Here is a 57,671-nt window from a genome sequence, read left to right on the forward strand (position 1 = left end):
GAGACAATTTGAACCTCAAACCCAATCAATACACCTTGTCACTCAATGGAGAAATTATCGAAGAAGGCTTAATTGAGCCCGACCGATTAATGGCTATTGCAGTGGGCGAAACCTACGGAGAAATTGACGGCATCTTGGGTAGTGACCCTGCCTACCACTTACCTGCGGTATGGATAACACATCAAGACAAGGCCAAAGCTCTAAATATGGGTTATCAGGTAGTAGACGATGCGACCGTGATTGCCACTCATATCAGTAAAATAATGAAAACCCATCTTGCCGAGCTGTTTAATCACGATGATGTCGATGCAATGAACCTGCGATTGAGCCAACAAGCGCCTAAACTTTGCGAAGCATTAAGTGCAGCATTAAGCCTGTCACAGCAATTAAAGGTGTACAGGCAACTACTTGCCGATCAGGTCCCCCTTAAAGATATTCGCACCATTGCTAATACCATGCTGGAATCGGCGGAAAACACCAAAGACCCGATCTTACTGGCCGCTGATGTCCGCTGCGCGCTGCGCCGTACACTAGTGAATTTGATCGCGGGTCAACGGAAAGACTTAAATGTGTACGCGCTGTCCGATGAATTGGAACAGATGTTAATGACCTCCCTGCAACAGGCGCAAGCCAGCGGCAGCGTGATGCTCGATAGTTTCCCGATTGAGCCGAATATCCTCAATCAATTCCAACAAAATATGCCGTTAATCAAACAGCAACTTAAACAACAAGGGCTGGCGCCCATCTTATTGGTGATGCCGCAATTAAGGCCCTTGCTCGCTCGCTATGCTCGCACCTTCTCACAAGGCCTAGCCGTGCTGTCATACAACGAAATCCCAGACAACAAACAAATAAACGTGGTAGGAAACCTTGGATAATCTCACTTCAAATCAAGCGCTGTATTACTATCTCAGCCAATTGATCGGTCAGCACGTCGTCACGGAAGACGACCAGTTGATATTTTCTGCGTTCGAAGCCAACGACATTCATCATGCCTGTCAGGCGATTCGAGACACCAATAGTGGAGATATTGAATATCAACATCTTACTCTGCGCTTTGGCAGTCATAGCGAGCAAAGTGTTTATCAATTCGATTTGTCGACGTCGATGCGATTTTGCTTGGATCTCTACAGCTTATATTTGGCAGTGCGACAAACCAAATTCCAGATTGAAACATTCCACCCTGACCTCATCAGCAATGTGGTCGTTCCCATCAGCCACGATGCGCTGCTGTGGCAACAAGGGCAGTTCTTCCTAAAACAAATCATACGTTTTCATGCTGGTGCGTTTTATCACATCATCCCCTCGTTGCAATTAAGTGAGGCGAGTACGCTGCATCCCGATACTCAACCACTCAGCGACACGCTCAAAGAATACGCCTACGCATTATGGTTTGATATTTCACCATCACAAATGCAACTCGACCGTTTACTGCCACTCGCCCCGGATGCCTTTAAAGTCGCAGTTACCATTGAGAGTAAACAAGATCGCAGCGCCTTATTACCATTAGTGCGTTTTTGTCGGCTACATAAAATAAAATGGGTGGCAGGCCGAATCTGCAGTCAAGAAGAGTTAACGCAATTCAAACGACTTGGGGCGAGCTATTATTTTGGCTATTTCAGTGACTTACCCACCGCCATGTCATTTAAATCGTTTGGCGATGCGCATAATGAAGTGATGTGAGGTTCGAGGAGATCATGTGGGACGAATAATTATCGTCAACGAAAGCGAAGAATGTCGACCCACTTTCAACTCTCCTCCTCCCCTCTAGGCGCTAGGCACCAGAAACCGCTCTATACCCATAAACCGAATTTACCCCCCTTCCCTTGAACCAACCTCACACATTCACGCCCAATTTCAACAATCTGGCTATTTTTTTCACTTTTGAGTTAATCCTAGAAATTAACTGACCGCCTCTTGTTAGTGAGCGGGGCGAATGTCCCAAATTGATAGTGATTCAAGGAGAACGACAATGGCTTTATCAATGCACACGAACTACGCGTCGCTAGTGACACAAAATACACTAAACAATACCAGTGGCTTACTGAATACTGCAATGGAGCGTTTAAGCACGGGCTATCGCATCAACTCAGCAGCGGATGACGCGGCAGGTCTACAAATCTCAACTCGTTTAGAATCACAAACTCGTGGTATGAATGTCGCGATGCGTAATGCACAAGATGGCATTTCGATGATGCAAACGGCTGAAGGGTCAATGGATGAAATGACTAACATCGTTTACCGCATGAATGACCTTGCAACGCAAGCATCGAATGACACCTCTTCTGCTGCAGATAAAACAGCACTGAATAAAGAGTTTCAACAGCTAAACGAAGAACTTGTCAATATCATGGATTCAACCAACTTTGGTGGTCAGAAGCTTTTCAATACCACTGGATTTGCAGCCTAGCGCAGTGAACTTACAAATCGGTACTAACTCTGGCGAGCAACTTTCTGTTGATGTGTCTGCCGACATTACCGCTCTAAACACGGCCGTTGGCGCAGCGGGTGGTTTCGCTCTTGGTGATATTACCACTGCTGCGGGCGCGCAAACGGCTTTGGATACACTGACAGGTGCCAATGGTGACGCTGGCGTGCTGGCTGATATTGGTACCACACGTTCTAGCTTTGGTGCCAACATCAATCGCCTAGAGCATTCTATTGCTAACTTAGGCAACATGGTTGAGAACACCTCTGCTGCGAAAGGCCGTATCACTGACGCTGACTTCGCGGTTGAATCTTCAAACATGACGAAGAACCAGATGCTGATGCAAGCGGGCACCACTGTTCTTTCGCAAACAAACCAAATGCCTAGCATGGCAATGTCACTGCTTCGCTAATTTTACCCCATCCTTGATAACGGATGTGATGACACCCCGTCTAGCCCAGCCGTTATTGTGGATACGAAGAGTTTTCCTTTATTCGCTCTTCATCCGTCCTTAACCTCCTTCGGGAGGTTTTTTTGTACCACGACTGCGCTGTAATTCGGAACCCATATCCCACAAATCCAAACGAATCCGTCACTGCAATTAACACACCCATGATATCAGCCGCCTTATTGTTCTAGTGAAAAACCATTGTTCACGGAAAGCGGAAATCTACCACGGGAAATCCGGCTTCCGCCATTCGTTACAAAAAAACATAAATAATTGATTTAAAACAAAATAAATCATGGCATATATCTTGATTTGTTTACTGTTCACCTCTGTGCTGTTCACTATAACCATCATACAGCCAGCATGATTAGGAGCATTCTAATGAGTTCATTAGACCCCATTACTATGGCAACCCAGCTCGCGACTTATGACGTGCAGCCATTTCAGAACCGCTACCAAATGCAAGCGGACAGCTATCTCGCGCAAATGACGGCATTAGGTAAAGTAGAGTCGGCGCTTCGAGAATTTAGAACCGCCGTCAATGCAATGAATAGTACTGACTCAAACGTCATTAAAAACAGTGCCTCCATTTCGCAAGAAGGGTTCTTTAGCGCCAAAGCGGATGCCAGTGCGATGGCTGGAAGTTATCAAGTTTTTGTGGAGCAAGTCGCAACCGCACATCAGCTATCAACGGGCATGCCAGCCAATCTGGATTCAACCACCGAAGTACCTACAACGGGTACGCTCGACTTTACTATTAACGGTGAAAGCTTATCGGTTGATCTCTCTACGCTAGACACAGACGGAGATGGCAAAGCAACGATGACGGATCTTGTTTCCGCGATCAACAACGACCCAGACAACCCGGGCATCAACGCAACACTGGTTCGCTCCAACGGCCAGACACACTTTATGTTATCGAGCACGGAAACTGGCTGTCGCCAATACCATCAATGTTTCCGCCTCCGGCACTGGATCAACATGGTTTGAGGATGCGTTCACTAACACCAGCAACATCAGCACGCCACAAGATGCGGTCATTTGGCTTGGTGCCGAAGGAACAGGCCTCAAACTAGAAAACAGCAGCAATACCTTTACTGGCGTGATTGATGGCGTTGATCTCACGGTCAGCAAAGCTCAAGTATCTGGTGAGGCTCCCCTCACCCTCAATATTGGCGCAGATTCTGAAGCGACCAAAGAGCAAGTTAATCAATTTATCGACGCCTACAACACCCTAATGTCCACCATTGACGAGCACACTGGCATTGGCGGCGAAGATAAATCGCGTGGCGTATTAGCCAGTGACCCAACCCTGCGTTCAATTGAGAGTCAGTTAACCAGCTTAGTTCGAGGCGAGTTCGAGGGCATGCGCTTAAGCCAAGTAGGTATCACGCTCGATCGCAGTGGCACCATGACATTAGATGCCAGCAAATTTGAAGAAGCACAAACCAATAATAGCGCCGCCCTCGAGGCCATGTTCAACGGTGAAGGTAACCTTCTCGATTCTATCGATGCGATGGCAAACCCGTTCTTACAATCGACCTCTGGCTTGTTTAAAAGCCGTAAAGATAGCTTACAGCAAAATATCTCACGCATTGACGATAAGCAGAGCACGTTAGATCGCAAATACGACATGGCTTACAACCGTTATCTAAAACAATTTACCCAAATGAATACCTTAATGACCCAAATGAATCAAACCATGGGCATGTTTGGTTAACCCAAGGAGACAATAAAAATGCTAATGGACTCAGGCTACGACTCTTATCAACAGGTTGACTTAAACGCCCAAGCGGCCGCGGCTAGCCCTCATCAACTCGTCATCATGCTCATTGATGGGTTGCTTGATGAGGTAGAACGTGTGCGCGGTCATATCACTGCAGGTCGCCTCGCCGAAAAAGGCGATGGCATCAGCAAGAGCATGAATATTTTAGTCGGTCTCGACAGTGCATTGGACTTAGAAGCTGGCGGCGAAATTGCTGAAAACCTGCATCAACTGTATGACTTTTGCCAAGTGGAACTGTATCAGGCAAGCGTCAACAACGATATCGACAAGCTGACGAATGTAGAGCGCGTCATGAGCACAATCAAAGAGGGGTGGCTGAATTTTGGCAAACACGCATAAGGTGTCCCCTGAGCGATTTCGACACCTAAGTCAACTCATTGAAATTGCGACAAAAACACAAGACTGGCCCACCCTTCAGCGCTACGACGTGCAGCTTAGGGAGCTTTTGGTCACCCATGATCCTTTTACTAAAGGAGGCCACCAAGACCCACGTTTAGCCGCTGAGATAGAGCGGGCAAAACAAGCGCACTTACGAGCATTTATTGCGCTTTCTGAAGCGACCAATGCGTTAAAAACGCAGCTTGGTGAAGCCGATGAGCAAAAAGAACGGGCGCAAGCTTATCAACTCGCGATGAGTCTGGAGTAACCCATGGTAACGATACCTGCAGCAACTAATAGTACTACTCAAACGACGCCACATCGCGGAACTGAGGGTGAGCGCTCTATCGCCCCATCCAGCCAAGAAAATACGCGACAAAATCCGCCCGCGTCATTCAAAAAATTGGTCGGCGACAAAAAAACCGAACCGTCATCATCAAATGAAGCGGATGCGCTGCCTAGCGACGCGATAGCAATGAATGCCACCGCAGATACGCTAGCCCCAGCATTAACTACGGCATTGCCGCTCACGCCTCACCATCCCAGTGACGGAGCATTTCACGCACCAACGAACGCGCGACATAATATGACGCTGGCGACACAAGGCCGTACCATTCAAAACGGCGCTCTGCAGGCTCAAGCTCATCTTCCTGAACAGGGGAGTAGTCCACTTATTGACGCCAGAGTAAGCACGCCGAGTCAGTCTACAGGGCGATCTTTTGAAGCATCGCTTGGACGACAGGCTCATACAACGGCGCTAGCCCACTCGCGACTCAATACGTCACCATTGGGCAATGACATTCCTTCATTACTAATGACGGCAACCGCCGCTAGTAGCCCATCAGCCTCGCATTCTCCAGCGCCGCCAGCGGTCAGCAGCCATACAGAAACCAGTACGGCGCAGTGGGCCAATGTCCGTATTGACACTCAAGCAGGAAAATGGGGAGAGCAGATGCTTCAGGTACTGCATGACCGTGTGACCTTGCAATCGCAGCAAAACTTACAAGAAGCACGCATTCGGCTTGACCCACCTGATTTAGGCAAGCTCGACCTAACAGTTAGAGTCGAGGGCGATAGGCTCAGTGTGCAAATTAACGCCAATGCAGCGGCAACGCGCGAGGCGTTAATGCAAGTTTCGGAGCGACTACGCAGTGAATTGCAACAACAAAATATTCTACAAGTCGAGGTGCAAGTCGGTTCTGGTGACAACTCCAACCCTTCTTCCAACACGCCAAACCGCGATGAAGAGGTGGGCATCTTCGCCGCACGAGAACGACATGAGGAGCCGACGAGTTTCTCATCTCACTCATCTTCTGGCCACTGGTTCAACATTCACGCCTAGTGCATTCATAAGGAAATAGGTCATGACCAAACAACAAATTTTTGCTCTTTTTATTGCCACCATTATCTGCAGTGCATTGGTCTCTGGCGGGACGGTTTTTGGTACCGCGTGGTACCTACAGCAAGAAAAGAACAACACCTTGACCAGTAATTCATGGCTATCGGCGTTATTTAGCAGCCAGCCAGAGCGTCAACTACAGCCAAGCTTTCAAGCGCTTGATAAGTTAGTTCTCAGTGTGAGAGGAAAGAAGCAAACTCACTTTGTCATGCTAGAGCTTGCCATTGAAACCCGTCGTCCAGAGCGTATGGAAAATATTAATGACTACATGCCCGTAGTTCGCAACGCCATGCTCAACCTCTTTAGCCAAAAAACCTATGAGGAGCTGCACGGTGAAAATGCGCTAGCAATGCTGCAAGATGAAGTCAAAGTGACCGTGCTTGGCGCGTTCGAGAAAACGGATCTCGTACGCGATATTGACGATGTACTCCTGACTAAATATGTCGTGCAGTAGGTGGCGTTATGTTGGATATGAATTACAAGGACAGTTACGGTATAGAAGAAGAGATTCAATCTCCCTCTGTGCCCATTGATGAACAGCGATTACTGAGTCAACATCAAATACTCGTCAAGCGCGTCGTCAACCAACTGCGTCATCACGCCACCACCCATTGCAGCATAGAAGACATGCAACAAATTGGGCTTATTGGGTTGCTGGAAGCGGGGCGACGTTATGGCGATATCGATGACAGTCAGTTTCCTGCGTTTGCGGTATGCCGAATTCGTGGTTCGATTTTGGATGAATTACGTCGGCTCGACTGGCGCTCGCGTAAAACCCGTCAGCAAGCCCACGAACTTAACGACATCACGCGTGACCTCACCAAATCTTTAGGTCGCCTACCCACAGACAAAGAAATCATCCGCGCTTTGGGTACCGACCAAGCGGATTACTTATCTCGCCTTAATGCTTCCATGGCAGGCGAAATGCAAAGCCTAGATCAACTGCTCGATAGTGGTCTTGAGGGCAACATTCACTCTGCTTATGACGCCACTCAACATGAGCACCATCGACGCAGCCTTGAGGTCGCATTGGGTCAACTGGCGAAGCGTGAACAGCTACTCATGACCCTGTTTTATCAACACGACATGAATCTTCATGAAATTGCGTTAGTACTCGATTTAACGCCACCACGCATCTGTCAGCTTCACAAGCAAGCTCTCAAGCAACTCAATCAATTGTTATCTTCTTAGGAGTCACCTATGCAAAAATTTATGGGCGCGGTCATCATTTTGATGTGTGTCTTCGGCGGCTACGTTTGGAAGCGGCGGTAGCCTAATGGCGATCTGGCAACCAGCTGAATTCCTCATCATTATTGGTGCAACGGTTGGCTCGCTGATCATTGGTAACCCACCACAAGTACTCAAAGAAATGCGTCTCCAGCTGCGCTCTATCTTGTCGCCCCATAAAGAAGAGCAAGCCTTTTTCATGGAGCTGATGGCACTACTACAAATCCTGTTAGAAACCGTGCGCAGCGGCGGCTTTAAAGCGCTGGATAAGCACATTGAAAATCCAGAAGAAAGCCCAATATTTAACCGCTACCCACTGGTTAGCCGTGACTATCGCCTCGTTTCTTTCATAACCGACAATTTACGTTTAATGGCAATGGGACAAATGTCGCCTCATGAATTAGAGGGGCTACTAGAACAAGAGATCGAAGCCATACAAGCAGACCTTCTTCTGCCGTCACGTTCCATGCAAAGAACGGCAGAGGCCCTACCAGGTTTCGGCATCTTGGCAGCGGTGGGTGGCATTATTATCACCATGCAGGCCATTGATGGTTCAATCGCGATGATTGGTTATCACGTTGCCGCGGCTCTAGTTGGCACATTTTTAGGAATTTTTGGTTGTTATTGCTGCTTAGACCCAGCGAGTAACGCCATGGCTCAGCGCGTAAAACGAGACATGTCAGCCTTTGACTGCATCCGTGCCACCCTAGTGGCGTATGTTGCGAAAAAGCCAACACTGCTCGCCATCGACGCTGGCCGCAAACACATTCAGCTCGACATCAAACCAACCTTCAACCAAATGGAGAGGTGGCTCGCTGAACAGGAGGGATAATGCAAAAACAAGAGCACGTTGTCTTTAGGCGCTCAAGCCGCCGCCATGAAGAAGAGTTCCATGGCGGCGCATGGAAAGTGGCCTTCGCCGACTTTATGATCGCACTCATGGCTCTGTTTCTCGTATTATGGGTGATGCAAGTCGTTGATAAAGAAGAGCGGAAAGCGATTGTCGCTCACCTACAGATGGCCAGTGTCTTTGATAAAAGCACAGGTAACCTCTTTGATACCTCACAAAGTATCTCACCTATCGACCTGACTTCAGATTCCTCTGTCGCTAGCCGTCATGATTCGGTGCACACGGTGAGCTCTTTTTTTCAAGGGGATCGCGATGGGCCAGAATCCGATTCACTGATTGACGGCACATTCGATACTCAAGAGCGTCTCGCCGCCCTTGCTAAGGTCATCAATGACGCTATGCGTCAGATTAATGCCGAGGGAAATGTCGACATTACGGTCACGCCACAAGGCCTAAGAATCGTGCTGCAAGATGACTACAAACAAAATATGTTCCGACGGGGTGGCTCAACATTAACGCCATTTTTTGAAGATTTATTACTGGCTTTAGCACCTATATTTAACCGCGTTGAAAACCCGATGATTATTAGCGGTCATACTGACGCGACCCAATATCAAAAAGCTTTTCGTGATTCGTCAAACTGGGAATTGTCATCCTCACGAGCGAATCGAGCGAGGCAAACCCTGGTCGCAGGAGGCATGCCAGAGCAGCGAGTATTGCAAGTCACCGGCATGTCGGATCGGGCACTGCTAAACCGAGAAGAACCCAAATCGAGCGAAAATAGACGCATCGAACTGTTTGTTCTCACCACACCTGCCGCCCAAGTCATCAGTACGTTATTTGGCGAGCAACCAACCAGTGAACTCAATAAAGCGCGACAAAAAGCTAAATTCAATCAACCTGTATTCAGGCACGACACGATTGGTTATTCGGTGGACACCTCTCCCCCTATAACCCCTCAGCCTCTCTAGTGGTTTTATTGCTAGCAAGTTCTATGCTTTAGATAACTTGCTAGCAATAGACACATGTGTTTGTGATGAATAATGGTGACCGACCAAGAATCGAACGCCAGTTGATGAATTTAAGTTGAGTCTTTATGAATCAAACCCCTCCACATACTGCTGCGTCTCAACCGGACTCGCTAAAGAAGGCGTTCCTGTGGTTGGTGATTATTGATTATATTCTTCTGGCATTGTTCTTAAGCCAGTTGCCAACTCTCACCCTTAAAGCAGGAACCGGGATCAGCCTGTTATTGGTTATCTACAACGTGTTACTCAGCTTTCTTTGTTTTCGCCGTACTCAGCAAAGAGATGGCTATATCATCTACCCCACTCTCTCCGCCACCCTACTGGCGTTTATCTGCTTTTTGTATTTTTTCTTTTTGGTATAAAAACAGCTTACTCATTACAATGGGTAAGCTGTTTTTATATTGATGCTGGCGTTATTAGGATAAAGAGCAGAACCGCTTCGTTAAGGCACTACTTCAACAACGCCACAACTGTGTGGCGACGCACGTTAGCTTGGGCATTAAGCGCTTGGAATGTGCTGGTGAAATCATGGGATTGCTGGCTAAATTGCGCCAAGGAACCACTCACCTGATTGGCTGAAGGAAGGTTAGATTGACTCTGAAGTCGTGACATTTGCGAGTTCAGTTGAGATTGGAAGTGTTTGCTCTCTCTCAGGCTAGATTGAGCTTGTTGAAGGTGCTGGTTCACGGCGGTAATAGACTGCTTAATGCCCTCGCGAGAACCCAAGTCAAAACGCAGTTCAGCGATACCATCTGGCTCTGCTTTTACGGTAAACGTGTTCGCTTGACCTGCGGGGAAGCGATGTCCCTGTCCGGTAACGTTAACTTGTTGCTGCATCGCAAGATAGGCGGACTCTTGTGATTGAAACACGATATTACCATCATGAGCAAGGCTTGCTCGCATGCCCATTGGAATCAAATTTCGATCCAATTGCTTGACGGTGCGATCACCTTGAGCCTGAGATTGTCCATCAAACTGCATGATAACCGTGCCGTGACCAGGAAAATCAAGACGCACTTGCTCACCGCGCTCACTCATTCTGTTGACGTTTAAGCCAGGAATAGAAAAGTGCCTGACATCGGCACTGTTTAATTTCAGCTTAAGCTCATTATCCACGACACGCTTATCATCAAAGCGCGCCTGATCGAGCGCTGATTCAATATTGTGTTTTGACCGAGATAATACATTGGTCAGAGCGGGAGACACCCCTTGGTTAAGCGCCTGAGTTAACGTGCGCTTTATCTGAGTCAGCTCTTTCCCCACACTATGCAGCGCTTTATCAGCGATTTGTACCGATGTTGCCTGTTGCTGGCCTTGCGTGAGCAAAATACCAGAAAGCGAATAGGACGTAGGCGTCATATTCGCTTGAGGCGTTAGGTAACGTTTAGACAGCGATGAGCTGGGTTCCGAGGCTTGAGATGGCGCAATATTAGTGGTTTCCTGCCCGCTTAACTTAATACTATGCGGTCTTACTTCCACGGTACTTACTGCCATATTACGTTCCCTACTTGACTCTAAATGCGTTAAATTCGATCAAACAATGACAGGTCATTAATTTTCACGTAGCTGGCCTGCGTGGCTTGCAATGCCGCCATATAATTACTCAGACGTACCGATGCTTCACCATAATCCAATGCTGAAATATCACTGGTGACCTTATCAACAAAGAGTTGATTTTCACTGTGTGCGCCATCGAGTAAATCAAGGTTATTATGACGTCCACCGATTTCAGTCATCGCCCCTAATACGCTACCTAAGGTATCATCGATCGCCGCAAGGCTGGCATCAACTTCGGTTCGAAAATTTGGACTCGGGTTCTTAAATTCGACAATTAACGCATCGATTTGGTTAAGCACATTACTGCCGCCACCAAGATCGAGAATATCTTTGGCGGTCATGTTAGATGTCATGGTCACGCCCTTGGCAACCGTCACAACCCGTTTATCGCTATTACCATCAATCGTGTAACCCGCACCTGAGTTAGAAATTGCAGGCATATCCGTTTTGGTGCCAGAAAATAAAAAGTGCCCTTCTTCATCTTGAGCATTAAAGGATGACTCTACCGAATCTCGCAAACTTTCCAGCTCAGTGATCATGCCAGCACGGTCTTCGTCGGTTAACGTGCCATTGGCGCCCCACAACACCAACTCGCGCATACTCTGTAAGCTATCGGTGACCGAGTCGAGCTGAATTTCCTGACTCGATAACGTCGTTTTCACATTGGCGATATTGCGATGATATTGATTGATCGCGCTGCCTTCTCGCTCTAAGTTGAGTAGCTTAATCGACGCCATGGGATCATCCGATAGCTTGGTGAGCCTATCCCCCGTTGCCATTTGCTGCATCACTTTGCCTAAACCGGCATTATTTAACTGCAAGCTTTGCAGCATCATTTGGCTAAATTGGGTATCACTGATTCTCATCATGGCTCCTTAAAACAGTTGCAGCACGGAATCAAACAATTGATTCGCCGTGCTGATCACTTTCATGTTGGCATTATGAGCATTGGCAAACGTCATCAGGTTTGCCGCTTCTTCATCGCTACTCACCGCGCTCACATTATCGCGCGCTGCAACAGCTTGTTCATTCATAGCGTTTTTCGCCTGATAATCAGACTCGGCTTGGCGGGCTTTAATCGCCGTTTCACCAATCATGGCGGTAAAAGCATCATTGAGTGATAACGACCCAAACCCCGACACCGCTACTGGCTTATTACTGATGGCAATAAGATCGGTTAAATTATCGCTGTTACCCGGATTACCATCGCCCGACAAAGCCAGTTCATCGGCTTTAATATCACTAATAGAAAGACTGGCCGCAGGGTTGGCCGGATCATAGGTAAACAAAGGCTTACCTGCATTACCATTAAGATCTAACCCCGCTGACAGTGTGGCATTAAACTCATCGGCGAGATGCATCGCCATGTCATTCAAAGCGTCTTGATTAGGTTTGAGTACGTCGACTTGGTATTCATGCAATGCGCCTAACTTACCGCCAATATCACCATTAGTGGCAAAGGTCTGTTGCCCAAACTCTATATGCAGCTGAGCCAAATACGGGTCACTGGCATCGGGAATCGCAGTAATTGAACCAGCATCACCGCCTAATACGAGAGGCTGCCCAGACGCGAGTGATACCTGCACACTGCCATCGGGTTGATTGGTGGTTTTTACTGCCATCACTTCCGACAGCGAACCAATGAGGTTATCGCGAGTATCCATAAGCTGAGCGGGATTTCCACCTGTACCGTTGATCTCAACAATCTGTTTGTTCACTTCAGCGATATTGGCCATGAGACTGTTGGCATGAGAAATCGCCGCATTTCTCTGCTCGTGCGTATCTTTATGTTGATTGTGCAAAGACTCTGTCAGGGTATTAAACCGACGCGCCAATGCTTCAGATTCATTAATAATTTGTTGCCTGAGCGGTGTAGACTCTGGCTTTGATGTCGCATCATTCAGTGAGGCAAACAGAGAGTCCAATCCTTGGTTCAAACTAAAACCATCCGCGCCGAGCATGTTTTCGAGCTGGCTCATGCTACTCATGTAGCTGGCGGAATAATTAGCAGCACTGCTTGTTGACCACGTTTGCGACACTAAATATTGATCGGTAACACGACGAATGCTAGTGACCTCGACCCCCATACCCGGGCTAGTCGCGTTGTACTTGCCCCCAGCAATGGACGCCATCATAGCCTGCTGACGGCTGTAACCAGGGGTATTAATATTGGCCACATTTTGCGCCGTCACATCGAGCGCAACGCGATTGGCATTCATGCCAGATAACGCAATATTGACGAGATTCATAATAGCTCACGCTCCATTGTTCTCATGAGAGGCTGGGAGAATGCCATTGTGGTGGCAGACTCTTGCGGGGATTGCAGACTAAAGGCGACCTTGGCAGGTGATGCATTAACCTCCGAGGGTACTTTATTACTCGCCATTAACTTGGCTTGTGAGCTTGCTTCCAAATCATTCGCAGACGCCATCGCCAATGCACTATTGGTATCAAACTGCACTTCAGCATGAGAGGGGCTGAGCTGCTTAACCAGCATATCGGCAATACCGGAATGCTGCTTTCGAGCGAGTTCAATGGACAACTGGCCATCGTGCATATCTCGAAAGACCCCCTGTTGCTGCGATGAAAACGGGCTGTCTTCATCGGCCAGCACATCACTGCTGCTGCGCATTTGTCTCAGCACCATTTGCAAGAACATCGCCTCAAACTGCCCAGCGACTTCTTTGAGTGCCGTTTGAGAATCTTGGCTATGCTTAATGTTCGCCAGTGCTGCGTTGTCGTGGTACAGCACTTGGTTACTCACCGTCGAATTCGGCGCATCTATCTTCATACTGTTCTCCTAAATCACGACAAGTTCGGCGTTAAGCGCACCCGCTTCATGCAGCGCCTGTAAAATAGACATTAAATCCGTTGGAGTGGCACCAAGGCTATTCACGGCATTGACAATGGTATTGAGCTCAGTGCCAGGCGGCCAAATCACCATTTGCGCTTGGTCTTCACTAATATCAATTTTGGATTGGTCGACCACCACCGTGTCGCCATCGGCGAAGGCATTAGGCTGACTTACCCGCTGTGATTCGGAAATAGTCACCGTCAGATTGCCATGGCTCACCGCCGCTTCGCTGACTTTGACATTCTTGCCAATCACCACCGTGCCAGAACGAGAGTTAAAGACGATACGCGCAGGCTTACGCCCTTCGACCACACTCATTTCTTCTAACATCGACATCATCGTGACTCGCTGCTGAGTATCTTGCGGGGCACGCATATCCACACGGGCTTTATTGACCGCAATGGCGACATCTGGCCCAAAGGTGGCGTTAATTTCACGGGCGATATTTTTCGCGGTGGTAAAACTGGCTTTGCGTAAATGCAGGGTGACTTGATCGCGGCTATTAAAGTCTGATGGGATTTCTCGCTCCAGTATGGCGCCATTAGGAATGCGTCCCGAGGTAGGGGTATTCACAGCAATTTTCGAACCACTTCGACCCTCTGCCGACACACCACCAATCACCAAGTTACCTTGTGCGACCGCGTATACTTCGCCATCGACGCCTCGTAATGGCGTAAGTAAAAGCGTGCCGCCTCGCAGGCTTTTCGCATCACCAATAGAAGACACGACAATATCTAAGGCTTGCCCCGGGCCAGCCATGGGATCGACCATCGCCGTGACACTGACCGACGCCACATTACGCAGTTTGGGGTTATCGGCATCATCAATTTGTACGCCAAATTGACGCAACATGTTCATGATGGACTGAGCGGTAAATTTCACTTGGTTACGGTCACCCTGACCGTCTAACCCCACCACTAAACCATAGCCCACCAACTGGTTGTTGCGGATGCCCTGAACATCCACCAAGTCCATGATTGGAATCGGCGTCTCTGCTTTTGTTGTCGTGACCAAGCCAAGCGTCAACACCAAAAATAGTGTGGTGAGCATTATTTGTTGTCGATTCATTAAAAAGGTATCCATGGGCTGGTAAAGAACTGCGTTAACCACCCAGCTGAGTTACTGTCAGCCAATGCGCCACGTCCTGAGTAAGTGATACGAGCATCACCAATACGATGGGAAAAGACTTGGTTGTAACGATCGACATCATCAATGCGTACGATCCCTGTTACACGAATAAATTCGTCCCCTTGATTAAGGCGAATCCATTTCTCTCCACTGACTCGCAATACGCCATTAGGCAACACTTCATGCACGGTGACCGTGATCGCGCCTTCCAAACTGTTGCCCTGCGAACTGGCGGCAGAGCCATCAAAATTACGGTCGCCATTGAGACCAACCGCGGTTTCATCCAGCGTTTTACCGCCAATCGTCGCCGCTCCAAAATTCACACTCGACGATTTGCCAAATTTGGTATCGGCTTTCTTACTGGATTGCGTTTCTTCCGCGAGCAAGATGGTCAGCATGTCACCAACACGATAGGCTCGGCGGTCTTGAAACAAGGTTAAGTTATAGCGGTGGCGATACAGGCTGCCACCAGCAGCTTCAGGTAAATCGTAATTCAGCTCTGGCGGAGCATACTTTTGCTCGTCGGGCTCTGGCGGCACGAACTCTTGACGGACAGAGCATCCGGTTACGCCGAGCAATAGCATTGCAGTGATCAATATTGAACGCCATGTCATGTCAAAAATCCTTACGCGTGTCGCGACTGCTTAAATGGCTTGAGCGACAAACTTGAGCATGTCATCAGCGGCAGACACCACCTTGGCATTCATCTCATAAGCGCGTTGAGTGGTGATCATATCGACCATCTCTTCGACCACCTGCACGTTAGAGCCTTCTAGCGCGCCTTGTTTAATGCTGCTTAGCGCCATCTTCGCCAGGAATCAACTCTTCGGCCTGACCGCTGGCCTCGGTTTCTTTAAACAAGTTGCCACCGACCGCTTCTAAGCCTGCAGGGTTAATGAATTTTGCCAATGAAATCTGGCCAAGATTTTGCGGTACCGTGCTGCCTGCGGTTGTGGCCGTGACGGTCCCATCCACCCCAACAGACAAACTTAAGGCGTTATCTGGCAGCTGCACTTGTGGCTCCAGTGGCAACCCCTGACTGTTCACCATCAAGCCTTCTGAGTTGACATGGAACTGGCCGTTACGGGTATACATGATTTGCCCATCGGAGTTTTCTATTTGAAAAAACCCTTGCCCCATCACGGCGAGGTCCAACTCTTGTCCGGTATTTTGTGCACTACCTTGAGTGAACACTTTTTGTGTCCCCACTACGCGTACACCGCTACCTAACTGCACCCCGGTTGGCAGTTGGTTAACTTGATCCACTTGGGCGCCCGGTTGACGCTGAATGCTATAAAACAGATCTTCAAAGACCACGCGATCGCGCTTAAAACCCACCGTATTGACGTTGGCGAGGTTATTCGAGATGGCCGTCATCTTGGTGTCTTGCGCGGCCATGCCCGTTTTACTGATCCAGAGTGCTGAATGCATTGTGTTGCTCCTTTATTGTGCGTGTTAACGATTGTGCGCGTTAACGAGCACTCATCAATTTATTGCCCGCTTGTGCCAGTGTTTCTGCGGTTTTCATCATGCGAATCTGCATTTCGAAGTTACGAGTCAGTGACATAACACTGAGTAACTCATCGATTGCTGAAACGTTACTCGCTTCAATGTGCTCAGGCGCCAGATTGACCGTCGCGTCTGCCGCAAATGGGGCACCGGTATTACTGTGCAATAGGCTGTCGCTTTCTTTCTGCAGCTGAGTCGGTTCAGGTTTAACCAATTTCAGCTCCCCCACTTCCACTTCGGCATTGCCACCGGGAGGGATAATCGACACGCGGCCTCGTTCGCTGATTTCGACTTTTTGGTAATCTGGTAAAACCATAGGACCGTTATTGCCTACCACCGCGAAACCGTTAATGCTCATCGCACCCAACTCATCAACTTTAATGTTGCCTGCGCGGGTATAGGCTTCATCGCCTGCTGGGGTTTGTACCGTTAGAAAGCCATCCCCCATCACAGCCACATCCAATGCCCGATCGGTTTTCACCACATCGCCAGCATCAAAACGCGTCGCCGCGGAGTTGGTGACGACCATCGTGCGACCGTCAAAACCAGAGCCTTGCAACGGCACACTTTGTACCCGCTCCATATCGGCGCGAAAGCCGGTGGTATCGGCATTCGATAAGTTATTTGAACGAACGTGCTGGGCTTTTAATACCCGGCTGGCGCCTGTGGTGGCGGTAAACAATAAGCTGTCCATGCTCGATTCCTTATACTGCGTTGAACAGGGCTTGAGTCAGCTTGTCCGAGGTCGAAATAGTCTTGGCATTCGCTTGATAGTTGCGCTGCGCGGTCATCAAGTTCACCAATTCTGAGGTCAAATCCACATTCGAGCCTTCCAGTGCGCCCGGCGTTAAGTCACCCAACACGCCTGTCCCCGGTGTCCCCATCACAGGTGCGCCAGAACCATAACTTTGCGTCCATGCCGTACCATTGGTTTTCGCTAGACCTTGTGGGTTAGCGAAATTGGCGAGCACCACCTGACCTTGCAGCTGAGATTGACCATTGGTGTAAGTCGCAAAAACCATACCGTTGTCTTCTACGCGCACACCCGCTAATTCACCGGAGGTATAACCATTAGGACTATTGGTGCTCACGCCAAACGCCGCGCCAAACTGGGTACTGCCCGCTAAGCTGATGTCCACACTCATACTGTTGGCGCCCGCTGCCGGGAAAGCCACATTAAAACTGTCGTATTGGTGAGGCTAATGTGCCATCCGGATTGAACGTCACGCTTTGCGTCGTCGCAGGGTTCGTTGCCGAACCATCCACCTCTACATTCACTTGCCATGTGTTGTCCGCCGTTTTGGTAAAGTACTGCGTCACAGTATGAGAATTACCCAACGAATCATGAACTTTGGTCGTGTAAGAAGAGTTAAAAGAATTCGGATCCGTGGCATCAAATGGATTCACCGCTTGGTCAATCACACCTGAGCTAGCATCAAAGTTGGCGACAAAATCTAATTTATCTGTGGCTTGCGCTGCTAATGATGACGTACTGATTTTGACATCGCCAACGGAGCCTGTGAGTAGGTTATTATTGCCATCTACGCTATAGCCTTGCAGCTTGGCGCCAGTATTGCCGACAACGTAATTGTCTTTGTCGGTACCAAACACACCCGCGCGGGTATACAGCATCTGACCCATATGGTCTTTGGTGACAAAGAAACCATTACCGTTAATCGCTAAATCCATTGAGCGACCCGTACCTGATACCGAACCATTTTTATCAAAGTTTTGCGAAATGGCGGCGACTTCCACACCTCCTGCCTGCATACCGTTGTACACCGCTGAAAATTCTGTTCTTGCTTCTTTAAAACCATACGTCGACGCGTTAGCAATGTTATGACTGATGGTATTAAGTTGTGAGTTGGTGGCGTCCAAGCCACTGAGTGCGATATCAAAGCTCATGATGTCCTCTTCTTTGTCTTTTTAGTTGGTGCTCAATTAATGGTTATATTCAATTACAAGTTGCACTTAGCGTTTAATATTTAGCGTTTAACACTTAGCATTTAACACATAGCTAGGCGCTAGGCACCGAACTGACTGATTTGATAGAAAGGTACGCTGCCGACACTCGGTAATATTGACGAGTGCGGCACCATCGGCACTTGGAATTCGAACTTGCTCAACTTCACCAGCAAGCAATAGATTCGGTGCCGCTTGGCCTTCTTGTACTTCCACCGATACGCGATAATTTCCGGGCTTCAATCCATGCTTTTCAGGATCGAGAGAAAAATCAACATCACCGCATGGCGTGAGCACCTAATGGCACCTTTGTTTTTTGACCGAATTCATCTTCCACCACCAATGTCACTTGATTCGACGGGTGAGCGAGCTCGATCTTGCCACTCTGCACCCCTTCACCCATTTCAAATTCATCACTGTTGACGTACACGGTTTGCCCCACGAGTCCTGCGGTTGATAACACTTGCATGTTGTCGAGCAATACCATGCTGTTTTGCATTAACGTCGACATGTTTTCGGTACTTTGTACTTGAGAAAACTGAGCCAATTGACTGACGTATTCCGTTCCATCAAGGGGATTCAGTGGGTCTTGATTTTGAATCTGCGCCACCATTAAACTGATGAATTCATTTTGTAATGAACTGGCGCTGTTCATATCTTGCGGATTCGCCGAGATCCCTGCATTGCTTTGGGTTGCCAGCGGCGCATCGGCGTCTAACGCCGTAAATTGTGCAATACTCATTAACGTCCCTCTCCTAGGCGAAGTAGCCCTTGCTGCATGCTTTTGACATTCGCCAACACTTCCACATTGGTTTCAAAGCTGCGCGTTGCCGACATCATGTCGGCCATTTCCGTCACCACATCCACTCCAGGGTAGTAGACATAGCCTTCCTGATTGGCGAGCGGGTTATTGGGTTCAAATCGCTGCTCGGCTTGAGCCTGACTTTGTACAACATCGACAATACGGACTTCAGCGTTGGGGTATACCGCTTGGTCGGCAGACAGCTGTGATTGGTTATATACCGTAGCAAACACGGGCTTTAATGCCTTGTAGGCGTCATCCGGGTTGGCAGAGACGGCATCCGCATTGGCTAAGTTACTGGCGACCGTGTTAAGGCGCACCGTTTGCGCCGTCATCGCAGACCCTGCGATTGAATAGATATCAGTAAATGACATAATTAACGTCCTTCAATTGCTTTCGCCAGCCCACTTAGCTTCATATTGAGAAACGTCAGGCTAGTTTGAAAATCCATGTTGTTTTGCGCGAACTTGGCTTGCTCGACACCTAGCTCAACGGTATTACCGTCTTTGCTGTTCTGGTAAGGCATGGCATATTTCGCTTCTGCCATCATTTGGGGAACTTGCGGTTGCACACCATTAGGCGTCATTTTCCCCATCACAGTCTTAAAGCTAAGATCTCTTGCGAGGTATCCAGGGGTATCGACATTTGCTAAGTTACTTGCCAAGACCTTGGTACGTTGCACTCTAAAATCGAGCGCGTTAGGGTGGACACCTAGTGCATTTTCAAAGCTGATTGCCATCGCATATTCCTTTTCCATTCGCCAAGTACAGCGAATAGATTACAATATACGTGCCATAAATATTTTCATTTAAAAACAACAACATAAAAAAGCAAAGGGAAGTCATCCTTCCGTTTGTCGGAAGCAGTAGTCATGATAGGGAAGCGAGTAGGAAGTGCTATTTGGATGATATTTTCTAGCGCCGTGATGTCACAACAAGTGACGACAATGAGCGCCGACGATATTCGCCAAACCGTAGAACAATCCGTCAAATCTGAGCTTAACTTGCTGGCAAAGCAGCAAAAATGGGGCGCGTTTGACATCGCTCTCGTGACCTTCGTTCCAGAGTCAGTAAAACACTTACCGCGCTGCCAACAACCACTCATGATTAACGGACGCGATAACCAGTCCATGCCCATTGGTCATCTAAAACGCAGTGTCATTTGCCAAGATGGCGTGAATGAATGGCGCATTAACACCACGGTGCGATCGACATTAACGTTGCCTGTCGTTGTCGCGGCGAAAGCCTTATCTCGCGACAGTGAAATTACCCTAGCGGACATCAAACTTGAGCGACGTGAGTTAACTCGAGACACCCCCTTTATTGCCACCCTAGAACGGGCCACTGGCCAACAAGTCAATCGTCGACTTCGAACTGGTCAAATGGTGAATTCACGTTATGTCAGCGCCCCTCCTTTAGTGCAAAAAGGCAATGAAGTGCTCATCATCGCCAGCAGCGGAAAATTCAGCGCCCAAACACGCGGGGTGGCAATGGAGACGGGGGAAAAGGTGAGCAAATTGACGTACAAAATAGTCGTTCAAAAAAAGTTATTCGCGCCGTTGTGACGGGTTCAAACCAAGTGCATACTCAATTTTAGATTCCCCCCAAAAAAACTCTATGACTTTTCTCTCTGACGCGATAGGACAGAAAAAATTCTGGACTCAAGGTAACAGTTTTTAACTCTAAGTATCGTCAATCTCATCGATTCTACGGTACAAAAAATAACGCAAACCATTTAATGCCAGCCTCAGGCCTGTCGCTCTATATGGTTGAAGACACGCGACAGGAGAATAATGATGAAGATAGATAAAGTAGCGGGCGGGCATGTCCCACAAACGCTTCTGAAGCAAGACAGTAAGCCAGCAACCGCTGCTCCGGCCCGACAAGCTAACGATGCCGCGACATTTAACGCCAATACTGCCGCTTTAGATAAAGCGCAGGCTGAACTATCCACATTGCCGAATGTCGATATGGCGAAAGTTGAGCAAGTGCGAAATGCCCTTGCCAATGGGGAGCTTGGATTGGATGTTAAAGCGCTATCGCAAGCGGTGATGCGTTTTCACACCGGACATGAATAAGCCTGTCAAAGCATAAAACTATCGATAGGATACGACCGACATCTATCGTCGGTGTCAGCAAAAGGATGACGTTATGACCGTCACAAAAAGTGAATTGGTGCAAAACTTTGTGGTTTCGATCACTGAGGATATTAAGCTCTATCAAAAGTTACTTGCGTTACTGCAGCACCAGAAAGCCCTGTATCTGAAACTCGATAGTGACGCGCTCAATCGCAATATTCAGCAACAACTTCCTGTACTCAAGAAACTGAGCTACGGCGCTAAATCACGAACCTTATGCCTGCAGCAATTACAACTGCCAAGCTCAGAGGTTGGCGTGAAAACACTGACTAAAGCCTTACCGATAAAATTGCAGACACACGTTGCAAAGCAGTGGTCGGTACTGGAAGCACTCATTAAACAGTGTCAGCGCTACAATCAAGAGAACGGTCAAAGCTCGGCGGCGTTTCATGAGCTTCTGGGTCAACTGATGGGCAAACCCGCTATCACGTATGAAGAGAAAGTAGTGTGTGAGGAGTATGCGCGCTAGGCGAAGATTGACCTTTGTTATCTTTAGCCTTTGGGGTGCGGTGTTGCATTCAAGTTGGGCAGTTTCCTCGTCCCATTCAATAATATCACCCCAACTCATCGCCCCGCATATTGAAAAGCTACAGCCATACCAAGCACCTATCCTCGCCAAGCTCGATACTTATAACCCGCTGATACAACAGCTGTTCAAACAGTTAGCTGATTACTCGCTGCCAAACAATCTCATACTCGTGCCCATGTTAGAGTCGTCCTACAATCCTAACGCCGTGTCCGCCGCCAATGCCGCGGGGCTATGGCAACTCATTCCCGCCACCGCCACCCGATTTGGGCTCATCGTCAATGCCCAAAAAGATGAACGCTTCGACATTGATGCCAGCAGTACCGCCGCGCTTAAGTACCTCAATTTTCTTTATCAAAAGTTTGATGGTGATATCAACCTAACGCTCGCCGCCTACAATGCAGGAGAAGGACGCGTGCAACGCGCGATTAATCGTTCAGGCAGCCGTGACTTCAACCACCTGTCTTTGCCAGCGGAAACTCGCCAATATGTCCTTCGCTATCACGCCCTACTCACGTTAGTGGATATGGCGCGTTTCACTGTTCAAAATCGCACAACGCTGTTTTTATTTGGTCAACACCATCACAAACCTACCGCCTTAATTGACCTAACGCCCCTCCCGGCATTGATTTCATTGTGACCCCCTTCAAGATCCACAAACTCTTGCTTTTCAGAACGCTATTCACTGGTAAGATGCTGGCACTTTATTTACTCAATCGCGTACCACACCCTCATGCTAAACGAACGAAAAGCTTTATTCTTTGCTCTGTCTGCTGTGCTCCTTTGGTCGACAGTTGCCACCGCATTTAAACTGACACTGGCCGAGTTCACTCCGGCCCAAATGGTCTTTGTTGCCTCACTGGTTTCAGCGATTGCACTCGTGGTGGTGTGTGGTGTACAGGGCTCGATAAAACAAATCAAAACTACCTTCCTATCCAACCCGTGGTATTACGTCTTACTCGGCATTATCAATCCGTTCGCCTACTATCTGATTTTATTTAAGGCCTACGAACTGCTGCCAGCGTCACAAGCTCAGCCCATCAATTACAGTTGGGCGATCACGCTGACTTTAATGGCTGCCGTATTCTTAAAACAAAAAATCCGTGGTCAAGATTGGATTGCCTGCTTGCTTGGCTATTTTGGTGTGGTTGTCATTGCGACAAAAGGCGACGTACTGGGGCTGCAATTTGATAGCCCTCTAGGCGTGGGGCTGGCGCTCATTTCGACGTTGCTATGGGCCAGTTATTGGATCCTAAATGCAAAAAATACTGCCGACCCTGTGGTTGGGGTGTTGCTTGGCTTTTTGGTGGCGCTGCCTTTGGCCTTTGGTGTCGCCATGTATGAAGGCGCATCTTGGGGCGGCATTAGCGCGCAAGGCTGGCTGGCGGTCACTTATGTTGGTCTTTTTGAGATGGGCATTACCTTTGTACTGTGGCTAAGCGCACTGAAATTGACACAAAACACCGCTCGTATTAGTAACCTTATCTTCGCCTCGCCGTTTATTTCATTGCTGCTTCTGGCCTATGTCATTGGCGAGGACATTCACCCGTCGACCTTGGTGGGTTTAGTCTTGATAGTGATTGGGCTGGTCATCCAACAAATTAAACGTCGCTCACCCGCTGACGCTTAAGGGGGCGAGAAGGGCAAGCGCAACTTGCCCTTTGTGTCTGCAGCTCAGCTCGGCGATAAGGTGACCATGACGAGGTTTACGATATTTAAGGACAACGACGATGGGTGATAAACAACACGACGCTAATAGTAATAATAGTAATAATAGTAATAATAGTAATACCGTTATCGCCGTACGCTTGACCAAGGGACAAGATCTAAAGCGTGAAATTCAAGCGCTGGTAAGCCAGCACCAGATTCAAGCCTAGCAGTATTGCGTCTTGTGTCGGCTGTTTAGACAGCATTCATATTCGGCTTGCGGGAGCAACCAAGTCACTGTCGATGCAGCAACCGTTTGAGATTGTGTCTCTCATGGGCACACTGACCCCTAACCATCAACACATTCATATTTCTGTCGCTGACTCACAGGGACGAGTGATGGGTGGGCATTTACAAGAAGGAAGTCTTGTTGATACCACGGCTGAACTCATCATCCATCAATATTCTCAAGTTAGTTTTACTCGAGAGCACGATCCTCAGACCGGATACACTGAGCTAGTGGTTACTCGCACCTAAGCTATTAGGCGCATCTAAACGATTACCCTCACCCAAGCTATCCCACGCTTTAAAAGCCATGTATCTACGTCGTTTTTTTCCACTTTTTTATCTCTAACCACGCCGTAAAAAACCAATCCATAGCAACAAACCTGGTGCAATCCTCTAAATACTATCCACTAATCAGCAGCTAGCACTAATTGTTCAATTTAAAACCAGCGCCATTCGTTGCATCTCACTGTAAAACCTGTAGAAAAACAACGGTGGCAAAATAATTTTAGCGTGATGTGTACACATTTTTGAACGCGCTTTGCTGTGCCCCTTTATGGATAATAATGATAAGGAATTTACTCTATGGAGAATACCCTCTCTTCACCTGAGCCGAGACGCTCTGGTTTCGCCCAGTTGGTCCGCTCACTTGGTCCTGGCATCATGATGGCGGCCGCTGCCGTTGGGGGATCGCATCTTGTTGCCTCAACTAAAGCTGGGGCAATTTATGGCTGGCAACTTGCCGCTCTCATCTTGCTGGTTAACCTTCTCAAATACCCTTTTTTCCGAGCGAGCATTCAGTACACCATGGGCACGGGTGGTAGTTTAATCCAAGGCTATGCCACGTTAGGTCGTGGCTACTTATGGGTATTTACCATACTCAGTGTCATTTCTGGCGTCGTGAATACCGCCGCACTGTTGTTATTTAGTGCCAGTCTACTGGGTTATTTTTTACCTTTTGACCTGCCAATCGTCGCCCTGTCTGGCATTGTGCTTGCGACCTGTTTAGCGATTTTATTTGCTTAGTCACTATCGCGCGCTCGATACCCTCTCGAAAGTCATCATGGCCATCTTGACGATTGCCACCGTGACGGCGGTTTGTATCGCCGCTTCCAATGGCAGCGTCGCGCCAGCGGATTATCAAGCGCCTTCACCTTGGACGATTGCCTCGATTGGCTTTATCGTGGTGACCATGGGCTGGATGCCAGCTCCCATTGAAATTTCAAGCCTGACGTCAATGTGGCTAAAAAGCCAGTGTAAAAAGCAAACCGTCACACCAGAGTCCGCGTTGTTTGATTTTAATGTCGGTTACATTGCTACTGCAGCGCTCGCCATCGTCTTCCTTGCACTCGGCGCACTAGTGATTAATGGTTCTGGTACGGCGTTATCCGCATCCGGCGTTGGCTTCTCTCATCAGCTTGTGGGCATGTATGCTTCTACCATTGGCGAATGGTCACGCTACTTAATTGCCATCATTGCTTTCTTTTGTATTTTTGGCAGTACCATTACGGTCATTGATGGGTATTCACGAGCGATTGCGGAATCTCAACGTTTGCTACAAAAGCAGCAAGAAGACAATTCTAAGCACTTTCAAGCGTGGGTGATTGTGGTCGCCACCGCGGCGATTGCTATTATTGCCTTCTTTGCGTCGGCACTGATGCCTTTACTCAATTTCGCCATGATTCTTGCGTTTATAACGACGCCAATTTTTGCTCTGTTGAACTACATCCTAGTCTCACGAGCCACCCTTCCCGCCTCTTTACAGCAGGGCCCTAAACTTAAAGCACTGTCTTGGGTAGGCCTAATTTACCTCTTTGGTTTCTTGGTTATTTTCATCTGGTGGAAGTGGTTGATGTAACGTGGTTAATGTAGCTTAATCCGCCGATTTCATCAGCGACCTCAACAATGTTGAGGTCGCTTTTTTATGCCCACGCTTTGCCAAGAGCAATATCTTACTCTTATTGCTGAGCATGTTCGATCTGCTGACATTGAGAGCGTCGTTAAGCAAACTGGGCGAGTATCGGCTCATAATCAAAGAAATTACCTTCAGATTCTTCCGTCACGCTAACGCAAACAAAGTGATGTTCTTCACGCTTTCTTCACTCTCAATTCTGAACTACGAATTTTTCCTAGTCATTCTAAGACGCTCTCTCATGCGGTCGCTTTTTAGACTCCCTATTATTTCCCCGTCAAAAAAACAAAACGTGCATGGTCGGAAAGTTACCGTGCAGACCTCATAAACGATAAGAGAGTTTACAATGTTAAAGTTCCTAGATCAGGTGAGAAAGCCGACGCTAGATCTTCCAGTCGAAACTAGAAGAAAAATGTGGTTCAAGCCTTTCCTACAATCTTACCTCGTTGTCTTCATTGGTTATTTAACCATGTACTTAATCCGTAAAAACTTCAATGTTGCACAAAACGACATGATTTCAACTTACGGATTATCAATGACCGATCTCGGTCTTATTGGTCTAGGGTTTTCTATCACATATGGCATTGGTAAGACTATCGTCTCCTATTATGCCGATGGTAAAAATACCAAACAGTTCTTACCATTTATGCTTATCCTTTCTGGCCTCGCCATGTTGGGCTTTAGCTTTAGCATGGGTGGAGGCAGCGCGAGCCTATTCATGATGGTGGCTTTCTACGCCCTAAGTGGGTTTTTCCAAAGTACGGGGGGGCCTTCCAGTTATTCAACCATCACTAAATGGACACCTCGTAACAAGCGTGGATCGTATTTAGGCCTATGGAACATGTCACACAACGTTGGTGGTGCTGGTGCTGCTGGTGTCGCTTTGTTTGGTGCCAACTATTTATTTGACGGTAACGTAATCGGTATGTTTGTTTTCCCATCTATCATTGCGATTGTTGTGGGCTTTATTGGTATGCGCTTTGGTAATGACTCTCCAGAGGCGTACGGTTTAGGTAAAGTAGAAGAGCTTTTTGATGAAGAAGTCAGCGAAGAAGATACCGCCGCTGAAGAAAATCAAATGACCAAAAAAGAGATCTTTATTGAATATGTCCTTAAAAACAAAGTCATCTGGTTACTCTGCTTCGCGAATATCTTTTTATACATTGTTCGAATCGGTATCGACCAATGGTCGACTGTTTACGCGTATCAAGAGTTAGGTTTATCAAAAGAAACGGCTATTTCAGGCTTTACTTTGTTTGAAGTCGGCGCTCTGGTTGGCACACTAATGTGGGGCTATCTATCTGATCTTGCCAACGGGCGTCGTGCTTTAGTGGCTTGCGTATCACTTGGTTTAATTATTGTTTCTCTTGAGTTTTACCAGAACGCAACCAGTGAGTTCATGTATCTTGCCTCTTTGTTTGTACTTGGCTTCTTGGTCTTTGGGCCTCAACTCTTAATCGGGGTTGCTGCGGTTGGTTTTGTGCCTAAAAAAGCCATCAGTGTCGCGGATGGTGTTAAAGGTACTTTTGCCTACCTAATTGGTGATAGTTTTGCCAAACTTGGCCTCGGTATGATCGCTGACGGAACGCCAATTTTCGGTTTAACTGGCTGGAAAGGGACATTCGCCGCCCTCGATACTTCCGCCGCCATTTGTATTGTTTTACTGCTATTCGTTGCCGTTGCCGAAGAGAAAAAGATTCGTCACGCAAAAAATGCACTTAGCGGCTCAAAATGCTTAGCGAGCCTCACATACATGGACTCGCGTGCTTTATTCAATTAAAGCACGCGAGATCATACCAATCGATTGTGTGATTCAGTATCATCTCAAACATTCAAATTCATTATCTATAGCTCCTGCCGGGGCTATTTTCTTTTCCACTCTTAATTTTGGTTAGTCTCATGATTAATGTTGCCCTTGTTGACGATCACGTTATTGTTCGATCTGGCTTTGCTCAGCTACTCAGCCTTGAAACTGATATTACGGTCGTAGGTGAATTCAACTCTGCGGCTGAAGCACGCCTTGGACTGCCATGTTGTCACCCTGATGTCGTGATTTTAGACATTTCAATGCAAGATGAAAGTGGCTTGAGCTTGTTAGAAGAAATTCCATCCGGTATTGCCAGCATTATGCTGAGCGTGCATGACTCTCCCGCGATGGTGGAGAAGTCACTGGAGTTGGGAGCTAAAGGTTATCTCAGTAAGCGTTGTAGCCCTGACGAGCTAATCCAAGCCGTGCACACCAGTGCAAAGGGCGGTTGTTATCTCACGCCAGATATCGCAATAAAGCTCGCGACACCAATAAAAAACAAAGCACCTTTAAGCCCGCTAACCCGCAGAGAAAATGAAGTGAGCCAATTATTAGCCACAGGGTTAGATGTAAAATCGATTGCTGTTGAGCTAGGGCTGAGTCATAAAACCGTCCATGTGCATCGCGCGAATGCTATGGATAAACTTAATGTTAAAAACAACGTTGAGTTAGCGAAACTATTCACTCAAGACCAGTACTAATGCGTGCCTACCTAGCCACTTCCCTATGTGGCGTTTTTATGGCTGGGTGTGCATGGTTCTGTTTATGGGTAATTGCCTTCTATTTTATTAATGACCCAGAACTCGCCATTTTATTATTCCCTTTTTCATTACGACTAGGTATGACGCTGCATACTCGCACCCACTATTGGCCTGCTATCTATATTGCAGAGTGGGGACTAGCAATAGCGTTAGCCCTGTTACTTAATGAGCCACAATGGTTAACGGTATTAATCGCCAGTGGATTAAGTATTCCCACCACTTTACTTGCCAAGCGTTATTACTATGGCGACCAAAATCGTCACCTGTTGGTGATGGCGAGCTTAATTATGGTCACAGCATTGATTAACGTTGCCGTGGTGAGAGCCCATGTTCCTGCTGTTTACATGGTGTGGTTGGTCAGTATCACGGGGGGACTTATGCTCGTGCCTATGTGTTATTTGGTCTGGAATTATCTATTCCAAAATAAGTGGGCACCGCTCAGTTCTCACTTAATCAATCATGTTATTGAATTCAAAATACGTCACATCGCGTTATACAGCATGTTACTGGTGGCCAGTATTTTGATTCAAACCAGCTTGCCTGATGAGCTAAGACGGTTTGCGCCATTTTGTATGGCGATCCCAATAATCTTATTGGCCGTTCGTTATGGTTGGCAAGGTGCCTTGCTTGCGACACTGCTCAATAGTGTCGCGTTAATTGCAGCTCATAGCGGAACATCCAAACTCGAAATCACCGATTTACTCTTGTCTCTTTCGGCCCAAACCATCACTGGTATATTGCTTGGTCTTGCCGTTCAGAAACAAAAAGACCTGAACTCAAAATTACGAAGTGAGCTTTCACGAAATAAGAATCTATCCCGGCAGTTAGTGGCGGCGGAAGAATCTGTTCGCCGTGATATTGCTCGTGAATTACATGATGAAATAGGCCAAAACATCACAGCAATTCGTACGCAGGCAAACATTATTAAACGTGTAGATGCCGCAGAAATGAGTGTTCGTTGTGCGGACATGATTGAATCATTGTCTTTGAATATCTATGACACGACCAAACGCCTACTAACAAAACTCAGACCCAAGATGTTAGACGATCTTGATCTAAAAGACTCGGTTGAGCAGCTCATACGAGAAATGGAATTTTCGAACCATGGCATTGATATACGGTTAAATTGGCAAGGTGACTACACCTGCTTGAGTGACACACTCAAGGTAACGCTATTTCGACTGTGCCAAGAATCATTAAACAACGCCTATAAATATGCGCAAGCCAGCGACATCAGAATTGACCTAACGCTAAGTGAGCAGGTGGACCTGAGAATCTCAGATAATGGCATAGGCTTTACCGCGCAAGATATTCTGAAAGGAATGGGCGTTCGTGGGATGCAAGAGCGTGTTCAAGCGCTCGGAGGAAACATGATAATCAACGCTAATGATTGCGCTACTGGCACGAATATCAGCATTACATTACCTAAAGTGTGAGAGCAACTATGTTTGGATTTCTGCGATCAACAACATCAAAGCGTCATACGCTAAGTCACAATGAGATCAACCAGAGTTATCGTTACTGGCGTCTTCATATCATGATAGGGATGTATGTGGGTTATGCTGGGTTTTACTTCACCCGTAAAACCTTTAACTATGCAGCGCCAGCAATGATCACTGACCTTGGCTTAGACAAAGGCGATATAGGCTTAATTGGTACGCTATTTTATCTCTCTTATGGCTTATCTAAATTTATTTCCGGCACGATATCTGATCGCTCAAATCCGCGGTACTTTATGGGGTTTGGCTTAATCGCGACTGGGCTAATAAATATCGCTTTCGGTTTTTCGAGTTCGTTGGCGGCTTTTATCTCGCTGTGGGTACTTAATGCATGGTTCCAAGGTTGGGGCTGGCCCTCATGCTCGAAGCTATTGACGACTTGGTATTCTCGTTCTGAAAGAGGGTTTCGTTGGGCCATATGGAATACCGCACATAATGTCGGTGGTGCGCTTATCCCTATTCTTGTGGGTTACCTTACTCTTCAATTTAGTTGGCGAGCAGGGTTTATCTGGCCGGGGGTGATTGGCGTTTTCGTTGGTCTTATCGTCTGTTGGCGCTTACGTGATAAGCCCACCACCATGGGGCTTCCTACGGTAGGGAAGTGGCGCAATGACCCTCTCGAATTAGCGCAAGAGCGCCACGGACAAGGACTCAGTTATCGGGAAATATTGAAAACCTATGTATTCAGCAACAAATACATTTGGTTGCTCGCTTTCAGCTATGTACTGGTTTATATCGTAAGAACCGCCGTTAACGATTGGGGGAACCTCTATTTAACCGAAGAACACGATTACAGTTTGATTAACGCAAATGCTGCGTTATCTCTGTTTGAAGTTGGCGGCTTCGTGGGGTCACTCGTTGCAGGCTGGGGCTCAGATAGGCTGTTTGCTTAGGTAATCGTGGACCCATGAACATTTTGTTTGCCATTGGCGTTTTCCTCTCAGTCTCAGCGTTATGGCTTATGCCGTTGACCAACTTTGTCTTTCAAGCGGCCGGGTTATTTTGTGTTGGCTTTTTTATTTTTGGTCCTCAAATGTTAATCGGTATGGCTGCTGCTGAATGTTCACATAAAGACTCAGCTGGCGCTGCGACAGGCTTTGTTGGCTTATTTGCTTATATGGGGGCGGCACTTTCGGGCTACCCATTGGCGCTCGTTCTAGAAACCTACGGCTGGAGTGGTTTCTTTATTACCATTTCTACGTGTGCTGCCGTTATCGGGCTGCTGCTGCTGCCTTTCTTACAGGCACAATCACCTCAGAAAAACAAAGAAACTCAGTCTGGTTGATACGGTGTCATTCGGTCAATAAGGCAGCCGCTCATCTTATTGACCCCTCTCTTATTTTTCTCTCCTTGCATCCATAAAAGTCAAATGTGATTCTTTTCACGATTTGCACCTATTTCATTAATATCTAAGAATTTTTCCTATCACTTCTAAGACCTTATCTCATGTGATTCATCATCACTCTCTGTAATCTGTCTGATCATTCATCGCCATCAGAAATCTGCTCTTTTGGATGGCGTCAAAGCGTTCACTATGGAAAAGCCCATGTCATTCAGCCACTACTCAGAATACTCATTTTTCCCTATGCAAAACACTATACAAAACTACGCTTGGGGCAGCATTTCTTCGATACGTGAGCTGTTTGGCTTTAAAAATGAATCACAAGAACCCCAAGCTGAAGTTTGGATGGGGGCCCACCCTAAAGGGTGCTCTATGATCACGCTTGACCAGCATCTAGTGTCTCTCTCCGAGCTTATTAACACGGATAAACCCGCATATTTATCCGCCGATATCGCACAAGAATTTGGTGAACTGCCATTCTTACTTAAAATTTTAGCGGCAGAAAAGGCGCTATCTATTCAGGTTCACCCTAATAAACACCAGGCTGAGCTAGGTTTTGAAAAAGAGGAGCAAGCAAAGATCCCTCTAACTGCAGGGTATCGTAATTACAAAGATTCAAACCATAAACCTGAATTGATTTACGCAATTACAACGTATCAAGCGATGAATGGATTTAGAGAATATAACGAAATAGTCAGCTTGTTCCGACAATTGAACTCTAGTGCGCTTACTGGATTGGTTGAAGACTTTAGCAATAACCTTAGCTCTCAGGGCTTAAAAACGTTTTTCCGTCATTTATTAACACTGAATGAGCAAACCAAACACGAAGCATTAGAGCAACTGCTGACTTATGCTATCGCCCACCAAGAACAAGCAGAATTTTCGTTAATCTTAGAGCTAAACCACCAGTATCCGAACGATATGGGGCTTTTTTCCGCTCTACTTCTTAATTTGATCACATTAGAGCCAGGTGACGCGATGTATTTGAATGCGAACACGCCGCATGCTTACATTAAAGGAACCGGGCTGGAGATTATGGCCAACTCAGACAACGTACTTCGTGCCGGACTAACACCAAAGCACATTGATGTCACCGAGTTGGTCGCGTGCACAGAATTCAAACCAATACCCTTTAACCAATTGTTACTATCGCCCTCACAAATGGGGCAGTGTGATTGCTATGACATTCCAGTCGGTGATTTTAATTTCAATATATTTCATACCCCTCAACAAGAACAAATACTCACTAGCAGTGCTGAAATAGTCATGGCCATAGATAATGATTTAACGTTAATTAGCCATAAGGGAGAGCGCTTGACACTAGCCAAAGGACAATCGGTATTTATTCCTGCCTATATTGGTCATTACGCGATGAGCAGTAATGGACGAGTTGCGCGAGCATTCAACTAAGAGTTGCAGCTTCAGACAATAGATAAAAATAGGCCACACATTCGAGAAATACGTTCTCGAGCATACCTTTTTGAGGTGTGCCGAACGGGGCTAATAACAAACAGCAAGCAATTGACTCCGCTTTTTGACACCAACACGCTTTTCCCGACTAAGATCGTTGACCTCTTTATCGAGCATGGGACAATATCCTCTCATCGGTAAGCTTCCATAAGCGTAGTCTTACGCTCGGCCTCCTCAGCCGAAGATATTACCAACAAAACGATAACGTCATTTAAGGTGCACGTTCATGCTGAATTTAGACAAATACCAAGGCATCATTTTTGACCTAGACGGCACATTGGTGAATTCCATGGTCGCGCACGCTACCGCATGGGAGTCGACCTGCCGGGCGTTCAATATTCCTTATGATAAGGAATGGCTCGATCAACTCGGGGGAATGCCATCACGCAAGGTGACACTAGAAATCCTCAAACGCTACCCCCTTGATCTCGATGCCCAAGCCATTACCCGGCATAAAGTTAACGTATTTGAAGGTATTGAGAACAAGGGTGACATCATCCCGAAGATCTACACGATCCTGAAAGAAAATTACAAAAACAAACCGATTGGCATTGGTACGGGTGCGCAATATAAACATGCCAAAGAAATACTCGACACAACAGATATTCTTAGCATGGTTCAGGTACTCGTCACCTCTGACGACGTGGAAAACCATAAACCTAATCCAGACACCTTTGAAAAAGTCGCCCAGCAATTGTCACTGCCTGCTCCTGACTGTGTGGTTTTTGAAGACACAATCATTGGACGTCAGGCTGCCAATCGTGCAGGGATGGACTGTTATTTAGTGGCGCAAGGCGACATCATTGACTTCTTTCCTGCCAATAAAGCACAGGGATAAATAGCCTCTGTCGCCCCAATAATTCACAATACGATAAAGGGAAGGCTCTGTTTTCCTGTAATCATATTGCCTATTTTTCACCATTCTAAGTTTATTCCGCACCACCTCATTGTGTAATTAAAGTACAACTTACATTGACCACGGTCACAATTAGGTTCATAATTCGCCATAGATCACACAATCAATGAGAATAAACGTATGAATACTACAACTATTACCCATGACATCGCGGCTTCTCAACCGGCTTCAAATGCCAGCTTCATCTTTGGCTTCTGAAGTTCTATTTTTTGTAAAATCAGGTGTTGCGATGACAGCCATGGTGTTACTACTCGCTTCAGCTTGGGTTTAATTTCACTCCCAATGCGCATTAAGTGTGATCAGTGGCGGCACTTGCCACTGACAGCTTATTCCTTCGAAACACGCGTCTTTGTTATTTAAGTTTTTGTCTGAGCGGTTACCTGGGTAGCGGTCTGAACAAACAGCCCTATCATTAATAAGTAACTGATTGCCGGCAGCCAATAACTCACTCTAAGTCCCACAAGATCCACCATCGTCGCTTGCGCAAGCGGTAATAGCGCCCCTCCAATGGAACACATAATTAATATCGCCGCCCCTTGCGAGCTGTATTGCTTTGCCGTGCTCAGCGCTCGTGCATAAATGATCGGGTACAGGGTTGAATTGCATAGCCCCACACAAATTAACACATAGCCAATAAACACATCCGTGATTAGTATTGCCAATAAACAGATCATAATCGATACACTGCACATGATGATGAACAGACGTAGGCTATTGATTCGAGAACCATACTTGGCAAACATTAAACGCCCTAAAAACATCAATGCCCAATAGCCTGCTATGATTTGCGTAGCTCGTACGAGTCCGAGATCACCATAGTTTTCATCGGCCAGATAGGTAATAGTAAACGTACCAAAACACACTTCGACCCCAATATATAGAAGCAGAACCAGAGCCAATTTCATAAAATCAGCCTGCTTAATAAGTGCCCCCAGCCCTTTCCAAAATCCGCGACGAACATTAGGTTGAATATCAGGTAAATCGATCGCTCGAAAATAAAGAATCAGAGTGAGAAAAAACAAACTAATGCACAGAAACAATATCGAAATCTGTTCCGCTGTTTTGAAGTACCCCATCCCACTCGCAGCAATTATCACTGCACTTAACGCAATCGGCCCAAGTACGGTGCCGATAGAGTTTGAAGCAGTCGCAATGCTTTGACGACGGATACTTTTTTCCGGTGAGGCCAACAATGACACATAAGGAGAACTCACCACTTGGATCGCGGAGATACCCGATGCCATGATGAAAATACCCACTAACGTCAGCAGTAATTCTTCAGACTGAACCAAATAGGCCATCACTAAACAGCCACCAAAACACCAAAATAAACAATATTGTAACGTCGCTTTATAGCCGATTTTTGCCATCACAAACGAGGTAGGAATCGATACCGCGATACGAGAGATGAAGAACGCCATCGGAAACAGCATCGCAGTCTTATAATCCAACGCGAATACCGCTTTGTAGTGTGGAATAAGAGAGTTACTGACCACCGTGATCAGTCCCCAAATGAAAAAATCAACGACAATAACACCAACGCTGAATCTCTTTTGGCTAAAGAAGACATTCTGCACCTCGAAAGGGATTGACCTAGTAAAATCACTAGATGGAGGCCAGCCATGAAGAAAAAAAGCAGAAGGAAACCTTCTGCTTTCTTATATGGCACCGTACTAACTAGTCACGCACAAAGTTAATGTGGTGAACTCGGATATTGTACTTATCGATGATCGCTTTTGTAGCATGCATGCTCTTAACTCGAGCTTCCGATGCCAACGCAGCATCCATTGTCTCTTGATCAGCGTAGCTATGCTGCATCATCAACAATAGCTGCTGAAGCCCTTCTGCCTCAATCGCCTCTGGCTTGTTGAGGATCACTCCTTGGTTATTTGGAAAGGTACGGATAATCGGCACCACTTCCTGTTCCATATACTGATAGAAGTCTTGCTTTTGCGCGTCGGATAAATCGGCTTCAAAAAAAGCGGTTCTTAAAATGGTCATGTGCTCACGTCCGTTTAGTCAAAAATTGGAGAGGGCTTACAACTCAAAACCCACATCATTTGCAAGGGTCTTCAACTTCGCTTTCGCCTGCTTGATATCTTCGAACCAGTTGTCATTTTGAGCCCACATTTCGATCACAAGTGGTGCGCTATACTCTATTTCCGCCAGCGTCTTAAAGATGGCAGGGAAATCCACTTGTCCTTCTCCAATCACAAGATCGCGGAATTGCCCTTTTGACGTTTCAGACACACGCAGCGTATCTTTTAAATGAACCTGCACAAGATGATCCCGACTCAGTCTAAGCTCAGTACACACATCGTAGTTCCAGCCCGTGATGTTCCCAACATCGGGATAAGCCATGAAGTAAGGCGATGGAATTTCGCGTTTCAGCACTTCAAATTTACTCAGCGAGTTTAGGTAGGGGGTATCCATAATTTCCACACCCAACATGATGCCAGCACGCTCAGCCATTTTTGTGGCTTGCTTCATCCCATCGATAAAACGAAGGTGTGTGTCTTGTGATTGCGGCTCATAGTACACATCGTAACCCGCCATCTGTATGCAACGAATACCCAGCTTATAAGCCAATGCGATCGCTTTTTCCATGATCACTAAGGATTCATTGCGAACGGCGTCATCCATGGAGCCAAAAGGAAACTTACGGTGCGCACTCAAACACATGGATTGCAATGGCAAACCGTGTTTTTCACACAGATGACGCAGCGCATAAATCTCTTCGTCGGACCAATCGAGACGCGCTCGTCGCTCATCCGTTTCATCCACCGAGATTTCGACGAAATCAAACCCTGCCTCTTTGGCGTGTAACAGACGCTCCTCCCACGTCAGTGACGCTAAGCATCGCTTTTTCATAAATACCTAATCTGAATTTGTTTTTTGAATCAAACATCTTTGTTCCTTTCGTAAAGTTGTTGTTCAATGCGGCTCTAGTGATGGTTTGTACTTTCTTCGCTAGCGCTTCATAGCCAAGCGCCTTCATCTTCGGTGTCAGCGAAGACACACTCACCGCATAGACTGGAGACTTATTCTTGTCAAAAATAGGTACAGCAACGCATGAAATACCTGCCTCATTTTCTTCATCATCTAAGGCATAACCGCGCGCTTTAATATCATCGAGGACATCAAAGAATAACCCTCGATCTAATATTGTGTTTTCTGTCAGCGGCTTCATGGTGCTGGCATTACGCTGCCAATAGGCTTCTCGTACTGCATCAGAGCTAAATGCCAAATAACACTTACCCGCGGCGGAGCAATACATTGGTGAATGCAACCCCACATACGTTCGCGTTCGGAATGACGCATCCGCTGGCTCAAACTTATCTTTGAAAATGATGTTATCTGCATCAAAAGACAGGAAGTTAACCGTTTCATTGACCTCCGTCAGTAGCTCAGCAAGGTAAGGTTTCACGACCCCTGTGACATCCGAGTTAATCGCCGCATGACCGAGATGAACGAGCTTCATCGTCAAGCGATACTCTTTACCAGAACACATTTGAGCAACATAGCCAGAGGCTTCAAAGGTCGCTAAAATTCGATGGATAGATGATTTATTAAATCCCGTCCCTTCAGATATTTTTTGCAATGAAACCCCATTTGGGTACTCACCCAAGAATTCCAGTACGGTCAAAGCTTTCGACAACGATTTAATTTGTTCACTCATATGTGTTCTACCAGTGCTTGCCTATTTCGGAATGAAAAGTCTCTGCAATCTCACAACCATTTTCTCCGGCTAATGCTCTACCTGCGATAAATGCTTTAGCGGAAAGGTGTTTAAACAAATGCAGATCCTCTGGAACAATACCACCAGTTATCGATAGTTCAATTCCAAGCTCTGATAATTTATGCATTTTTTCTAAATCTGCTTCGGTCCAACTGACCCCAGCCAACTCGGCATCACGCGAACGGTGGTAAATGGCTTGGGTAATACCCATGTCGACCCACGCTTTGGCATCTTCCAATGTCCAGTGACCATACAGCTCAATTTGCACTTCACCATTGAATTCGTCCGTCACTTTTTTGGCTGCGCGGATCGTTTCAATATGTGCTGCAGCGCTAACCGTCACCCAGTTCGCCCCCGCTTCCATGGCCAGTCGAGACAAAATCGCACTGGCATCGGTAATTTTCATGTCACAAACAATAATATGATCAGGGTATTTTTTTCTGAGAATACTGACGCTCTCAACACCATGGGCAAAGGCCAAAATGGTGCCGACTTCGATAATATCCAGTTGATTAGCAACGTGCTCTACAGAGGCTAACGCAGTATCAATATCCGTGGCGTCTAGCGCCATTTGTAATAAAGGTTTAGACATCGAACTCATCCTCAAATTGTTTAAATAGTTGTACTAAACGCTGATACTTTTGGTACTTACGTTGGTAGCGTTCAACATTGTCTTTATTCGGTGAAATTCGTGATGACGCAACGCCGAGTGATTGGCAACAAGCTTCTAGCGAAGCAAATTCTCCAGAGCCGACCATCGCCACCATCGCTGCTCCCAACGATCCCGTTTCATCCACATCGGAGACTTCTACCGTCATCCCAGTTAAGTCAGCTAGCATCTGCATCCATATTGGGCTTGATGCTGGACCGCCCGTCACTTTGAGTACGCTGGCATTCGGGAATCGAACACGCATGCGCTGTAAATGAAGGTTATGGCAAAATAAGATGCCCTCCCAAATGGCTTGAATCAGATGACCTTTGGTATGATGCGACTGAAGACCATAAAATCCAGACTTCAAACCTAAACCTTGGTTTGAGCCATATAAGAAAGGCACAAAGAAAACACTGCTGCTTGCTGACTCGAGCTCTGCCACCAAGCTTTGATTCACTGCATGGTCCAATTCACCATTTTCACCAAGGTAATCAGCAAACCACTCATAGTTACCTGCGGAAGTGGGACTCGCTTCATGGACAATGTACTCACCGTCCACGGCGTAATGCCCATAAACAAAGTTATGGTCCTGTTGCGTGACCTGTTTTGTGATTCCTGAAGTGACAGACCACGTGCCCATGACGTAGTTGAGCGTGTCTTCGTTTGAATTAATGCCAGAGCAAATCGCCGTTGAAACCACATCAAACAGCCCACCAAAGACGGGAGTACATAGCCGCTAAACCCGTTTCGCTCGCCACATCTTGAGTAATCTTTCCAGCAGGCTGATCGGAACCAACAATGGTTGGTAACGCATCCCAGACTTCTTCAATACCAAACGTTTCCAGTAAGGCTTTGTCGTACTCGCCAGTTATCGCGTTAAAAAAATTACTTTCCGACATGTTGGTAATTTCCGCGCCCACTTCTCCCGTCAGGCGATAGCGCAAATAATCATGCGCCATCATGATGGCGCCGATGTTGGCGTAACGCTTAGCGTCATTCTCTTTTATCCAGCGGATAATCGATACGGGATGCCCTGTCCACAACGTCTGTAAGGTGGTGGGATAAATGGCTTGTGCTTTGCCCTGAGCGAGCCATTCTTTTACGATAGGCAATGAGCGAGAGTCGGAAGACATAATCCCGTAACCAAGGTTTTCGCCTTGCTTATCCAGTAGGTAAACCCCTTTACCTTGTGCTGAAATGCTGACGCCTTTGATTGTGGTCGCGTCGATTCCTGTTGTTTCAATAAGCTGCTTAATGACCGTTACGGCATTGCCCCAAAGAGCATCGAGATCCCGCTCTACCCAACCTTGTTTGTCATTAATCACACTGGCAGAGACACGAGCCAAACCATGCTGAACCCCTTTTGCATCAAAGAGGGCGGCTTTCATAAACGTGCCGCCAGAATCAATTCCGATGTAGTAGTTCATTACTTCGCTTCCAACAAATCATTGTGAATTTTGACGACGAGTTTACGCACCACACCACCAGTACCATTTTCAATATTGGTTACATGAACCACATTTGGCGTGAAGAGATAAAACTGGTGCGGGCTGGCCTCAATGAAATTCAATTGAATGCCATCAAACTGGTAAAATTGCAGATCACGAACCTCGTTATAAGCGTCTGCATTTTTGTGCTGCCCTGAATCCAAAGACCACGCCATAGTTTCTGAACCACGTAATACTATCTGCAAATCAGAGTGGTACTTGTGGACCTCTGGCTGAAAGTTTTCAAGCGGCTCTTTTTCATATTCCAGAACAACAAACCACGCTTGCTTACTGTCAAAATTAGGAATGTCATGGCGACCTAGATCTAAGGCATCAAGGTCAATGCGGTTTAAATACCCAAGGATGTTTTGTACAGCCTGCGGGTACGTGGTTGTGATGATTTGCTTTTGGGTAGTTCCAACTAACATAAAACTTCTCTATTAGAATAGCCGCTGTAAAAGTGTGGCAAGACCCGACTCGTGGTCGTTGCTATGGTCTGTCACCAGATTCGCGGCATTTTTGACAGTCTGATCGGCATTGTTCATGGCGATCCCCAAGCCCGCTAGCGTCAACATCGAAATATCATTGTGGTTATCCCCCACCGCCACGCACTCCTCCAAGGTAATGCCCAGCGTTTGAATATAGTGAGTCAATGCGTTGCCTTTGCTGTTACCCGCGGCAGAAAAATCGACACGGTCAACCCAAGAACGTTCGCCATTAAAGTGCGTATCAATACATTCAAGCGCTGAAAATGCATCGATATCGCCACCTTCTACGACGAACTTCCATACATAATCGGTAGATTGAAGTTCTTTCCTAAAGTCATCGACACGTAAAATGCTGGGCTGACTGCCTTCAGGAAAGGATTGCGCCCAAGCAGACAATGCCTCCATATACGCGATAGGTCGCTTGTTTGAATACAGCATTGCATCTCGAACATACATCACCATTTTCAAGTCGTGCTGCTCTGAAAGCTGAATGAACTCGCTCGCCCGCGCTTTAGTGATGGCGTTTTCTTTGATAACGCGGTCATTGGCATAGTCAAAAATATAGGTGCCGTTACAACAAATAATTGGCGTGCTCAAGCCTAGCTGCTCGTAATAGGGTTTTGCAGCCACATGATGTCGTCCAGTCACGATCACAACATGCGTTTTCTTAGCTAGATGCTGAATGGCCTCAACCAGTGGCGCACTGATTGTGTGCTGTGAATTTAGCATCGTGCCATCAAGATCCAACGCCAATAATTTATGCATTGCAGACGTCCTTATTTCTGACCGTAGTATGAGTCTTTACCGTGTTTACGGTTATAGTGCTTATCTAAAAGCTCCGGCTGAATCGCCGCTTCGGGGCTAATAGAGCGCGTGGCCGTCGCCATCGCAGCAACCTCTTCCATTACGACCGCATTATGCACCGCGTCAGAGCCATCTTTACCCCATGTAAATGGAGCATGTCCGGCAATAATCGCACCAGGCATAGCTTGAGGGTCTATATGACGTTTAGTGAATTCTTCGATGATTACCAGGTAGGTATTCTTTTCGTAATCCGTGGTAATTTCGTCATGGGTAAGCTGACGAGTACACGGCACATCACCGTAGAAGTAATCCGCATGCGTGGTACCGAGTGCAGGAATGTCTTTGCCTGCTTGCGCCCAAATCGTTGCATTACGAGAGTGTGTATGGACAATACCGCCAATGTTTGGAAACGCTTTGTAGAGTTCTATATGTGTCGCAGTATCGCTTGAAGGGTTGAGATCGCCTTCAACACGGTTTCCTTCTAGATCAACGATAACAATGTCATTTTCGCTCATCACATCGTATTCCACCCCAGACGGCTTTATCGCGATGACGCCATTCTCTCTGTCAATTTCCGATACATTTCCCCAGGTAAATGTCACCAGACCATATTTAGGGAGTTGCAGGTTTGCCGCCAATACGCGCTGTTTTAATTCTTGATACATAATTGTCTACCGAAAGTGCAAATAGATGGGAAAGAAGAGCGTTGTTATGAATAGATTGCCTAACGGCTTGGCTAAGCAACCTATCCTTTCACCAGTGACGATTCATTGAACCGTCACTGTCATTTCTGTAGCAATTACTGAGCTGCGACTTCAATTTTCTTAATCATGTCGTCGCCGTTTTTCGCTACAAACGCCTTCCAAACTGGCTTAATCGCTGCTTGGAATGCTGCGCCATCCACATCACGGTTCACTTCCATACCGCCTGCCTGTAGGTCCGCAATCATCTTGTCTTCTTTGGCAATACTCAGCTCACGCTGCATCGCAACCGCTTCTGCTGCCACTTCCGTGATGATTTTCTGCTCTTCATCGCTCAGCTTATTGAACTTTTTAAGGTTCATCGTCAGAACAAGAGGAGAGTAAGCGTGTTGAGTCAAGCTTAGGTACTTTTGTACTTCGTTAAACTTGAACGAAAGAGTCACACTAATTGGGTGGTCTTGAGAATCAACAACCCCCGTTTCCAACGCGGTATAGAGCTCAGAGACTGGCAGTTGTTGTGGGTTCGCACCCAGTTCATTGAACATATCATTCAGTGCTTTAGAACCATTAACTCGCATCTGTAGACCTTTCACGTCACTTGGAACGCGAATTGGTTTTTCGTTGTTGGTCATATTGCGGTAGCCATTTTCTGGATAACCCAAACCTTTAAGACCGAACGCTTCGAGGCTAGTCAGCACCTCTTTTCCTGGTTCGCCATCTAATACTTTGTATGCGGTTTCACGATTAGGGAACATGAAAGGAAGAGTGAAAGCCGCAGACTCTGGTAATAGGCCGTTATAGTTATTCAAGCCCACCATTGCAAAATCAACAATGCCTGCACGAGAGCCATCGATCATCTGCTTATCACTGCCGAGCTGACCTTGCGGGTAAATATTGACTTTAATATCGCCGTTCGTACGCGCTTCCACTTCTTTCTTGAAGAACAGAGACAGATCTTGCTGCAGATCGGATTCTGGAGCCGCGTGAGCGAGTTTTAATGTGGTTGCCGACATAGCAGTTGAACTCATTGCGATTGCCGATGCTACCAGTGCTACTTTGAATAGGGATTTCATTATTATTTTCTCCATCGAGGGTTAACCAATGACAAACGACATTGGCACAGTGATAATGCTTGGGAATATGACAAACAATGCGAGTAGCACCATGTAGGCACCAATGAATGGGAGGACCCCTTTCACTGCTGTCGACATCGGTACCCGAGCTACACCACAAACTACGTTTAGAACAGTGCCTACAGGAGGCGTGATTAGGCCAATTGAACAGTTAATGACAAACAACAGACCGAAATACGTTGGATCAATACCCGCCATTTTGATAACCGGCATTAATAAAGGAACAAGGATGAGAATCGTTGGACTCAGGTCCATCACCATGCCAACACACAGCACCAATATCATGATGACTGCCATCAGTAGACGCGGACTGTCGACAAGCGGACCTAACATCTCAGCTAATTGCTGTGGCAATTGAGCCACCGTAATCAGCCAAGCAGCAACCATGGCGCAACCGACCAAGAACATCACCATCGCGGTCGAGCGACCGGCATTCACCACAATGTGGTAGAAACGTTTGATAGTCAGTTCACGATAAACGAACGTTGAAATAAAGATGGCGTACGTTGCGGCAACCACTGCAGCTTCTGTTGGTGTAAAAATACCAAAGCGGATACCGACAATGATGATGACAGGCAACATCAGCGCCCAAATACCATCTTTCAACGCCGCTCGTTTTTCTGCTTTTGTCGCTTTTTCTGCCGTTTCTAGGTTTTCTTTACGAACGGTCCAACGCCAAACAAACATCAGCGTCATGCCCATGAGTAAACCCGGTACGATACCGCCTAGGAACAAGTTTTTAATCGAGATACCAATCAGCAACACCTACCAGAATCAGCGGGATAGACGGTGGAATAACGGGGGCGATGATACCACCAGAGGCCAACAGCCCCATGGAAGGTGCTTCAGGGTATTTTGCCGCTTTCATCATTGGGTAGAGAATACTAACCAATGCCGCCGCATCAGCTACCGCCGAGCCAGACAGGCCTGCCAGTAACACCGACGTCATAATAGCAACGTAACCTAGACCACCTTGGCGATGCCCCACGTATGTCGTCGCAAGACGCACAATACGTTGTGACAGACCACCTGAAGCCATGACTTCACCTCAAGCAATTAGGAAAAACGGAATCGCCAGTAAGGTAAAACTATCAACACCATTGATTAACGACTGCGCAAGAATGTCTGCACTGAAAAAGTCCATGTGTACCATCAATGCCATTGATGAAAGCAACAAGGCAAAGGCCACTGGAAGCCCCAGTAAAATAGAGACCAGTAATACGGCTAAGAAAATGGCTAACGTCATTATTCTTTCTCCTCATCTACATCCAGTTGCCATTCTGGTTTAAAAATTCGCACTAAAGCGATAACGCCCATCAGAGCACCAGAAACGACACCGGCTAAATAGAACAACGCGGAAGGAAGACCTGTCAGCTGCGAAATATCTGACCAGTTGGCCATCATTTGACGATAAGAGCCGATATAAAGCATGCCAACAGAAACAAGGATAATCGCCCAACAAATTCGTCTTAGTATCGGGACCGCTTTCGGCAGTAATTTTTCCGAAAATTCAGCCACCGCAAGGTGCTCACCTCGGCGCAGCACAACAGCAGCACCGAGCATGACTACCCATACAAGACCTAAGCGAGATAGTTCAACAGAAGGACGTAATCCAGAGGAGAAGCCGTAACGTAATACGACATTAGCAAAGACGAGAGCAACCATCGCAGTCAAAATGACTGCCATGATGACGTCGATACTATTCCAAATCCACTTCAATACACTTTGCATAAAGTTCTCCCGACCTTCGCTTATATTACAGCGCGGTAATTTGGTTCCAGATATCGTCATGGACTTCGATACCACCCGCTTGAGCGTGCTTATCGATAAAGTTTTGGATCTCTGAGCCAGCAATCATGACCGACCCTGTTTCTGCAGGTTCTGATGCAAGAACATAATCACGGATACGCTTCATTTCTTGAGCGTATTGGCCTTTGTCCATGGTTTTGCTTAAATCAATGGCAATGAGGAATTGAGAGACACCAAACTCGCCACCCATGTCTTCCGTCAGAGCAGGGACTGAGTTACCACCCGTAATCGCAGTTAGCATCATATCGAGTACGATCGCCATTGAAGAACCCTTCCAAAAGCCCATTGGCAACAGACGCTTGTTTTCCCAAAGCACATGTGGGTCTTTGGTTAGCTCACCGTTATCATCAAAGCCGCCCACAACAGGGAGCTCTTTGTCTGCTAATACAAAATTCTGTAGTTGTCCGTACGAGAACTGTGTCATTGAGCAGTCAACCAATACCGGTGGATCACCAGCAATGGCCATAATGAGCGGGTTTGAACCCACACGGTGATCCTTACCACCCCACGCAGGCATAACTGCAATAGAGTTTGTTGACGCAATACCCGCAAAACCTTCACGAGCCATTTTCAGAACATACGCACCACCACGCATCCAGTGGTTAGAGTTGCGCATGCCGACCATGCCAATACCGTACTCACGCGCCAGTTCCATCGCTCGTTCTGAACAAATCAAACCATTTAATACACCTGGACCGAAATTACAGTCCCATTGCTCTAAAGCGCCCATACTATTGACACATTCAGGTAACTCATTGAGCTTAATTTGGCCTTTGTCGACTTGCTCGATAAACACAGGAAAACGGTTAATACCGTGAGAGTAAGTGCCTTCATTGGCCATTTCGACAAAACCTGCAGCGAGTTTTGTTGCCATTTCAGGCTGCATATCACGAGCTAATAAAATTCTTTCATATTCGCTTTGAAGCTGTTCAATTTTGATTAAAGGCATTGTCTTCTCTCTAGTGAATTCCATAATACGGAATTAAGTGTTGATCAAATTCCATTTTATAACACTATGAAAAGGCTTTTTTATGAAGCTGACCATAATTTTCTTTTAAGACACTGTTTTTATTGATATTAATATTTCAGCAACAAAATGTGACCAATATGGCAAATATTCAATCACAACCAACACTAATGATAGAATTACAAATAGCCGTCACAGAAATGGATATCTGACTATGCTTGACCCCAAGTCAAAATAAGCAAGTGTGCGCATAGTCACTTGACGCATAACGGGCGCGTCTGAAAGGTCGTCATTCACAAATAAATAAGAACAAGCGATGGGTTAAGAAAGCAGCACCCCACGTTTTAATCATGTTTAAGCGAAGAAACTATGCAGATAGTATGGATATTGCGACACCTACCGCTTGTTTGAATACACTTTCACACCCATATTAGTCAGGGTACTTACTATTCAATCATCAGGAGCCACCATGAAGGGCGTTATCTCCATTCAATCCCATGTTGTCTATGGTCACGCTGGCAATAGCTCAGCCACTTTTCCCTTACAACGAATGGGGTTTGAAGTCTGGCCTATTCATACCGTTCAGTTCTCCAACCATACCCAATATCAACAAGGTTGGACTGGGCAAGCCTTTTCCGCGCAAGACATCAACGCTTTGATCACTAGGCATCGACAATATTGGTCAACTGGCTAATTGCCAGGCGGTTTTATCGGGCTACCAAGGCAGTGCTGAGCAATGTCTTGCTGTTATTGAGGCGGTGAACAAGGTCAAAGCACAAAGCCCAGACGCGATCTATGTTTGCGATCCCGTGATGGGCTCTCCAGAGAAAGGGTGCATCGTGCCCGCGGGTACAACGGAACACTTAGTCAAACGCGTCATGCCAATGGCCGATGTGATCGTGCCCAATCAATTTGAACTAGGGCAATTCGCTGACATGGCGATTAATAACCTCGAAGATGCGGTCACTGCGTGCCATAAAGCCTTAGCGAAGGGACCAAAGATGGTACTGGTTAAGCACCTGCATAGTGTGTCGAATGAAAAGTTCACCATGATGCTAGCGACGAAACAAGGCTGCTATATTGCCCAGCGCCCGCATCTAGATTTTGATAAACAGTGCGGTCGGAGTTGGCGATCTCATCTCTGCATTGTTCACTGCGGGTCTGTTAAAAGGTTGGTCGCCAGAGCAGGCGTTTGAACATGCCAATAACGCCAGTTATGGCGTGCTAAAAGAGACACAAAATCGTGGGGAATGGGAGCTACAAACCATTGCTGCGCAGCAAGAGTTTATTGCGCCAAGCGAGGTCTTTCCGATACAAAAAGTGTAGATTCAACATCACTAGGACACGGCTCTATTAGAGCCGTGTCACTCGATAATAAGAGGGGATAATGCGTTAAACGTGTTGCCCCGCAACAAACCCAGAGGACCAACACCACTGGAAATTATATCCGCCCAACCAGCCAGTCACATCCATCACTTCGCCAATAAAGTACAAACCCGGGACGGATTTACATGCCATGGTTTTTGAAGATAGATGATCGGTATTCACGCCCCCTAAGGTCACTTCAGCGGTGCGGTAACCTTCAGTACCATTAGGTACAATCTTCCACTGCTCAAGCTGGCGTACAATATCGGCCATTTCTTTCGGGTTAAACTGCTTTAACGGCTTATCGGCAAACACTTTTCTTTCGATGAGAAGCTCAACCAACCGTTTAGGTAGCACTCGGGCTAAGGTGTTTTTTAGGCTTTGATTTGGATGATTTTCACGAGTAGATGACAGGAGCTCATCCACATCTGAATTTGGCACTAAGTTAACCGTAACTGGTTGCCCTGGCTTCCAAAATGAAGAAATTTGCAACACAGATGGCCCTGATAAACCACGATGGGTAAACAGCAATGCTTCTTTGAACATTGTCCCATCCACTGCGGTGATTTCGGCCGGAATAGCAATCCCGGACAATTCAGCAAAGTCCTCTTTATCTTCTTTGTGTAGCGTAAACGGCACGAGACCCGCTGACGTTGAGATAACCTCTAACCCAAACTGCTCTGCCACTTTATAACCAAACGGGGTCGCGCCTAACTTTGGCATAGATAAGCCACCCGTGGCGATCACTAGCGAGTCACACTCGATGACGGCATTACCCGCATTAGCACTGTCGGCGTGAAATGAGAATCCACTGTCTGTTTTGGTGATGGAATGTACATCCGTTTGATACTGGAAGCGAACGGTCGGCAGATCGCATTCATCCAATAACATTTTGACGATTTCTTTTGCCGAATCTAAGCAGAAAAGCTGACCGTGATCGCGCTCTTCAAACTCAATCCCATGCTTACAAATCATCGAGATGAAGTCCCAATGAGTATATTGCGATAACGCCGATTTTACGAAATGACGATTCTGGCATAGGTAGTTATTTGGCGTCACATCGTAATTGGTGAAGTTGCATTTACCGCCACCAGAAATGAGAATTTTTCGACCTGGCTTCTTGGCATGATCAACAACCAGCACACGACGTCCGCGCTTGCCAGCTTCCGCTGCACACATTAACCCGGCAGCTCCAGCACCAATCACCACCACATCAAATTTATTGCTCATAGCTTTACTCTACCGACACACAAAATGGAATCAACAAAAAAGGATGTGCCAAAGCACATCCTTATCTCTTATTGCTCGCCATTGTAGCGAGTCTTTTTGGTATTGCAATCTTTCGCGCCCAAGCAATCCGGTTACGATTAGCCAAGGGTTGCTCAGTTACGTGGTGTTCAAACCAACGTCATCCCCAACTCTACAGCAAAAACGCCGCAAATAATGACACACTCTAAGCCAATGCACACGACAAGACAAACAGCTCTCTCACTCGATTACACTTGGAAATAAACACTTCATCATGGTGATGATAATACTCCTTAGTCTTGAGATAGGAATACAATCGAACCTGTTTGGTCATATTACCGTGTGTGGTAAAAAATCCACCGCCATCCACTTGCTGATATAGCAGAGGGTGCGCTTCACGCATGATATAAATAAGTGAGCGTAGTGCAGTCAGATATCTTGCCATATTGACTGACGTAATGAGCATCAATGCTAGTAGAATAGTGTCGCCACTGATCATCTTTTCCTCCCTACCTCTTCCAAGATACCCAAGAGAAAAAGACGATCTCAACGGCTTTTTTCGCTGATGTTACACAGCGGGGGTATCCATAATGGAAGAAGAACCTTCTTTTGCTAACATCGCTAAATCTTTGTCGATAAAGAACAGAGCCTGTCCGTTTTCACCAACGAGTTCTAGCTTATCTAAGATCCCTTTAAACAATTTTTCTTCTTCGTGCTGTTCAGCAACGTACCACTGAAGAAAATTAAACGTCGAGTAGTCTTGGGCTGAGAAAGCGACATGAGCGAGCTTGTTGATTTGCTCGGTAATCATTTGCTCATGCTCATACGTTTCACGGAAGACATCACCTAAACTAGTAAAATCATGTTTAGGGGCAGCAATCGCGCCAAGAATAGGCAGTGCACCAGTCTCACTTACGTAAGTAAAAAGACGCTGCATATGCTCCATCTCTTCTACAGCATGCTTACGTAAAAACTCTGCTGCGCCTTCAAATCCTTTGTCTTCACACCAAGCACTCATTTGTAAGTATAGGTTGGATGAGAAAATTCGAGGTTTATTTGCTCGTTTAGATGTTCAACCATTGCTTCTGAAAGCATGCTCTACTCCTAGTTTCATAGCTTCAATTAACGCTACTATAACATAACATTTTGCGGAGTATTGCTTCATCCATCCATTCTTACCACTGAGTAAGACACTGCACTCTTAATTTCAGTCTAGAAAACTTGAGCGATTTTGCGCACTATTTATTGTCTTGTTGTTGAGAAAATACTCTTGAGATTATTACGTCACGACAGTGAATTGAGATCATCTCAACACATTTTTTGCCAACACAATGCTATGTTATAACGAGAACTTACGTCAGAAGGAGTGCGTTATGGGCTATAAACATATCTTGGTCGCATTGGATCTCTCAGAAGAAAGTAAACTGCTTATCGATAAAGCGGTATGCCTAGCCAAGCCACTCAATGCTCAGGTATCTTTTATTCATATCGATGTGAACTATGCAGAGCTTTATACGGGTTTGATTGATCTTAATATGGCTGAAACCCAACATCAGGCAATGGAAGCATCCATGCGGCAGCTAAAAGATTTTGCCGACTATGCTAACTACCCTATCAAACATTCTTTAGTAGGAAGTGGCGACCTCAGCAACGAATTAACCGACACCATTGGAGAATTCAACGTTGACCTTGTCGTATGCGGTCATCATCAGGATTTTTGGAGCAAGATTTTATCGTCCACTCGACAGTTGATAAATACCACGCCTGTCGACCTTTTAGTGGTGCCGATTAAAGACTAACCGTCTTCATCCAACAAGGCTTCCAATAGGAAGCCTTTCTTATCCGCCCACTTTCCTTGTTTTAAGGTGATATAATCACCACCCCATTCAAAACAAGCACTTAATCACAGTTATGAGTTACCTTTATTCCATCACCCTTTTATGGGCCTTTTCCTTTAGTCTGATAGGCGTTTACCTAGTAGGTCAGGTCGATTCTTGGTTTTCGGTATTGATGCGAGTGGTCTTGGCCGCTGTGGTCTTTCTACCGTTCACTAAATTCAAGTCTGTGCCCAAAACGTTGATGGCAAAGCTAATGGCGATAGGTGGAATACAGCTAGGGTTAATGTATTGTTTTTATTATCAGTCGTTTTTACTGCTGTCCGTACCTGAGGTTTTGCTGTTCACGGTATTTACCCCTATCTATGTGACACTATTTTATGACCTACTCAAAGGTCGCTTTTCACCGTGGTACTTAGTGACCGCTGCGATCGCGGTTAGCGGTGCAGCTTTTATCAAATTCGCGGGCATCAATGATAACTTCTTAATGGGCTTTCTTGTGGTTCAGGGGGCAAACCTATGCTTTGCCATCGGACAAGTGAGTTACAAATACGTGATGGAAAGTGAAACCATTGAGCTACCTCAACATTCTGTATTTGGCTATTTCTATCTTGGGGCCACCGTGGTGGCAACCATCGCTTTTGCGATTTTTGGTAGCTTTGAAAAATTACCCACCACCATGACTCAGTGGGGCATTTTGGTTTACTTAGGCACGATTGCGTCTGGTTTAGGGTATTTTATCTGGAATAAGGGGGCGTGCTCGGTCAATGCGGGAGCACTGGCGGTGATGAATAACCTACTGGTTCCGGCTGGCTTGATCGTCAATATCGTGATTTGGAACCGAGACGTTGACATACCGAGATTGTTAATTGGTGGTGGGATAATTTTGCTGTCTTTGATCGTCAACGAGCGCTGGGTGAAACCTCGCGTAGAAGCGCAATACCGAAGCCAGTCCGGCATAACAAAGCAATAAGTCTGTACAGCAAAGCGCTCTCTACGATAAAGAACGCTGCCCAAGCAAGAGTGTCGCACAACAACTCATCGTCGTTTCACAACACGTATAATATTAATGCAGCTGCTCGGGCTGCATTTTTTCTAGCTGCTGACTAACCAGCATTTCTGCATGATGGTACTTTTGTTCAAGCTGACTTTGTTTACGCGCCAGTTTTTGGCTCTTCTTGATTATTTTCTGCAGCTTCTTCTGCATCTTGTCCTGTTTTTTTAGCGCTTTCTTCGCGCGTTTTAACGCTTTCTTATCACTACCTTCTGACTCCTGCATCATAACAACGTCTGACTCAGATACTACTGGCTCTGAGGCGATAGCTTGTTCTAAACTGATTTCTTCTTTTGTCATGCCCTCAAGCAATAAACCACAGGTAAGTTTCTCTTTTGCTGGTTTTACTTGGCAACTCATCGGTGGGATCGCGGCTGGCTTACATAACGTTGAGCTATCGGCAGATGAACGAGAGCAAGAGCGACAAAGAAATTTAGGCTCAGCAACGAGGCGATGAATATCCCCTAAATTTGCATTGATGTCATGACGATTTAACTTACAAAGACGCTTAGCCATACAACCCTCCAGCTAACCAAGATCCGCAAGAGCAACCAATAACGGCCACTCCCAATATCGGCTACTTAAAATAACGAATAATAATGATTCTTAGTTAGATATACAGCCTAATGAGACTGGTGACAAGTAACTTACGCAAGTTACATGGAGGGGTTTAGTAACAAAGTACGCCGAGTTAGGTTTAACTCATTGATGCATTAACATAAACATCAAACCGATTTTTTTTGGTTTCAATCGCCATTGTCGGTTTTTTCTCATCGAGCCAATTCGCGTAATCGGGACGCTTTACCACCACGCGCTTACTGGCTAATCGCAGGGCTTAGCTCCAATAGGCCATCGGCATCCATATCGGCACCAACCAAAGATTGAAAAACTCGCATTTCTTTTTTGACCAATGCGCTTTTTTTCTTGTTTTCTGGGTGAGGGTACATTGGATCCAAATACACTACATCGGGCTGTTGGAAATCCGGGTCATCGGCAAGACCCGTTAACGCATCTAAGCTTGAAGCATGAAGTAATGACATTCGCTCGGATACCCAAGCGCCTATCTCTGGATCTTGCTTAGCGCGTGCTAGCCCATCATCAAGCAGTGCAGCAACGACGGGGTGCCTTTCAACCATTTGCACCTTACAGCCAAGCGACGCTAATACAAACGCATCTCGCCCTAACCCTGCGGTGCCATCGAGTACCAAGGGCGTTGCGCCTTTATTCAGCCCAGCAGCTTTCGCAATGGCCTGCCCTTTTCCGCCACCAAACTTGCGACGGTGCGCCACCGCTCCGCTGGCCAGATCCACAAAAATAGCGCCCAACTTGGGCTCATCAAGTTTACGCAGTTCTAAGCGCTCTTCCGTCAGTACCAAAGCAAATTCACTGTCATCAGATGCGTCCAATCCCCAACGTTGTGCCAACTGGTCGAGTTCACTTTGGCGCGGGGAATATTCACAGATAAGTTGGATGTGCAAGGTTGGCTCCGAAAAGGTTTAAAGTAACGCAGCAAGTGTACATGAAGTCCATCCGTCTACCAATAAGCGTGATCCATACGCAGACGGCCTCAACATTTTAGTGCTAAGCTCTACAGCCTCTTTATTGTCAATGACGGCCTAAAATTAAGGATTCACTATGCACAGCGTCAATGGGTTAGATGATCTCGACAAGGCGATTCTAAAAACACTGATGGAAGACGCACGACGCCCTTATGCTGAAATGGCAAAAAGCTTTGATGTCAGCCCTGCCACTATTCATGTTCGCATTGAAAAAATGAAAGCAGCTCAGCATCATTGAAGGCACTGAGGTGGTGGTGAACACCAAAAAGCTAGGCTACGACGTCTGTTGTTTTATTGGTATTAATCTCTACGCGGCGCGTGATTACCACTCTGCATTGGAAAAGCTCGACGCACTCGATGAAGTCGTTGAGGCTTATTACACCACCGGACTGCTTACAACATCTTCGTCAAATTGATGTGCCGCTCGATTGAAGAATTACAGCACGTACTCATTAATAAACTTCAAGCGATCGATGAAGTGCAGTCTACAGAAACGCTGATCTCGTTACAAAACCCGATCAGCCGCAATGTCGACCCATAAAAAAGCCTCTCACGTGAGAGGCTTTGTCATTTAGTCATAGTGTGTTTTAGGCGCTGATGCCAGAATGACGCAGTAGCGCATCAATTTGAGGCTCTCGACCTCGGAATCGTTTAAACAGCTCCATCGGCTCTTCACTTCCGCCCATTTCTAAAATGTTATTCAAGAAGCTTTGTCCGGTTTCTTTATTAAAAATACCGTCCTCTTCAAAGCGTGAATACGCATCGGACGAGAGGACTTCCGCCCACAAATAGCTGTAGTATCCCGCACTATAGCCACCAGCAAAAATATGGCTGAAGCTATGAGAGAAACGGTTCCACTCTAGGCTTGGTAACACCCCAACTTTAGACTTAACATTGGCTAACGTTTCCAGCACACGCGCACCGATTTCTGGGTCATATTCCGTGTGCAACGTAAAGTCGAACAAGCCAAATTCAAGCTGACGTAGAATAAACATAGCGGATTGGAAGTTTTTCGCGGCCAGCATTTTATCTAGCATGGCTTTTGGCAGCGGCTCACCCGTTTCATAATGCCCAGAGATAAACGACAGCGCTTCTTCTTCCCAACACCAGTTTTCTAAAAACTGGCTTGGTAATTCAACCGCATCCCAAGGCACGCCATTAATACCAGACACTGCACCAGTTTCAATCTGAGTCAGCATGTGGTGAATACCGTGTCCCGTTTCATGGAATAACGTCACGACTTCATCATGAGTAAACAGCGCAGGCTTATCGCCGACCGGTTTTATTAAAGTTACATGTTAGGTAGGCAACGGGGGTTTGCAGCTCTCCTGCAAGATTAGTGCGTCGTACACGGCACTCATCCATCCATGCGCCGCCACGTTTGTGCTCTCGCGCATAGAGATCTAAATAGAAGCTACCGCGTAGCGTGTTTGAGGCGTCAAAGATATCAAAGAATCGCACAGACTCGTGCCATGTATCGATGCCCTCACGCTCTTGTACTTGCATGCCAAACACTCGATTCAGCACTTCAAACAAGCCACTCACCACTTTTGACTCTGGGAAGTAAGGGCGCAGTTCTTCATCAGAGAACTGGAACAAGTTTTGTTTTTGCTTCTCGCTGTAATACGCGATATCCCACAAGTTAAGCTCCGTCACACCGCACTCTTTTTGTGCAAACTGACGCAACTCTTCAACTTCACGCTCACCTTGCGGTTTAACTTTCGTCGCTAAATCGTTCAAGAAGCTAAGCACTTGTCCTGGGTTTTCAGCCATTTTAGTCGAGAGCGATTTTTCACTAAAGCTACTAAAGCCTAATAAACGCGCGATTTCATGGCGCAATTTAAGCTGTTCAGCAATAATTTCCGTGTTATCCCACTGCCCTGCTGTTGGACCACGGTCAGACGCGCGTGTGACATAAGCCTCGTACAGCTCTTTGCGCAGCGCTTCGTTATCACAGTAAGTCATCACCGGAAGGTACGATGGAATATCCAGCGTGAGTAGATAGCCATCAAGCTCTTTTGATTCTGCTGCAGCTTGCGCGGCCGCCAACGCCGATTCTGGCATCCCTGCGAGCTGTGCTTTGTCGGTAATATGCTTATTCCAGCCCATGGTGGCATCGAGCACATTGTTCGAAAATTGCGAGCCTAGCTCAGACATACGTTTACTGATCTCACCATAACGATGTTGCTCTGCCGCTGGAAGACCAATTCCCGACAATTCAAAGTCACGCAATGAATCTTGAATGGTCTTCTTTTGAGCCTGCGTTAATGTTGAATACGCATCGCTGGCCTTGATCGTTTTATACGCCTCGTATAACCCCTTATGTTGACCAACCCATGTGCCGTACTCAGACAAGATTGGCAGGCAGCTTTCATAAGCGTCACGAAGCTCATCGCTGTTCATCACCGAGTTCATGTGGCTGACAGGTGACCATAAGCGACTCAGACGATCGTCAATTTCATCAATGGGTGCAATCACGGAATCCCACGTTGGCGTCTCATTTTCTGCCAACACTTGATCGATTTTACTGCGGCACGCTTCAATCGCTTGCTCGACAGCCGGTTTTACGTGTTCTGGCTTAATCTGTGAAAAAGGAGGTAAGTCAGTAAAACTGATTAACGGATTAGACATGCAGCATCCCTTTTGAGTGTTTGGGTCCTTCACTTTCTCCTAAGAAGATAAGTGAGCGTAATTAATAGATAAATGTAGGCGATAATAGAAAAAATCAATAGCAACTCACCACTCATGACGTAGAGTGTGATTTTAATGATGCACAGTTTTCTGTCGGTTATCTGGGTATCAGCGCCAGATAGCGTTATAATCCGTGCATTCGACCTTTTAAGTGAGTCTTCATTTTGCTGAGCTATCGACACAGTTTCCACGCGGGCAACCACGCCGACGTCGTCAAACATATAGTACAAAGTCTTATCCTTAATTCCCTAAAAAACAAGGATAAGCCGTTCGTTTATCACGATACTCATTCGGGTGTAGGTCGCTACGACCTCACCCACGAGTGGTCGGAAAAAACTGGCGAATATAAGCAAGGCATCGCCCGTATTTGGGGGAATGCTGATATTCCAGAAGAGATGGCGTCTTACATTGAGTCAATCACTCAGCTTAACAATGACAGCACGCTGCGATACTACCCTGGCTCTCCTAGAGTCGCACGCGCTCACCTTCGCCCACAAGATCGCATGATGTTAACGGAGCTTCACCCAAGTGACTTCCCATTACTTGAGCAAGAGTTTCACCGCGATCGCCAAGTGAAAATATTTAAAGAAGATGGTTTTCAACGCCTTAAAGGTAGCCTTCCACCAGCAGAACGACGCGGTTTGGTCCTAATCGACCCACCTTACGAACTGGCGAAAGAGTACCGCGATGTCGTCACCGCCATTGCACAAAGCTATAAACGTTGGGCAACGGGTATTTATGCCATTTGGTATCCAGTGGTGAACCGTGTCGATATCGAAGACATGATTGAGGGACTACAAGGCTTAGGCATTCGTAAAATCCTGCAAATTGAGTTAGGCGTTTCGCCGGATACCAATGAGCGAGGCATGACCGCATCGGGAATGATTGTTGTCAACCCTCCGTGGATGTTAGAGCAGCAGATGAATGCCATCTTGCCTTATCTAAAAGATAAGATCGCCCCAGCGACGGGGCACTTTAACGTTGAATGGATTGTTCCTGAATAATCACGATTCAATCATTTGAACTGCATAAAGGCGTAATTTCTTGTTTTTAAAGATAAGATTGCGCCTTTTTTATCTCTCCCCCTCTGCTTTCCAACATTATTTCCACTTTATTGAAATTAATTTCGTCTTTTTCCGTTGCGCCTCGTCTTACTAGTGAAAGTACACCCGTACTCCCTATTATTAACCCTAGTGAGAAACCAAATGATTAAAATTGTTAGCTTTAAGATTTGTCCGTTTGTTCAACGAGTAACTGCTGCACTGGAAGCAAAACAGCTCCCTTATGAGATCGAGTACATCAGCCTAAAAGAAAAACCTCAATGGTTTCTCGATATCTCACCCAATGGTCAAGTCCCTGTTATGGTGACGGAATCTGGTATCAGTTTGTTTGAATCTGATGCCATCATCGAATACATCGAAGACGAATACGGCCCATTAGAGCAAGGGGTCACTAATGAACAGCGTGCATTAGACCGAGCATGGAGCTACTTAGGGTCTAAACACTATTTGCCGCAATGCGGCACGATGAGCAGTAAAGATAAAGCAACATTTGATGCTCGCGCGGAAAAACTGATAGCCGCTTTTACCAAAGCAGAAAACCAGCTTTCAGGTAAGTCTGCGTTCTTTAAATCGGATACGTTAAGTCATGTCGATCTCGCTTGGTTACCTTTACTCGCATCGTGCGTCAATCGTAAAACAGCACTCTGGCTTCGACTTTTTATGTGGTCTACCAAACATGCAAACTTGGCAGCACAACCTGCTCGCGACAGGGTTGGTTGAGAAAACGGTGTCTGACGATTTTCTAGCATTATTTGGTGATTTCTATCTGACCAATACCTATCTTGCGGATGGAAAAGATATACAAGCACAACGTGGTTGCGGCACTAGCCGTTGTTGCGGTTAATCCCATCAACAACGCTATGTCCTTTCTACGCCAATAACCATCAATATTAGAATGGACACCAAAATCCACCAGCCCTTGTAATAGCAAGGGCTGAGCAAGAATAAATCAACATTCTCTCAATACCTTTACCATTAATCGTTATTACTCATAATCAATGCCACTTTTTCCCATTGGCTAAAGTTGCTAGACTCGATTTATGATAGAGATAGCGATTCTTTAACAAAACATGACGGCTATATTGAGTTCAACGATGCTCACCCCAATGTTCTTGTTATAAACAAATCATAAAATTAATCAGCTTTCGGAGAACGTAATGGCGACTCATTTTGACTATATCTGTATTGGTGGCGGCAGCGGCGGTATTGCATCGGCAAACCGAGCATCAATGTACGGTGCTAAAGTTGCGCTAATTGAAGCGCAAGATCTTGGCGGCACTTGCGTCAACGTTGGTTGCGTACCAAAGAAAGTGATGTGGCATGGTGCTCAAGTAGCAGAAGCCATGAACCTATACGCTGAAGATTATGGCTTTGATGTTGAAGTGAAAGGCTTTGATTGGAGTAAACTGGTTGAGAATCG

Annotated in this window: 41 protein-coding genes and 22 pseudogenes (2 of these 63 cut by a window edge); 32 read left to right on the plus strand and 31 right to left on the minus strand. The window is 46.5% G+C overall.

Going from position 1 to position 57,671, the window contains the following annotated elements; all coding sequences use genetic code 11:
• The 12 genes and pseudogenes from AC0L66_RS00275 to AC0L66_RS00330 all read left to right on the plus strand — a co-directional run.
• A pseudogene (locus AC0L66_RS00275) lies at positions 1-878 on the plus strand (flagellar biosynthesis protein FlhA) (it extends 1,217 nt beyond the left edge of the window).
• On the plus strand, positions 871-1,683 hold the full coding sequence (locus tag AC0L66_RS00280) for a diguanylate phosphodiesterase (protein ID WP_473568029.1): 813 nt from the start codon (positions 871-873) through the stop codon (positions 1,681-1,683). The pseudogene AC0L66_RS00275 and the gene AC0L66_RS00280 overlap by 8 nt, the downstream one beginning before the upstream one ends.
• 289 nt (positions 1,684-1,972) lie before the next feature.
• Positions 1,973-2,840, plus strand: a pseudogene (gene lafA, locus AC0L66_RS00285) (lateral flagellin LafA).
• A 417-nt stretch (positions 2,841-3,257) separates the two neighbouring features.
• A pseudogene (gene fliD / locus AC0L66_RS00290) lies at positions 3,258-4,596 on the plus strand (flagellar filament capping protein FliD).
• An 18-nt stretch (positions 4,597-4,614) separates the two neighbouring features.
• Entirely contained in the window at positions 4,615-5,001 is a 387-nt protein-coding gene (fliS, locus tag AC0L66_RS00295) for a flagellar export chaperone FliS (protein WP_473568031.1), read from the plus strand.
• A complete protein-coding gene (locus AC0L66_RS00300; protein WP_473568032.1) occupies positions 4,985-5,308 on the plus strand; it encodes a LafD in 324 nt (107 codons plus the stop codon). Before fliS ends, AC0L66_RS00300 begins: the two co-directional genes overlap by 17 nt.
• Positions 5,309-5,311: 3 nt before the next feature.
• A complete protein-coding gene (locus AC0L66_RS00305) occupies positions 5,312-6,382 on the plus strand; it encodes a flagellar hook-length control protein FliK (RefSeq protein WP_473568034.1) in 1,071 nt (356 codons plus the stop codon).
• A 22-nt stretch (positions 6,383-6,404) separates the two neighbouring features.
• On the plus strand, positions 6,405-6,893 hold the full coding sequence (locus tag AC0L66_RS00310; RefSeq protein ID WP_473568036.1) for a flagellar basal body-associated FliL family protein: 489 nt from the start codon (positions 6,405-6,407) through the stop codon (positions 6,891-6,893).
• An 8-nt stretch (positions 6,894-6,901) separates the two neighbouring features.
• The gene (locus tag AC0L66_RS00315; protein WP_473568038.1) at positions 6,902-7,630 is read left to right on the plus strand and encodes a FliA/WhiG family RNA polymerase sigma factor; all 729 of its coding nucleotides are present in this window, start codon (positions 6,902-6,904) and stop codon (positions 7,628-7,630) included.
• 9 nt (positions 7,631-7,639) lie between these two features.
• Positions 7,640-8,498 (plus strand): annotated as a pseudogene (motA, locus tag AC0L66_RS00320) (flagellar motor stator protein MotA).
• Positions 8,498-9,487, plus strand: a complete 990-nt coding sequence (locus tag AC0L66_RS00325; protein ID WP_265675178.1) for a flagellar motor protein MotB — start codon at positions 8,498-8,500, stop codon at positions 9,485-9,487. The pseudogene motA and the gene AC0L66_RS00325 overlap by 1 nt, the downstream one beginning before the upstream one ends.
• Before the next feature lie 125 nt (positions 9,488-9,612).
• On the plus strand, positions 9,613-9,906 hold the full coding sequence (locus AC0L66_RS00330; RefSeq protein ID WP_265675177.1) for a hypothetical protein: 294 nt from the start codon (positions 9,613-9,615) through the stop codon (positions 9,904-9,906).
• Between the two features lie 88 nt (positions 9,907-9,994).
• On the opposite strand, the gene AC0L66_RS00335 is transcribed toward AC0L66_RS00330, so the two are convergent.
• From AC0L66_RS00335 to flgB, 12 genes and pseudogenes are all read right to left on the minus strand, one after another.
• Entirely contained in the window at positions 9,995-11,038 is a 1,044-nt protein-coding gene (locus AC0L66_RS00335) for a flagellin (RefSeq protein WP_473568039.1), read from the minus strand.
• A 29-nt stretch (positions 11,039-11,067) separates the two neighbouring features.
• A complete protein-coding gene (gene flgL / locus AC0L66_RS00340; protein ID WP_265675220.1) occupies positions 11,068-11,967 on the minus strand; it encodes a flagellar hook-associated protein FlgL in 900 nt (299 codons plus the stop codon).
• 9 nt (positions 11,968-11,976) lie between these two features.
• Positions 11,977-13,350 carry a flagellar hook-associated protein FlgK gene (gene flgK / locus AC0L66_RS00345; protein ID WP_473568041.1) on the minus strand — a complete coding sequence of 458 codons (1,374 nt, stop codon included), beginning with the start codon at positions 13,348-13,350 and terminating at the stop codon, positions 11,977-11,979.
• Positions 13,347-13,892 (minus strand): rod-binding protein, encoded by a 546-nt coding sequence (locus AC0L66_RS00350; RefSeq protein WP_265675174.1) that lies wholly within the window; start codon positions 13,890-13,892, stop codon positions 13,347-13,349. Before AC0L66_RS00350 ends, flgK begins: the two co-directional genes overlap by 4 nt.
• A gap of 9 nt (positions 13,893-13,901) precedes the next feature.
• Complete coding sequence (locus tag AC0L66_RS00355) at positions 13,902-15,005, minus strand: flagellar basal body P-ring protein FlgI (protein ID WP_390902925.1); 1,104 nt, start codon at positions 15,003-15,005, stop codon at positions 13,902-13,904.
• Between the two features lie 17 nt (positions 15,006-15,022).
• The gene (gene flgH / locus AC0L66_RS00360; protein WP_265675172.1) at positions 15,023-15,697 is read right to left on the minus strand and encodes a flagellar basal body L-ring protein FlgH; all 675 of its coding nucleotides are present in this window, start codon (positions 15,695-15,697) and stop codon (positions 15,023-15,025) included.
• Between the two features lie 30 nt (positions 15,698-15,727).
• Positions 15,728-16,514: pseudogene (flgG, locus tag AC0L66_RS00365) on the minus strand (flagellar basal-body rod protein FlgG).
• A gap of 40 nt (positions 16,515-16,554) precedes the next feature.
• Positions 16,555-17,286, minus strand: a complete 732-nt coding sequence (locus AC0L66_RS00370) for a flagellar basal body rod protein FlgF (RefSeq protein ID WP_473568042.1) — start codon at positions 17,284-17,286, stop codon at positions 16,555-16,557.
• Positions 17,287-17,296: 10 nt separating this feature from the next.
• Positions 17,297-18,497, minus strand: a pseudogene (gene flgE / locus AC0L66_RS00375) (flagellar hook protein FlgE).
• Positions 18,498-18,616: 119 nt separating this feature from the next.
• A pseudogene (gene flgD, locus AC0L66_RS00380) lies at positions 18,617-19,296 on the minus strand (flagellar hook assembly protein FlgD).
• On the minus strand, positions 19,296-19,730 hold the full coding sequence (flgC, locus tag AC0L66_RS00385) for a flagellar basal body rod protein FlgC (protein WP_265675169.1): 435 nt from the start codon (positions 19,728-19,730) through the stop codon (positions 19,296-19,298). Before flgC ends, flgD begins: the two are co-directional and overlap by 1 nt.
• A 2-nt stretch (positions 19,731-19,732) precedes the next feature.
• Positions 19,733-20,095, minus strand: coding sequence for a flagellar basal body rod protein FlgB (gene flgB / locus AC0L66_RS00390; protein WP_250618826.1), 363 nt, complete (start codon positions 20,093-20,095; stop codon positions 19,733-19,735).
• A gap of 390 nt (positions 20,096-20,485) precedes the next feature.
• Between flgB and flgA the strand changes: the two are divergent.
• The 13 genes and pseudogenes from flgA (at position 20,486) to AC0L66_RS00455 (ending at position 33,580) form a co-directional block, all read left to right on the plus strand.
• Positions 20,486-20,952 (plus strand): annotated as a pseudogene (flgA, locus tag AC0L66_RS00395) (flagellar basal body P-ring formation chaperone FlgA).
• 199 nt (positions 20,953-21,151) lie between these two features.
• On the plus strand, positions 21,152-21,433 hold the full coding sequence (gene flgM / locus AC0L66_RS00400) for a flagellar biosynthesis anti-sigma factor FlgM (RefSeq protein WP_250618882.1): 282 nt from the start codon (positions 21,152-21,154) through the stop codon (positions 21,431-21,433).
• 73 nt (positions 21,434-21,506) lie between these two features.
• On the plus strand, positions 21,507-21,962 hold the full coding sequence (gene flgN, locus AC0L66_RS00405; RefSeq protein ID WP_250618828.1) for a flagellar export chaperone FlgN: 456 nt from the start codon (positions 21,507-21,509) through the stop codon (positions 21,960-21,962).
• A 7-nt stretch (positions 21,963-21,969) separates the two neighbouring features.
• Positions 21,970-22,659 carry a lytic transglycosylase domain-containing protein gene (locus AC0L66_RS00410; protein WP_473568044.1) on the plus strand — a complete coding sequence of 230 codons (690 nt, stop codon included), beginning with the start codon at positions 21,970-21,972 and terminating at the stop codon, positions 22,657-22,659.
• A 93-nt stretch (positions 22,660-22,752) separates the two neighbouring features.
• Complete coding sequence (locus AC0L66_RS00415) at positions 22,753-23,649, plus strand: DMT family transporter (RefSeq protein ID WP_250618829.1); 897 nt, start codon at positions 22,753-22,755, stop codon at positions 23,647-23,649.
• Between the two features lie 100 nt (positions 23,650-23,749).
• Positions 23,750-24,203: pseudogene (locus AC0L66_RS00420) on the plus strand (PPC domain-containing DNA-binding protein).
• 333 nt (positions 24,204-24,536) lie between these two features.
• A pseudogene (locus AC0L66_RS00425) lies at positions 24,537-25,809 on the plus strand (NRAMP family divalent metal transporter).
• Between the two features lie 400 nt (positions 25,810-26,209).
• Complete coding sequence (gene uhpT, locus AC0L66_RS00430) at positions 26,210-27,643, plus strand: hexose-6-phosphate:phosphate antiporter (RefSeq protein ID WP_473568047.1); 1,434 nt, start codon at positions 26,210-26,212, stop codon at positions 27,641-27,643.
• 119 nt (positions 27,644-27,762) lie between these two features.
• Positions 27,763-28,371: a transcriptional regulator UhpA gene (gene uhpA, locus AC0L66_RS00435; protein WP_473568049.1), complete on the plus strand. Its 609-nt coding sequence runs from the start codon at positions 27,763-27,765 to the stop codon at positions 28,369-28,371.
• Positions 28,371-29,867, plus strand: coding sequence for a signal transduction histidine-protein kinase/phosphatase UhpB (uhpB, locus tag AC0L66_RS00440; protein ID WP_473568050.1), 1,497 nt, complete (start codon positions 28,371-28,373; stop codon positions 29,865-29,867). The genes uhpA and uhpB overlap by 1 nt, the downstream gene beginning before the upstream one ends.
• 8 nt (positions 29,868-29,875) lie before the next feature.
• Positions 29,876-31,215, plus strand: a pseudogene (gene uhpC / locus AC0L66_RS00445) (MFS transporter family glucose-6-phosphate receptor UhpC).
• Between the two features lie 261 nt (positions 31,216-31,476).
• Positions 31,477-32,682, plus strand: a complete 1,206-nt coding sequence (manA, locus tag AC0L66_RS00450) for a mannose-6-phosphate isomerase, class I (RefSeq protein WP_473569158.1) — start codon at positions 31,477-31,479, stop codon at positions 32,680-32,682.
• Between the two features lie 286 nt (positions 32,683-32,968).
• On the plus strand, positions 32,969-33,580 hold the full coding sequence (locus AC0L66_RS00455) for a beta-phosphoglucomutase family hydrolase (protein ID WP_473568052.1): 612 nt from the start codon (positions 32,969-32,971) through the stop codon (positions 33,578-33,580).
• Between the two features lie 434 nt (positions 33,581-34,014).
• On the opposite strand, the gene AC0L66_RS00460 is transcribed toward AC0L66_RS00455, so the two are convergent.
• The 13 genes and pseudogenes from AC0L66_RS00460 to yiaK form a co-directional block, all read right to left on the minus strand.
• Positions 34,015-35,154, minus strand: coding sequence for an MFS transporter (locus tag AC0L66_RS00460; protein WP_473568054.1), 1,140 nt, complete (start codon positions 35,152-35,154; stop codon positions 34,015-34,017).
• A gap of 181 nt (positions 35,155-35,335) precedes the next feature.
• Complete coding sequence (locus tag AC0L66_RS00465; protein ID WP_265675162.1) at positions 35,336-35,659, minus strand: hypothetical protein; 324 nt, start codon at positions 35,657-35,659, stop codon at positions 35,336-35,338.
• 36 nt (positions 35,660-35,695) lie between these two features.
• Positions 35,696-36,566, minus strand: a pseudogene (locus AC0L66_RS00470) (L-ribulose-5-phosphate 3-epimerase).
• A 96-nt stretch (positions 36,567-36,662) separates the two neighbouring features.
• Positions 36,663-37,337: pseudogene (locus AC0L66_RS00475) on the minus strand (IclR family transcriptional regulator); the annotation flags it as partial.
• Between the two features lie 7 nt (positions 37,338-37,344).
• Entirely contained in the window at positions 37,345-37,989 is a 645-nt protein-coding gene (locus tag AC0L66_RS00480) for a 3-keto-L-gulonate-6-phosphate decarboxylase UlaD (RefSeq protein ID WP_265675159.1), read from the minus strand.
• Positions 37,982-39,476, minus strand: a pseudogene (locus AC0L66_RS00485) (FGGY-family carbohydrate kinase). Before AC0L66_RS00485 ends, AC0L66_RS00480 begins: the two are co-directional and overlap by 8 nt.
• Positions 39,476-39,964, minus strand: a complete 489-nt coding sequence (locus tag AC0L66_RS00490) for a NanQ anomerase/TabA/YiaL family protein (protein ID WP_473568055.1) — start codon at positions 39,962-39,964, stop codon at positions 39,476-39,478. Before AC0L66_RS00490 ends, AC0L66_RS00485 begins: the two are co-directional and overlap by 1 nt.
• A gap of 12 nt (positions 39,965-39,976) precedes the next feature.
• A complete protein-coding gene (locus AC0L66_RS00495) occupies positions 39,977-40,789 on the minus strand; it encodes a Cof-type HAD-IIB family hydrolase (RefSeq protein ID WP_473568056.1) in 813 nt (270 codons plus the stop codon).
• Between the two features lie 11 nt (positions 40,790-40,800).
• A complete protein-coding gene (locus AC0L66_RS00500; RefSeq protein WP_473568057.1) occupies positions 40,801-41,493 on the minus strand; it encodes an L-ribulose-5-phosphate 4-epimerase in 693 nt (230 codons plus the stop codon).
• Between the two features lie 134 nt (positions 41,494-41,627).
• Positions 41,628-42,602 carry a TRAP transporter substrate-binding protein gene (locus AC0L66_RS00505; protein WP_250618847.1) on the minus strand — a complete coding sequence of 325 codons (975 nt, stop codon included), beginning with the start codon at positions 42,600-42,602 and terminating at the stop codon, positions 41,628-41,630.
• Positions 42,603-42,623: 21 nt separating this feature from the next.
• A pseudogene (locus AC0L66_RS00510) lies at positions 42,624-43,908 on the minus strand (TRAP transporter large permease subunit).
• Positions 43,908-44,393, minus strand: coding sequence for a TRAP transporter small permease (locus AC0L66_RS00515; protein WP_265675153.1), 486 nt, complete (start codon positions 44,391-44,393; stop codon positions 43,908-43,910). Before AC0L66_RS00515 ends, AC0L66_RS00510 begins: the two are co-directional and overlap by 1 nt.
• A gap of 25 nt (positions 44,394-44,418) precedes the next feature.
• Entirely contained in the window at positions 44,419-45,420 is a 1,002-nt protein-coding gene (gene yiaK / locus AC0L66_RS00520; RefSeq protein ID WP_265675152.1) for a 3-dehydro-L-gulonate 2-dehydrogenase, read from the minus strand.
• Positions 45,421-45,907: 487 nt separating this feature from the next.
• Between yiaK and pdxY the strand changes: the two are divergent.
• Positions 45,908-46,764, plus strand: a pseudogene (gene pdxY / locus AC0L66_RS00525) (pyridoxal kinase PdxY).
• 66 nt (positions 46,765-46,830) lie between these two features.
• On the opposite strand, the gene AC0L66_RS00530 reads toward pdxY, so the two are convergent.
• The 3 genes and pseudogenes from AC0L66_RS00530 to ftnA all read right to left on the minus strand — a co-directional run bounded on the left by AC0L66_RS00530 (position 46,831) and on the right by ftnA (position 49,146).
• Positions 46,831-48,033, minus strand: a complete 1,203-nt coding sequence (locus AC0L66_RS00530; protein ID WP_265675150.1) for a BaiN/RdsA family NAD(P)/FAD-dependent oxidoreductase — start codon at positions 48,031-48,033, stop codon at positions 46,831-46,833.
• Positions 48,034-48,256: 223 nt separating this feature from the next.
• Entirely contained in the window at positions 48,257-48,550 is a 294-nt protein-coding gene (gene uspB, locus AC0L66_RS00535) for a universal stress protein UspB (RefSeq protein WP_473568059.1), read from the minus strand.
• Between the two features lie 69 nt (positions 48,551-48,619).
• Positions 48,620-49,146: pseudogene (gene ftnA, locus AC0L66_RS00540) on the minus strand (non-heme ferritin).
• Between the two features lie 278 nt (positions 49,147-49,424).
• On the opposite strand from ftnA, the gene AC0L66_RS00545 reads away from it, so the two are divergent.
• Both AC0L66_RS00545 and AC0L66_RS00550 read left to right on the plus strand, forming a co-directional pair.
• Positions 49,425-49,850: a universal stress protein gene (locus AC0L66_RS00545; protein ID WP_250618855.1), complete on the plus strand. Its 426-nt coding sequence runs from the start codon at positions 49,425-49,427 to the stop codon at positions 49,848-49,850.
• A gap of 112 nt (positions 49,851-49,962) precedes the next feature.
• Positions 49,963-50,859 carry a carboxylate/amino acid/amine transporter gene (locus AC0L66_RS00550; RefSeq protein ID WP_473568061.1) on the plus strand — a complete coding sequence of 299 codons (897 nt, stop codon included), beginning with the start codon at positions 49,963-49,965 and terminating at the stop codon, positions 50,857-50,859.
• A gap of 93 nt (positions 50,860-50,952) precedes the next feature.
• On the opposite strand, the gene AC0L66_RS00555 is transcribed toward AC0L66_RS00550, so the two are convergent.
• Together AC0L66_RS00555 and AC0L66_RS00560 are read right to left on the minus strand one after the other, a co-directional pair.
• Positions 50,953-51,456 carry a hypothetical protein gene (locus tag AC0L66_RS00555; protein ID WP_265675147.1) on the minus strand — a complete coding sequence of 168 codons (504 nt, stop codon included), beginning with the start codon at positions 51,454-51,456 and terminating at the stop codon, positions 50,953-50,955.
• A 181-nt stretch (positions 51,457-51,637) separates the two neighbouring features.
• Positions 51,638-52,418, minus strand: a pseudogene (locus tag AC0L66_RS00560) (class I SAM-dependent methyltransferase).
• Positions 52,419-52,575: 157 nt separating this feature from the next.
• On the opposite strand from AC0L66_RS00560, the pseudogene asnC reads away from it, so the two are divergent.
• Positions 52,576-53,040: pseudogene (asnC, locus tag AC0L66_RS00565) on the plus strand (transcriptional regulator AsnC).
• A gap of 46 nt (positions 53,041-53,086) precedes the next feature.
• On the opposite strand, the pseudogene prlC reads toward asnC, so the two are convergent.
• Positions 53,087-55,130, minus strand: a pseudogene (prlC, locus tag AC0L66_RS00570) (oligopeptidase A).
• Between the two features lie 224 nt (positions 55,131-55,354).
• On the opposite strand from prlC, the gene AC0L66_RS00575 reads away from it, so the two are divergent.
• The 3 genes and pseudogenes from AC0L66_RS00575 to gorA form a co-directional block, all read left to right on the plus strand.
• The gene (locus AC0L66_RS00575; RefSeq protein ID WP_473568063.1) at positions 55,355-56,194 is read left to right on the plus strand and encodes a 23S rRNA (adenine(2030)-N(6))-methyltransferase RlmJ; all 840 of its coding nucleotides are present in this window, start codon (positions 55,355-55,357) and stop codon (positions 56,192-56,194) included.
• A gap of 201 nt (positions 56,195-56,395) precedes the next feature.
• A pseudogene (locus tag AC0L66_RS00580) lies at positions 56,396-57,095 on the plus strand (glutathione S-transferase family protein).
• A 313-nt stretch (positions 57,096-57,408) separates the two neighbouring features.
• Positions 57,409-57,671: pseudogene (gene gorA, locus AC0L66_RS00585) on the plus strand (glutathione-disulfide reductase); it runs 1,095 nt beyond the window's last position.

This window comes from Vibrio sp. GJ43-1 (assembly GCF_055808835.1).

Excerpts from the sequence above, each read along its gene's own strand:
- flgK (WP_473568041.1), bottom strand. The coding sequence starts at position 13,350 with ATGAATCTCGTCAATATTGCGTTATCTGGCATGAATGCCAATCGCGTT.
- uspB (WP_473568059.1), bottom strand. The coding sequence starts at position 48,550 with ATGATCAGTGGCGACACTATTCTACTAGCATTGATGCTCATTACGTCA.
- AC0L66_RS00545 (WP_250618855.1), top strand. The coding sequence starts at position 49,425 with ATGGGCTATAAACATATCTTGGTCGCATTGGATCTCTCAGAAGAAAGT.
- AC0L66_RS00335 (WP_473568039.1), bottom strand. The coding sequence starts at position 11,038 with ATGGCAGTAAGTACCGTGGAAGTAAGACCGCATAGTATTAAGTTAAGC.
- AC0L66_RS00480 (WP_265675159.1), bottom strand. The coding sequence starts at position 37,989 with ATGTCTAAACCTTTATTACAAATGGCGCTAGACGCCACGGATATTGAT.
- AC0L66_RS00370 (WP_473568042.1), bottom strand. The coding sequence starts at position 17,286 with ATGGACAGCTTATTGTTTACCGCCACCACAGGCGCCAGCCGGGTATTA.
- AC0L66_RS00490 (WP_473568055.1), bottom strand. The coding sequence starts at position 39,964 with ATGTTAGTTGGAACTACCCAAAAGCAAATCATCACAACCACGTACCCG.
- uhpB (WP_473568050.1), top strand. The coding sequence starts at position 28,371 with ATGCGTGCCTACCTAGCCACTTCCCTATGTGGCGTTTTTATGGCTGGG.
- uhpA (WP_473568049.1), top strand. The coding sequence starts at position 27,763 with ATGATTAATGTTGCCCTTGTTGACGATCACGTTATTGTTCGATCTGGC.
- fliS (WP_473568031.1), top strand. The coding sequence starts at position 4,615 with ATGCTAATGGACTCAGGCTACGACTCTTATCAACAGGTTGACTTAAAC.
- AC0L66_RS00325 (WP_265675178.1), top strand. The coding sequence starts at position 8,498 with ATGCAAAAACAAGAGCACGTTGTCTTTAGGCGCTCAAGCCGCCGCCAT.
- AC0L66_RS00355 (WP_390902925.1), bottom strand. The coding sequence starts at position 15,005 with ATGCTCACCACACTATTTTTGGTGTTGACGCTTGGCTTGGTCACGACA.
- flgL (WP_265675220.1), bottom strand. The coding sequence starts at position 11,967 with ATGAGAATCAGTGATACCCAATTTAGCCAAATGATGCTGCAAAGCTTG.
- AC0L66_RS00550 (WP_473568061.1), top strand. The coding sequence starts at position 49,963 with ATGAGTTACCTTTATTCCATCACCCTTTTATGGGCCTTTTCCTTTAGT.
- flgB (WP_250618826.1), bottom strand. The coding sequence starts at position 20,095 with ATGGCAATCAGCTTTGAAAATGCACTAGGTGTCCACCCTAACGCGCTC.
- AC0L66_RS00515 (WP_265675153.1), bottom strand. The coding sequence starts at position 44,393 with ATGCAAAGTGTATTGAAGTGGATTTGGAATAGTATCGACGTCATCATG.
- flgM (WP_250618882.1), top strand. The coding sequence starts at position 21,152 with ATGAAGATAGATAAAGTAGCGGGCGGGCATGTCCCACAAACGCTTCTG.
- AC0L66_RS00305 (WP_473568034.1), top strand. The coding sequence starts at position 5,312 with ATGGTAACGATACCTGCAGCAACTAATAGTACTACTCAAACGACGCCA.
- flgH (WP_265675172.1), bottom strand. The coding sequence starts at position 15,697 with ATGACATGGCGTTCAATATTGATCACTGCAATGCTATTGCTCGGCGTA.
- AC0L66_RS00530 (WP_265675150.1), bottom strand. The coding sequence starts at position 48,033 with ATGAGCAATAAATTTGATGTGGTGGTGATTGGTGCTGGAGCTGCCGGG.
- AC0L66_RS00415 (WP_250618829.1), top strand. The coding sequence starts at position 22,753 with ATGCTAAACGAACGAAAAGCTTTATTCTTTGCTCTGTCTGCTGTGCTC.
- AC0L66_RS00500 (WP_473568057.1), bottom strand. The coding sequence starts at position 41,493 with ATGTATCAAGAATTAAAACAGCGCGTATTGGCGGCAAACCTGCAACTC.
- yiaK (WP_265675152.1), bottom strand. The coding sequence starts at position 45,420 with ATGCCTTTAATCAAAATTGAACAGCTTCAAAGCGAATATGAAAGAATT.
- flgC (WP_265675169.1), bottom strand. The coding sequence starts at position 19,730 with ATGTCATTTACTGATATCTATTCAATCGCAGGGTCTGCGATGACGGCG.
- flgN (WP_250618828.1), top strand. The coding sequence starts at position 21,507 with ATGACCGTCACAAAAAGTGAATTGGTGCAAAACTTTGTGGTTTCGATC.
- AC0L66_RS00315 (WP_473568038.1), top strand. The coding sequence starts at position 6,902 with ATGTTGGATATGAATTACAAGGACAGTTACGGTATAGAAGAAGAGATT.
- AC0L66_RS00505 (WP_250618847.1), bottom strand. The coding sequence starts at position 42,602 with ATGAAATCCCTATTCAAAGTAGCACTGGTAGCATCGGCAATCGCAATG.
- AC0L66_RS00330 (WP_265675177.1), top strand. The coding sequence starts at position 9,613 with ATGAATCAAACCCCTCCACATACTGCTGCGTCTCAACCGGACTCGCTA.
- AC0L66_RS00495 (WP_473568056.1), bottom strand. The coding sequence starts at position 40,789 with ATGCATAAATTATTGGCGTTGGATCTTGATGGCACGATGCTAAATTCA.
- AC0L66_RS00455 (WP_473568052.1), top strand. The coding sequence starts at position 32,969 with ATGCTGAATTTAGACAAATACCAAGGCATCATTTTTGACCTAGACGGC.
- manA (WP_473569158.1), top strand. The coding sequence starts at position 31,477 with ATGTCATTCAGCCACTACTCAGAATACTCATTTTTCCCTATGCAAAAC.
- AC0L66_RS00465 (WP_265675162.1), bottom strand. The coding sequence starts at position 35,659 with ATGACCATTTTAAGAACCGCTTTTTTTGAAGCCGATTTATCCGACGCG.
- AC0L66_RS00350 (WP_265675174.1), bottom strand. The coding sequence starts at position 13,892 with ATGAAGATAGATGCGCCGAATTCGACGGTGAGTAACCAAGTGCTGTAC.
- AC0L66_RS00310 (WP_473568036.1), top strand. The coding sequence starts at position 6,405 with ATGACCAAACAACAAATTTTTGCTCTTTTTATTGCCACCATTATCTGC.
- AC0L66_RS00555 (WP_265675147.1), bottom strand. The coding sequence starts at position 51,456 with ATGGCTAAGCGTCTTTGTAAGTTAAATCGTCATGACATCAATGCAAAT.
- uhpT (WP_473568047.1), top strand. The coding sequence starts at position 26,210 with ATGTTAAAGTTCCTAGATCAGGTGAGAAAGCCGACGCTAGATCTTCCA.